The organism is Lentimicrobium sp. L6 (genome assembly GCF_013166655.1).
Classification (GTDB): domain Bacteria; phylum Bacteroidota; class Bacteroidia; order Bacteroidales; family UBA12170; genus UBA12170.
Genome location: NZ_JABKCA010000009.1, coordinates 1 through 57,671 on the forward strand (window position 1 = coordinate 1; position 57,671 = coordinate 57,671).

Genomic DNA, 57,671 nt, shown 5'->3' on the forward strand with positions numbered 1-57,671 from the left:
CCATTGAGAGTGCTCAAGTCGGTGAAATCTACTGGTGTGCCAAGGGCCACTTCTGTATTACTGAAGTTTGATATAGGATGAGGGTTGATAAAGATAGTTTTGCTAAATGTTTCTTCGCAACCATTCTTAATAGCAGATAATTCTATCAATTGGTTTCCTGAACTTGTAAAACTATGGCTCACTACTTGTCCAACTCCTGTTTGTCCATCCTCAAAACTCCATGACCATGAATCAGGATTTAATATAGGATTTATTACATTTGCACTTAATAAAGCTTCAGAGTTATCGCATAAATTGTTAGAGATAAAGTCTAATTGGAAATCTGGAGTGATATAATAAGTTTGTTCACTTGTATCTTGGCAATTTCTGGAATCAGTGATGATTAATTGAATGGTTTTATCTCCATCTGTAGTATAATCATTACTTGGGTTCTGAGATGTTGAAACATGACCATCGCCAAAGTTCCATGACCAATTTGTTAAAGGTTGATCTACTCCAGTGCTTAGGTCTAAGAACTGAGTAGTTTCTCCAAAACAAAGTGAGTTTACATTAAAATCGGCAACTGGGCTTTGGGCAATATTGACTGTTTCGGTTAGAATATTTTTACATCCTTTTAAATCTTCTACTTCTAAAGTAATGGTAAAGTCACCAGAACTGCCATACTCATGCTTTGGATTCTGAAGGGTAGATGTGTTTTCAACTCCAGAACTGGCTTCTCCAAAATTCCAATTCCATTGGTGAATGGTGGCATCGCCATTGGTGCTAATATCAAAGAATTCTGTGAGGTTCTCTATACATGCACTATTATTATTAAAATTGGCAATAGGGTTCTCCCAAACATCAACATCTTGTGATATGGTATTTGAACAACCATAATTGTCTACAATTGTATATTCCACGGTGAACTGACCGCCATTAGAATATAAATGTTGTGGGGATGCTGAAACAGCTACATTTCCATCTCCAAAATCCCAAGACCAAGCAGCAATTGGTGCATCTCCGAGGGTTTCGGTACTTGTGAATAAGACATTATCGCCTTCACAAGGAGTAGTGAAGTTATAGCTTGCAATAGGGTTGTTATAAACGGTAACTTCTTTTACTATTGTATCATCACCATAGGCTTTGGCAACCAATTGAACTTCGTAAATTCCAGGCCCAGAGAAAGTGTGACTTGGGTTTTTAGTGGTGCTAGCATTATTGACACCGCTGGCTGGGTCCCCAAAATCCCACCACCAATTGGTGATGCTTCCATTTAATGTTGAACTTTCATCAGTAAATTGTACAAGATCACCATCGCAGCTGGCTCCCCAAGAATAATCAACTACAGGTGGAGCATAGACGTCAAGAGTTTGGTTGAAATTACTCAAACAGCCATTGGCATCTTCTAAGGATAGATTTACTGTATAGCTTCCTAATTGGTAGAAGTTATGACTAGGGTTTTGAAGGTTTGAAGTATTGTCAGGGCCACTTGTAGGGTCATTGAAATCCCAAGTCCATGTGCTTAAAGAGCCTCCTCCATTGGTATAGCTAAGGTCTGAGAAATCAACAGGATCATTTTGTGCGACTTCAGAATTACTAAACTCAGCAGTAGGAGCAGGGTTTACATTAAATGATTTTGTGATGGTTTCTTCACATCCATTTTTACTTGCATTCAGAATAACATCATGTGATCCAGCACCATTGAAGAGATATGAAGTACTTTGGCCGGTGGCAGTTTGCCCATTATCAAAACTCCATGACCAATCGTTTGGAGTAACTACGGATCCGATAACTTCGCCATTTAATGTGGAAGCAATATTGTCACAGAGCCCCAAATCAGTAATGTCAAGACTAAAGTCGGGTGTGATACTGATGGTATTGGTGATGCTTGTACTACATAGCCACTCATCAATAACTGTTAGTTCAATATTTTGATCTCCAGAATTGGTGAATATATGATTGGCAGATTCAGTTGTATAGACTCCTCCATCACCCATATCCCATGAATAACCAGAGAAATTTCCAATAGAAGTACTGGTATTATTAAAACTGATGTCTACTCCTTCGCAATAGGGAGCCTGTGGACTAAAACTAGCAATAGGGAGTGGATTGATATTGATATTTTGAGTACTTGAATTTACACAGTTGTTTTCATCTGTTACAGAAAGATTGATTGAATAATTTCCTATTGAAGAATAGGTGATACTAGGATTGGTTTCTGTTGAGGTGTTTCCATCACCGAAATCCCATGACCATGAAGTGATAGCTACTCCATCACCAGTGCTTTGGTCGCTTAGGTTAATAGGAGAGTTTAGGCAAAGCCCTTCCGATAAGAAACTAGAAGTTGGTAGTTCGTAAACTTCAACTTCAACTGTTTTACCAGCTTCACAAGTACCAAACGTACCAATTAAGTCTACTGTAAATGTTCCTGAATTAGAGAAGTTGTAATTGGTGATTTTACCATGTGTTTCGCTACCATCAGGGAACACCCATTTATAATCGTCGATAGGAAGAAAATCAGGAATGGGATCACCTTCAAAACTAGCCATTTCTCCTGCGCATAAAGGGCTGGTGGTGATTCCAACTTCAAATGTGGGACTAACAATGATATTATCTTGATTTAATTCATGTGAACAGCCATTGATATCGGTAACTGTTAAAGTGATTTCATAAATTCCAGCGACTGGATAAATATAAGTAAGATCTTCATCAGTAGAAAAATCACCATTATTAAAATCCCATAGGTAGGAATCTATTGTGCTTCCTGTAGATGGCAATGAATTATTGGTGAGTTCTACCACATTGGATTGACAAGGGTTAAGATATTCAAAAGCAGATTCGGGTCTTGGCCATACCTCAATATCAGTATTAATAATATTGGAACATCCATTATTAGTTTCCACTTCAAGAATCACATTAAATGTACCCTCAGAAGGGAAGTTGTATAAAACCTCATTTGTATTAAAAGATTGACTATCAAATTGCCATGAATAGGAATCAATGCTACTAATGGGACTAGTAGAGGTGCTAGTTAGTTTGGTTTCAACGCCAAAACAATTTTCATCCATTGTGAAATTGGCTGTTGGATTATCAAAAACTTCAATGGCTTGTATGATGTTGTCAGAGCAACCATTGGTGGTTGTTGTTGTTAAACTGATATCATAGTTTCCATAATTTGAATAGGATGGGCTTGGCGATTCTTCAGTTGAAGATGTTCCATCACCAAAATCCCAACTCCATTCATCAATGGCATCCACAAGAGAAGAGGAATTATTAATAATTGAAATGGCTTCTTCCTGACAAACATTGGATACTGTAAAATCAGCGATGGGGCTTGTGTGAACTGTGATAACTATACTTTGGGCAGGAGAGTTTCCGCAATTAATACTTTCGCTTCTGGCAAAATACTCTGATGTTTCAGTTGGAGCTGTTATCGTCAGTGTTTTGGAATTACCAATAGCGGTGCCATTAAGGTCTCCTTTATACCATATGTATTGGTCATCAATACCTTCTACTGTGAGTGTTATTTCATCTGGAATTTCATTGCTACAATATTCCGTTTGATCTGCACTGATATCAGTTGGAGGGTTTGCTGCTGGGAACACCTCTATGGTTTCTGTATGAGTATCTTCACAAGAGGCATTAGTTGAAGCTGTAAGTGAAACCGTAAATGTTCCTGTTTGTGTATAGATATGACTTGGGTTTTTAACGAAGGATGTTCCTCCATCGCCAAAATTCCAATCCCATGTTTTTGCAACTGAAGAAGAAGAATTAGTGAATGTTTGACTTACCCCTTGGCAAGTATTGGCAGCAGAAAACTGGGCCACTGGGCTAGGGTTAATGGTAACTGTTGTCATTAAAGTTGCAGAGTTGCCACAATCAGTGCCGCTTTCACTTCTAACGTAATATTTTGTTGTAGCATTAGGTGGGTTGATGGAAATGGTTTTATTATTGCCAATTGGTGAGCCTGATGTATTATTTGCATACCAAAAATAATGATCGGCATCATCAAGTCCTGTGCAGGAAAGGCTAATTTGACTTGGTGTTTCAGCAGAGCAAAATTCCATTGATGGTGTGATGCTTAATGGTGGTTTGGGAGAGGCGCCGATATTAATATCTTGCTGATGTGTTGTGCTACAAGTTCCGTTAGATACTTGCAAAGAAATGGTGTAAGTACCGCTTTGGGTATAAGTATAGCTTGGGTTTTGAAGGGTTGAAGAGTTTCCGTTACCAAAATTCCAATTCCAAGAAGTTATTGGAACACCATTGTTGTTGGATTCATCGGTGAAAGAGATGTTTACACCGTCACAAACATCTAAAGTTTCAAAATAGGATTCTGGACTTGGATCTACATGTACCGTGATGCTTTTTTCGTTGGAATTGCCACAGCTGGTTTCGCTTCGTACTAGATAGGTGGTTGTTTCGGTAGGTGCGGGAATCGTTAATATTTTACTATTTCCGATACTTGTGCCTGTATAATCATTGGCATACCAGAAATAGGTATCATCCGGGCCTGTACACTCCAAAGTTAAATCGGTGGGAGCTTCTGCACTACAATAGGTGATTTGACTTGCACTGATGCTTATAGGATCTTGAGGGCCAGATATGATTTCTATGGTTTGGTAATCTATATTATCGCAGCCATTGGCATCGGTATAGGTGTAATTAACATTATAGACACCCAAAGCAATACTTGAGTTAAACCAACCCAAACCGTTTATATTTGTTCCAGCATAAGTTCCACCGGAGGGGCTACCTTGATCAATATAGGCAATCCCAGTATTTTGACACACAGGAGGAACAGCATCAAATACTACATTGGGCAAATCATTAATGGTGATACTTGAGCTGGCTGAATTTGAACAACCCTGAGGGTCTTCATAAAAATAATCTATAGTATGACTCCCGACCCCATATGTGGCTGGGTTAAATGTTGTTTCAGGATTTCCATTATATGAGTATATTCCATTAGGAGGTGCCCCTCCTGATAAGTTTATGGTTGAAGCATCCACACATAGGGCAGGAATTCCAGGAGAATAAGTAACCACGGGAGTGGCATATCTATTGACAGTAATGGTTTTGTCGGCAGCACAATCACTGGCATCTATTATTTCATAATGTATATTTGTTATCCCACCTGCAGGGATTAAGCTGGGGTCTAAGGTATAATTCCCTCCGATTTCGCTTACTCCTAGTCCTGTAAATACTCCTCCTGCAGGACTAGCTTTGTCATTTAAAGAAATTAGACCTGTTTCCACTTCACAAAAATTATCTATATCAAGAGAAATGCTGGTTTCGTCTTTAACAATTAAAGTGGCAGTTCTGGTGGTAGGGCATTCGAAGAAATTTTCTACAGTAACACTAATTTCTCCACTAGCAGAATATTCACCAGATGTAGTAGTTGTAGAGCCATCATTCCAATCGGTGGTCCAAAAGGCAGGAATTCCTTGAGCTTTAAACTGAATGCTTTCTCCATAACAAATTTCATAGGTACTTTGTTGGTTACCATCCAGATCTGTTATGTCAAAGTCGGTTCCTTCAATAAAGATTACATTGGTATTATAGGTAGCGGTTACATCATCTAGGGTTACTTCTAAGAAATACAGACCTCCCATGTTAGCTAACATATTAGGGATGGTTGGGTTTTGTTCATTAGAGCTATATCCATTTGGTCCCGTCCAATGATAGGAGGCCCCTTCAACTGTTTCGGCCGTTAATTCTAAAGTTTCTCCAGTACATAAAGGGCCATTATTCTCTGCTTGGGTATTGATGATGGTTTCGTCTGTTTCGCCTTCTCCTCCGATTTTTTCAAAAGAAATGTTACAAGGATCATTTGAGTAATTTGTTATCACTAAAATATAATACTCACCCACAATACCATTTGGAATTACACAAGTTTCTATTGGGCCTGGGGAAAAGCTACAGTCAACAAATTTATCACTGGTTAACTCTGCTGTACATGGAGTATGAGGATCGTTAAAAGGACCCCATAAATTAAAATCAATATCGTTACCCTCATTTGAATTTGTCCCATCATTAGTCATTTGGATGATAATATCACCAGCCACGCTAATTCTCATATAATACCAGGCGGGATTTCTAACCCACCCTAGACAATCATAATTAGGGCCATCTTCACCATCTGGAGTATTAACTCCTGCAGGAAATGTAGCAGTTGTTGAAGTAGAAAATGGTTGGGATAAATAGCAAGAATCCCCTTGTGCATTTGTTGTCTTTAACAAAAAAAATAAAATAAAAAGAATACTAAAAGCAATAAGTATTTGCTTGGATAGCTTAAACGAAAAAATGGTTGCCCCCCGCATATTGTGATTGTTGGTTTGTGTACTGGTTTTACAATTTTATCAACAGTAAATTGTGAACGCTAAAGTAAATAAAATACTGTTAATAAGGTAATAATCATCAAGACCAAGAGAAAATGCAAATGGTTGTCTGATTTTAAAAAGTCGGAGCACTACATATAATGCAAATAGTAGCTAATACGTGGATTTACGGATTTTTAGGTATGGAAATTTTTATAAAGTTTTTTATGAAAAAAGCGGATTTCGATAATACGAAATCCGCTTTTGAAGAATAGTATTTGGTCCTATTTTAAACCTTGTAAAAAAAAAACTAGTTGATGACTATTTTTTTGGTTGTTATTTTATTTTGCAATTTAATTTTTGCCAAGTATATCCCTTTTGGAAGTTGTGAACTGTATTCTGAATTTCCATCCCAATTGATTTGGTTTTGGCCTTCTCTTATTTGCGATGAAATTGATTTTACTTGTTGTCCTGAACTGTTGTAAATATAGATTTCTAGATTAGAATCCTCGGTTGAAGTAATATTGAAATTCATATTTTCTGAGAATGGGTTTGGTGAAATTGATATTTCGGAATTTGAAATACTCTCATTTAGTGCCGCATTGGCTGATTTTGTTTCCTTATTTGAAACACATGGGTTTGCTGCGAACTCTGTATTCCCATATATTCCCATATTCACTCTTGAATTATTTCCATTTGATGGTTCATTATCATATGGAGAAGAAGGGTTTCCAGCATCAATACAAGGGCTACACTCATTAGATAACAATGGTGTACCAAAAGAAGAAAATGAATTTGTTTGAAGATGAAAATCATTATTCGAAGCATTCACAAAGAAAGGATCTGTGTTTATATTTTCGGTTCCTGGGAATGTAACAAGTGGATCATTATTTAATAATTGAACATCTGAATATTTTACTGTATATTCCTCTTGTGAACCATGAAGTTGCTCCGTTGCTGTTGGATTCCAAAAAATCGAGTTTTTTATGATACATTCCTCATCTTTGAAATCGTCATTCCAAATTGCATTGCCATTACCGTTTTTCCCAATATTATTATAGAATGTACAGTGGTCTAATTCAAATTTACAAGTGCTATTGATTATTGCTCCACCAAAACCATCAGCAATGTTATTTGCAAAGATAGTATGGTTAATTTTAATATTGTTTAATGGAAGTTGACTTATATCATTATCTCCCCACAAACGGAGTGCTCCACCTCCATCTTCACTATAATTATGTTCAAATTTACAATTTGAAATCAATACATTACTTCTGTAAATTCTTAATCCTGCTCCTATTCCATGGTAATTATTGTAGTTGATAATAGAGTTTTGGATTGTTAAATTGCTAGCACTGTGACAACCTATACCAGTAGTATAATTATTAGTAATTTTACAATTATTGATGAACAAATTTGCTCCAAAAAAGCGTATGCTTCCTGCGTCCTGATTAAATCTGCAAGCATCGCTAATAGTTAAACCATCAATAAGAGGTGTTGAATTATCATTATAAATACTTACAACACTATAGCAATTGTCTAAATGAGAATTTTGGTTATCAATATTCCCACTTAGGATTGTTTCATTGGCATATTGGTTTCTTTCATCAATACTGATTTCGTCACCATAAAAACCTCCATAAATAGCTATTGATTTATCTAGTCTAAATGTATTTCTTCTTGGATCCTCCATTAATTCGCCTATTGGAATTTGATTTGATTTGATCTGAGAGAATATTTCTGGTTCAAATAAGTCCAAGTGTTTCAAAAAATCTTCTTTGTTTTTTGAATACTGAGTACTTGGCTTGTATGTACCAGCAGCGATCCAAATTTGATCACCATCTTCTGCTTCATCTAGGGCTGACTGTAAATTGTCATAGGCTGAAAGCCAACCATCACCATCTTGATATTCAGGGTCTATACCAACATCCCAATTGACATGAATTACATCACATTCTGATATAACTGTTTCATAAGCTCCCATATCAACAGCAGAACAAATAATTCTATCATTACCATCTAGGTCAAATTCTGGTAGGTTTTCTACATAGTTATTTCCGGTGTTTAAAGATGGAGAATTCCCAGCAAGATGATAATCCATTGTTAACTGTGGGTCATCATCTATATTCCCAATACCTTCATAATCACCTTTTATATTAGAGTAGGTAATGTCAATATTATCTGGGTTATTTGAACCAATTTGTGGGTTCGAATCTGAACCCCATAATATTGAATTTGTTATTTTTACAGGTACTGATGGGTTATCTGAATTTATAAACATGCTATTAACATTGGCACCAGTGTTATTAAAAAAAGTACAATTGTTAACTCTGTTTTTCTTTTCATATGCCCAATAGATTCTTACATATAATCCCCCTCCATCTTGTTCTGATTCGTTTCCAACAAATAGACAATTTTCTATTCGTGCTGAGCCATGAGATGAAACAGCACCTCCTGGTCCTGTTGCTTCATTACTGTAAAATTTGCAATTTGAAACAATATATTGTGGGTAAATTTCACTTCCTGTAATTGTTGCATTTAAATCAATTGCACCACCCCATCCAATTTTTCCTGTACCAGGGTATTTGCATTTATTACCTGTAAATGTGCAATTATCTATTGTAATGGGGTTGTTTTCAGTAAGGGTAATACTGTATGCATGAATAGCCCCACCATTACCTCTAGAACTATTGTTAGTAAAGGTCGAATTTGAAATGTTTGCTTTGGATTCTTTATAAATACTAATAGCTCCACCAATGTATTCTGAATTATTATCTTCAAAAATACAATTGTTAATATTAGCATAACTAACACCATTGACTTGAATTGCGGCTCCCCAATATTCACATTTATTATTTGTGAAATAAACTTGATTTATGTAAACCGAGGACTCATTATCCATAATTATAGCTCCCCCATTCGGAATAGTTTCATTATCGATTCTTTTGGCAAAACCATCTCTAATTGTTAATCCATCAATAATCACATTCTCAGCATTATCAACTGATACTACATGATATGAGTTTAAGTTTGTATTAATCTGTCCACTGAAGATAGTTAGTGTTGGGTCAGGGGTTCTTTGGTAGGCATAGTTTTCATTTCCAATAAATCCACCTAATAACTGTACCCCTGTTATCATATTAAAACTATCTAAAGGGTCATTACTATCAATAGTTAATCCATTGTTACTTCTTAAATCAGGATAATAAGTTCCTTGAACTACCCAAATTTCATCACCACTCACTGCAGCATCTAGCGCATCTTGTAAGTGTTTGTAAGCAGTGGGCCACGAGTTGCCATCACCAATAGCTGTTAAATTACTATTAACATAAATAATACCAGCATGCCCCGAAAAGGAAGCAAATGCCATTAGAATCGAAATAAATAAGAATCTTTTGATAATTGAATGTTTCATGTTTTTATTTTAAGAAATTAATAAATATTAAATACATAGCAATATTAGAGAATTGATACGTATGTAATTGAAACAAAAATAGGAGATTAGTGTTTAATTATTAACAAGTGTTGATAACCGTTATATGAACTTTGTGTTTGACTTGATTTTATTGAGAAAACAAAAAACGGATTCTTTGGAGTAAGAATCCGCTTTTTGATGGGTTTGTTTTGTCGTATTTTGCTTGTTATGTTTTTTTGTTTGCCCCTTCCCCTAAAGGGAGCAAAAAAACCAGAGTCTGCTATATTAGAATTTGAATTTTAGATATTCTTCAGCACATCCAAAGTCAAATCCCAAAACATCTTCACCGTGTCAATTTTTATTCTTTCGTCGGGGGAGTGGGCTCCTTTAATGGTTGGACCAAATGAAATCATATCCATTTTAGGATATACTTCGCCAATTAATCCACATTCTAATCCTGCATGTATGGCCAAAACCTTTGGTTTTTTGCCAAATAGCTTTTCGTAAGATGCTGAAGTTTGAGCCAATACTTTGGATTTGGTATTTGGAGTCCAGCCAGGATATCCATCGCCATGCGCTACGTAAGCTCCTATATTTCTGAAATTGGCAGCTACCATATTGGCAATATCATCTTTCGCCGATTCTACACTAGAACGTTGGCTGGTGGTGATATAGGCAGTGTTGTCATTCATAGTAATAGAAGCCAAATTGGTAGAGGTTTCTACAAAATTAGCTATGCTCTGTGACCATGCAATAACGCCATGAGGACAAGCATAAAGTGAATTGAGGATGGCATTTTGATATTCTGCTTGCAATACCTCTGCTTTGTCTTCTGAAGTGGTAAATGTGATGTTTAGATTTTCTTCTGTGATGGCATATTCAGCTTTTATATCACTAGCTAATTTGGTAAAGAAAGTTTCGAAGTTTTCTTTTTGATCTAAAGGAATACAAGCGGTGGCAAAACCCTCACGAGCAATGGCATTTCTTAGATTTCCTGCTTTGAAATTGGCTAATCGTAACCCATGCTTATTGGTGGCTTCCCATAAAATTCGGTTCATGATCTTTACTGCATTTCCCAATCCTTTTTGAATCTCGTCGCCGCTATGTCCACCATTGAGCCCATTTACAGTCAGCTCGTAAAACTGAACTTCTCCTTCTACAGCCTCTGTCTCATATTCTATTTCAACTAAGGTGTCGATTCCTCCGGCACAGCCGATATATAATTCACCTTCATCCTCAGAATCTAGGTTGAGCAAAATCTCACTCTTCACAAATCCTGGTTTTAATCCAAAGGCACCTGTAAGTCCTGTTTCTTCATCTACTGTGAAAAGACACTCTATGGGTCCGTGTTCAATATTATCAGAAGCTAAAATCGCCATTTGTGCTGCTACTCCAATCCCATCATCGGCACCTAAAGTAGTTCCTGTGGCTTTTACCCATTCACCATCAATTCTAGGGATAATGGCATCTTCATCAAAATTAAATTCCACATCGGAGTTTTTCTCACACACCATGTCAATATGGCTTTGTAAAACTACAGAAGGTTTGTTTTCCATTCCTTTGGTGGCTCCTTTTCTAATCAGGATATTTCCGATTTCATCTTGTAGGGTTTCTAGGTTGTATTGGACTCCAAACTCTTTCAGGAAAGCAATTATTTTTTCTTCTTTTTTACTCGGGCGTGGCACTTTACAAATGTCATCAAAGAATTCCCATAGTATTTTTGGTTCAAAATTTCTGATATTATCACTCATAATTTATGTTTTAAAATGTGTGTTTTTCACTTTGTTTAGCAAAGATGATTTCTGCTCCATAATGCTTCATCTTCATGATTTCCTTCTCTATTAATGGAAGGCTATTGTTTTCTTTTGAATAATTAGGCTTTAGGTGGGTGATGAAAATTTTTATTCCTATTAAGGCCTGTTCTTTTTCTTTCGGATTAACCAAAGAAGCTAATTTCTCTAGCTCTCCTTCTAATAGAGAAGGTTTTAGATGACCATATAGCTGCTGGTCTTTCTGCGCATTAGGAAAAGAAACTTCAATGAATATAGCTTTCAATTTTTTCTTTTGAATAAGCGGAGTGATTTCTTTAAAAATCTTCTCTAGTTTGTTTTCTCCTTCAATAATATCGCCTCCAGTATCGCCAAAGTATAAAGCATATGCATTTTTATTCTTCACCAAAAAAGCGGAAGAGGTATTGGGGCAAGAATGGCAAAGGTCGAAGCTTTTTAATTCTAATTGATTATTTGGGATTTGATACCATTCCTTATTATTCATTCTGTTGAGTTCCCATTTGCCTATGGCCCCTTTTCCTTCTGTAGTAAAATTGGCCCAAAGAGGGGAGAGGAAGATATAATTCATCAATTCATCTCCGGTTTTTGGAGAACAGAATATCTTTTTGTTATTATCAAAAGGAGCAGCAATGAGCATTCCAGTAATATGGTCGAGATGAGTATGGCTAATGGCATAGGCATCAATATTATTGTGGAGTATGTGAGCGGGAAGTTCTTCTTGATGATTTGAATGTTCTAAATGATCAAAATGACCTGCTTTGGCTGCTAAATTTAAACCATGCATTAAGGTTCCGGCATCGAGACAAAGGTATTTATCGCTGTTTTTTGCGGCAATTAAATAGGCTGATAGATTGCTCTCATCAGTTCCTCCACCACTTCCAAGGACTATTAATTCAAAGTTATCTTGTGATTTGCCATTCATGAACAGCAAAGTTAGTAAAATGATACAGATCGTTTTCATATTCATAATTATTCCATTCTTTCAGGTATAAACCTAAGGGTAGGGGTGAGCATTCCTATAAATGATATATAGACTAATTGTATGGTGAAGTCCCTATTATTAAATCCTATTAATAATAAAATAGAGATGCTGAGAATTACAGGGATGTATATATACAGTATTTTGATAAAAAACTGGGGAAGAACACTCGTATAGAAAGCTCTTTGAGGAGCGAATGCAATTAACTTTTTTCCAGCTGAGAAACCAATCATCCATATCATAAATACCGAAAATATTCCTAAAGGAATTTCAATGTATTTAGGTATGTAGAGCCATCCCAGTACGTAGCCAAATCCCCTGTCCGTAAATATTCCGGCAACAAATGTTCCAAAGAAAAGAATGAAAGCTGTTAAGTTAAGCCATAAATATAATAAGGCTTTAAAGGAGCTTTTATCTTTGGTTTTATTGTGCAAGCTATTAAATACCATAGCAACTACAAAAACTAAAAAAGGTCCAATAATATAAACACTCATCACACTGGAATAGGTCCATAGTGGCGATGGGTCAGGGATATTGAATATGATTCTGCCATCTTGCCAAAGCGCTGGAATATGAAAAAATCGAGCAATACCATATTTAGCTCCTTGAATTAATAGGTAGTTAAGGCTAAATGCCAGAAGGATGGTGAAAGTGGAAGCAAACATGTTCTCTAATTCACGACTTTTGTTCCATGGTAGGATTTTCCAAGTGTCCTTCATATGTAAATATTCATCCTTAAAGCTGAAAACTCTTTTGTCTTGATCTAAATCGAAGCTTAACGATTTTCTAATCTTTCTACTTAAGAATTTGCTTTCCTTGGCCTCCTCTTGGTTTTCTTTATACATAAGGTATAATCTCACAAAGAAATTGGGCCTCTTTTCTTTATGGAGAGATTCTTTGATTTTTCTTTCCCTTCTGATGTCGTCCATGAAATCAGCAATTGGAGCCAATAGGAAAATGAGTGTTTTCTCTCCCAAGCTAGGTTTGTATTTACTCTTTTGTGATTTTTTCCATTCACGTTCTTCTTGCCAATTTTTATACTTTTTCCTTATTTTATATCTGATGCCAGATTTTTTTCTGCGTCGCTTTTTCTTTTGTTCTTTAGGAAAAGAATCAATGTCAATCTTTTGTGGGAATGCTAATTTGTTTTCTTCACTCATCGTTTGATAGCTAAATACTTTGACAAATATAAGAAATACTGTTGATAGGTAATTAAAAAATTGATGTTGAAAACTTGTATTTTTGTATACTTTTGTCGGCACAACATGCGTTAACTTTGGAGAAAGTAGTATTTAATGGGGTTTACTAAGTTTATATTTTATATTGTTACATTTTTATTTATCGCCTTTCCTATTGGGATAGGGACCACCGAGGCTGTAGAGTTAGCTCCCGAATACATTGAAAAAGAACCTCAATACCTAAATAGAGAAGAGCTTCATCATGTTGACAGTGTGCTGCATAGGAGGTTGGAAATAAATGGTTTTAGAGGAACTGCTTTGGTCGCTTATAAAGGTCAGATATTGATGACCTACGCCAATGGATATAGTAATTATAGAACCAAGGATAAGATAGAGGTAGCATCTAGCTTTCAGTTGGCATCGGTGAGCAAGTCATTTACAGCAACCGCTGTTATGCTACTTAAAGACCAAGGGAAGCTTTCTTTTCAAGATACAGTAACAAAATTTATACCTGAATTTCCTTATGAAGATATTACTGTGAAGCAGCTTTTGCAACATACTGCAGGACTTCAGAATTATATGTATTTGGTAGATAATTATTGGGATAATGATAGCTTAATTAGTAATGAGGATATTTTAAACCTTTTGATTAAGCATGACCTTCCTTTGAATAATCGGCCAGGTAGGAAGTTTATTTATTCTAATACAGGATATGCCATTTTAGCCCTTTTAGTTGAGCGTGTGAGTGGGCAAGATTTTAATGAATTTTTAGCCGAAGAGGTTTTTAAACCAGCAAAGATGAATCATACTTTTACTTATAGCCATGATATTATGGATACCCTAGGAAATAGAGTAATGGGCTATAATAGAAAGGGGAGGAGGCTTTATCGTTATGATTTTGAACCTAACGATATGGTTTTGGGCGATAAATCGGTTTATTCAAATGTGGTAGATTTGTTTAATTATCAACGCGCATTAAATGATGGCCAATTGGTAAAATCAGAAACTCTAGAGGAGGCTTATACTAAAGGTAAAACCAATTCAAGATATTCTCGATCCTTCAATTACGGCTATGGATGGCGATTTAAAAATGATAATGGACGTAACCTGATATACCATAATGGTTTATGGCATGGTTTTTCCACTACTTTAACTCGTGAAATAGACCATGATATCACAGTTGTGCTGTTGAATAATACAACCGCTTCCATTTCATCTATTCGAAATGATTTGATTAATCTTTCCATCTCAGAGCTCTCCAAATTCGATCTTCAACCCGATGAAATCGACCCCATTGAGCCTAAAAGACTGCAGGCATTAGATATATAATATCATTTGGAATAATTCTCTTCATAGTTTTTTTTCATATTCCTTTATAGACAATATTTTATTTTTATCTTTGTTTCCAATAAACGAATCAAATTGAAATACAATAAATAAGCTACCTATGGAAGATAAGATGAATAATATTATTCTGGTACCAGTAGATTTTTCAGAAGCTACAGATAATGCAAGTAATCAGGCTGCTGAAGCCGCCGCTTCTATTAATTATGAAGTAAGATTACTTCATGTTATCGATAAAAATACCAAAGCATTTTTAAAGCAAGAGAATTTACAAGCTGAAAGCATTGATATTAGAATGCAAGCTATTGCCAATGAATTGAATGCGAAATTTGGTGTTACAGTAAGCTTTTTAACTAAAGAAGGCGATATTTTTACCACCATTGCTGATGTTGCCAGAGAAATTGGAGCCAACCTTGTTTATTTAGGAACTCATGGTAAAGTAGGTATTCAGAAGTTGACCGGTAGTTTTGCTTTAAAAGTGATTACCAGCTCTCCTGTCCCTGTAGTTGTGGTTCAAAAACGTAAATTCGAAAAAGGATTTAGTAAAATTGTTCTACCAATTACCAGCGATGCCGGACCATGGGAGAAAACAAAATGGGCCACGTTTATTGCTAAAGAATTTAAAGCTTCCATTGAAATTTATCAAATAGAAGGTGAAGCCATAGAAGCTGCTGTGCAGACCATGACAAAGCATTTTGAAGAAGAAGGTGTGAAATATTCAGTGAATGTGGCTCCTAAGAGTGGCGATTTCTCACAGAAAGTAATTGATTATGCTACTTCTATCAACTCAGATTTAATCATGATTATGACTAATCCTGATACTAATTGGACTAATTATCTTTTAGGTTCTTATGATGAAGATATGATTTTCAATACCTCTCAAATTCCAACCATGTGTATCAATCCTAGAAAATTTAACTGGGAAAAGATAGTACAGTACTAAGGTTAATATTTAAATAAAAAATATAGGGGGCGTTTTATTCGGCCCCTTTTTTCTATATGATAGATTTCTCTCGCGCCAAGCAATATATACTCAATGAATTGGGTTCAGATCTCAGTAAGGATTTTTTATATCACGATTTAGCCCATACCTTAGACGTTGTTCAAGCAGCGGTTAATTATGGTAAAATGCATGGCTTAGCGGAGCATGAATTAACCTTGTTGAAAACAGCAGCATTATACCACGATGTGGGATTGATAGATGTTTTTGATGGCCATGAAGATAGGAGTATAGAGATAGTAAGAAAAGTATTGCCTGGGTTTGGTTATTCTTCTGAAGATGTCGAAATGGTGGCTAATATGATTCAAGCTACTAAATTGCCACAATCACCAAAAACTGTTTTAGAGGAGTTTTTATGTGATGCTGATTTAGATTATTTAGGTCGTGATGATTTCTTTATTTTGGCTTCCAAGTTGCAATTAGAATGGAGGAGGTTAGGAGTTAAAGATATTGCTTTTGATGAATGGATAGGCTTCGAAAAAGGATTTCTAAAGTCACATCAGTATTTTTCAAGAGAAGCACGAGAACTTAGGGATGCTGGGAAGTTAGATAATTTAGAGCAATTGAAAAATATTTGCAAGAAAAATTTAGAGTAGTGTTCTACTATTCTCGCCCTGTGCACTAGCCTATAAATATTGCTTAAAGCAGCAGTATTCAATATATATGTAAAAATGGGTATGAAAAGGTTTAAGCTTTTTCCCATTCATTAGTTTCATGATTAAATTTCTTAATCACTCTTGCTGGGTTTCCTACAGCAACACTGTATGGTGGAATATCTTTAGTAACCACACTGCCTGCGCCCACCTGACATCTTTTACCAATGGTAACTCCTGCTACAATCACTGAATTGGCTCCAATATGAGCATCCTCTTCAATGGTGATTCCTCTCACATCTAAATCTTGAGTTGAAGAGTTTTGGGTCCCATCTTTATAGCCATGATTAAAGCCAGCCATAAAAACATGTTGACCAGTTCCAGAGCCACTTTTCATGGTGACAGGTCCAATGATAACTGTTCCAATACCAACTCGGCATCTATCACCAATAATCACATCTCCTGACCCGTTATTGACAGTGGTAAAGCTTTCCACCGTAGAGTAGGCTCCAACATCAAACTTATTATAAGGCATCACATCGATTCTTGATTGTCGTCTTCTGATTAAGGCATGTTTGCCTTTTTTATGAAAGAAAGGATTCACAAATAATCGAATCCACAACCTAGGCCGAGGACGACGAGGAGGATGAATCATCCACATCACCAATCTTTTTAATCTGGGGTCAGATTTTAGTTTTTCTTTTAGTCCCATAGTCTTATCATTTAAAGGTCTTTCCAGCCATTTTCAAAAGCAGTTACATATTTGAATATCTCTTTTACATTATTTTCCCAAGAGTGACTTGTGCCACAAGATATGCGCTCCTTTTGTAGTTCTTTAGAATCCTCATTTAAGGCTTTGTCAATGACGGCGACCCATTCTTCATGAGTAGAAGCCAAATAGGTATGGTCTTTAAAATAATCCATGGCTTTAGTTGCGGAGCCAATGGTTGGTTTTCCCATGGCCAAATATTCATCTATTTTTCTAGGGTAGTTTCCAATGGTAGCATCATTAATCAACTGAGGGTTCATGGCTATATCAAAAGCTTTAATATAGGATGGAAGCTGGCTACTATCGCGGCTTCCCAAGAAATGCACATTCTCTAATTTATGTAATTCTGAAGCTTCAAATTTCTCATCTTCCGGCCCTACTAAAACGATACTCCACTTTGGCCTTTTTTTGGCCATAAAGACTAATAAATCAATATCTAATCTTCTACTCGATAAGAAACCAACATATCCTATTACAGGACTTTTAAATTCTTTCATATCCTCAGGAATAGGAATACTTCCATCTGCATCTCTAAAAAGACTCACGTCGCAGCCTTGTCCAACCATATAACTATGCTTGTTAAACTGGCGGCCATATTCTGCATAGAGGGTAGAGTTGTTCACAACCACATCCGCTTTTTCAACCAATTTAGGCTCAATCCTTAAACCATGCTTCCTCCAATAGGGATTCTTGGTGAGGTAATCCCGCATATAATAAACGTAGGTTTTGGGCTTCAAAAGCTCTTTTTGATGTAAGCCTGTAAACATGTTGCTATCATTAAAGATGATAAAGTCTTTAAATCCAAGATGGTCTATAGCTTCTTGAATATCTGCAGCAAATTTTCTATTGTTCCTTTTATTGATAAAGTCGTAAAGTTTGCCATCAGGAAGCCAATTGATGGATTCTATCATACGGTGTGGATATAAGTTCCACATGTTGGTAGAAAGTTGTACTAGATTATCTTCTTTTCCTTCACAAATTCGGATTCTTTTTTGAGTTCTTTCATCCGAGGCTTTGTTTTTTTTCGTGTTTCTGTCTAAAGGAGAATTTACATAAAGTACTCGGTTGTACTTTGACATTTCCTCAGCAATATTTTTACAATTGCTACCGATTTCAATGTCCCAAGGTTGAATCCCTATGACAATAATGTCTCGTCCAATCATTTTATTTTTTTTGGTTCTTAATATTTTTAATATTTGTTCCGGTACTCGTATGCTTAGTATGTAAGAATTTTTGGTTGGCTCCTCTAACTTTCAATAATGATAAAAACATGAGGAAAAATCCTTTTGGTAGTGAAATAATCGCTTTTAAAGTTTGTTTATTATAGAATTTCCTAGGTACAGAAATCACAAAAGTGATAAATACCAAAGCAAATAGTTTGATCCAAAGTATGGCCATTGGGTGGGGGTAGAAAAACAGAGAGATGAAGAATATTATTCCCATGAATCCTAATAAGAGAATACGGGGAGGCAAGAAAGTATGAAAGGCCTTATTAAAGAAGTCTATGTTTCCTTTAGTGATTAATGCCAAGAAAGATTTAAAGAAAAATCTTTTGAAGTAAACGATTTGAGCGCTAAGCCACCTTCTTCTTTGGTTTTGAAAAACTTCGGCTTTTTGCACTTTCTCATCATAGCAATAGGCATCTTCTATATATTCAATGGTAATGCCGTCTCTACACATCTTTAAATCTATTTCTTTATCAAAACCACCAATGGCATGTACTTCACTCATCATCTTCTTAAAAAAGGTGTATTCAAAAGCCATTCCAGAACCGATGATGGCACTGGAAACGCCCATGATTCTGGAGCCTTTTCTAAAGATGTGGTTATTTATATCCTCACTTACGGCATCGAGAATGGCGAAGTTCGAATCTGTATTCTTTGCAACTCTATGTCCTTGTACTGCTTTAAATCCAGCTCTGAAAGCTTCATCCATTTTAGTAATGAAATCTTCTTCCATAAGGTTGTCGGCATCTAGAATTAAAGCCACATCGTAGTCGTCGCCTAAAACTTCCATGGTTTTGTTCAGAGCTTTTGACTTTGTGCTTTTATCGAAAGATACTTCGATCACTTTGATGGGTAGCTTTTTTAAGGCAACAATGGTTTCTGGTTGATAGGAATCACAAATAGCTATTACATCGTATAATTCTTTAGGATAATCTTGATGTAGCGCATCCTCACAAACTTCTACAATAACTTCATCCTCTTTATAACCAGGAATCATAACAGCATATTTACGCTTTTTATCATCAATGGGTTTGGGTTTTTTATATTTAAATAAACCTGCCAAAGCAAAGATGAAGATATACAAGGTTGTGATGAGTAGATAGACGAAAAATACCCATTGGATGATGTTTAATATTGTTAAGATAATGTCCATAGCCGTATTATTTTGATTCTTCTAAGCGAGGGCTTAGTTTTATTTTCTTATCAAATAGGTGTGCTAGATGCCATAATACCCCCTTATTATAGGCTCTAATATATTTCGGATTTCCTTTGATAGCAATCATCAACGAGTTTTTTGGTACTGCCACGAAAAGCTGGTACAAGATAGCTAAAAAATAAGTCATACCAGAAAAATTTCGTCTTAAATATAGAATTCTATTTCGAGTCATATAATAAGCTCGTAAAGGGCTCACTCTTCCTCCAGTAGAAATAGATTCCTTGTGATATATTAATGAATTATGAACGTAATATATTTTATATCCAGCGTCTTTGATTCTATGTGCCCAATCCAGTTCTTCATAATAGAGGAAAAAGATATCAGCCATCAGTCCAACTTTATTTATGGCTTCCATGGATACCATCATTGCGGCGCCATGTCCATAGCTAGCTTCACAATCCTCTTCATATTGTCCTACATCCTTTTCTCCAAAACCTTTAGCTCCTCCCCGTTGTGTGATGGGGTTAATAGGTTCGTATCCCACATACTGCAAGGTGTCGGGTGAATGGAAAAATCTAATTTTTGGACCAACAATTCCAATACTTGGATCGCTCTCCATTTTGGCTACTAATGGTTCTAAGAAGTCTGGTTCCACTTCTGTATCATTATTTAGCATCAAAATATACTTCCCTTTAGCCACATTGATTCCTAAATTATTTCCGCCAGCAAAGCCCAAATTTTCTTTACTTTCAATATAGATAATTTCAGGGCATTCTTCTTTTACTTGTTTCGGATTTTCGTCGGGGCTTGCATTGTCAACAATGATGATTTCTATATTGGGATAGGTGATTTTTCTCAATGATTTAACCATTTCAATAGTCACGTCTGCATGACCATATTGCACAGAAACAATGCTTACAAGAGGAAGGTTATTTTGTGAATTGTTCGAATTCTCCATTAGATTAGATTTAATTGTTTCTAATTATAAAAATAGTAAAAATTAGAGCCAAATCAAAGTTTTGTTTAAATATTTCAGAATTTGGACAAAATAAAATTGATATCATGAAATGAGTTGGATCAAAAAAAGCGGCCGTAAGCCGCTTCATTATTCTTTGTTAAAATTCATTTTAAGGAAATTCAACGCCATTATACGCTGAAATATTTACAGTGGAAATGGCTGAATTATACTTTTTATTGATGGCCTGTATAAAGTAATTGCTGACCATGGCATTCCCACGAGGGGAAAGGTGAATTCCATCTAAGCTGAATACACCACCTGATACAAAATCAGCATTTAGGTTGATTCCATCAACAGTAATTCCATCTTTAACTTCATTAAAAATACTGTTAACATCTACCAAGGCCCAATCGTATTGTTCGGCTGTGTTTTTAATTACTGTGTTGTAGGAATTTATTGTTGTGGCTACCAAATGCATTTCATCAGCATCTAAAACATATTTATTTGGAATGCCGAAAGGCAAAGGTAGAGCAATTCCATCAACAGCCATGAAGCTTCCCATTCCCATGGCTAAACTATCTTGTGGTGTTCTTAATGTTAAAAGTTCACTGGCAGTCATTTGTCTGAACTGAACTCTTTGCATCAATAGCTTGTTAAGTGGGTCAGTAGTTGTATCAGCAATAGCATCAAGGAGGTCTCCGTATATAAAGTTATTGTCTTCGATAAGAAAGAGGTTGGCTCCAGGTTTAAATTCGATATTATAGGAAAATTCAGGTAAGCCAGCCTGTGAGAGGATAGCGTTCATTTGCCCCTCGATAAAACTCAATCCTAGATTCATTTGGGCAGCAGTAGTTGCATCAATTTCCAAGGCATTATTGGGGACGGTATTAAAATAGGCTGCACTAGTTATTTCTGGAATATTAGCTAAAACACCTTTAGCTCCTGTTGAAGCTAAGGTTTGGGCTAAAGCACCATAATAATTAGTGAAGTCTGCAAGAGGAGTGATAAAATCACCGGCTCCACCAGAGCTGGCATACCCTAGAACATCATTATTTCCTATCCATAAAGAAAAGAAAGTGGGGTTCATTGCGAGAGCTTGTTCAATAACAGTGGTATTTGGTGTTGTGGCAAAACGGATATAATAAGGATTAGCTAAGCCAGCTGCTAAATTCTCTATGTTTCCATAACCTGGGGCTAAGAGATGACTCACTTTAGCACCTGGAACACCAAGGTTATTAACTGTATAATTTAAGGGTGGAAAGAAAGCTTCTAAGTCACCATCTTCGGCAGGAACTGGAGCTAGACTTCCATTTACCACTGCTAATTTGAGTTTCCCCGGTAAAATACCTTGTTCACTCATAACAGCTGGTTGAACAAATTCTCCACCACCAACTTCTTTAAATTGAGTAGCCAATAAATTAGTCCACGATTGCTCTTGTGCTCTGCGGTATAAAGCGCCATCGGCATAACCTGCCGTTAGTGAATTTCCTAGTGCCACATAATTTGAAAAGTCTGCTTTTCCGGCACTGGGTTCAAATCCATCGTTAATTTCTGGCTTACAAGACAATAGGCCTAAGGCTATTGCAGCCAAGAATATATATTTATTTTTCATCTTCATTCCTTTCCTTAAAAGTTATAATTGATTCCAATACCAAATATGGAAGCTGCTGTTTTGTATCTGCCTTCAAAATTATCGGGCTCATACATTTTTACGCTTTCTTTTCCATGAGTTCCTAGGTAAGTTAAATCGACACTAAGGTTCTTATAGGCCATGATGCTGAGGCCAAAAGTATAGGCCCAAGTATCGAGGCTTACGGTTTCTGGAGTAAAATATTTTTCGTTGGTAGGAGTAGGGTCGAAATATCCACCAGCTCTAAAAATAAACATGTTGTTAAGTTTATATTCTAGACCCAATCTAGGAATCAAAGTATTAGAGTATTCTCTAGTGTTGATATTGTTAAGTATATCTCCATCTTCTTCAAATGTGAAGCTAAGTTCTTTATAGCTTCCCCAAAATACATAGTTTATTTCCAAGGCTGCCAAAAATTTCTCTGTCACTTGATAACTGATTCCAAAGTCTAAATTAGCTGGCAGAGGAAGTTCTGCACTAAATTTATTATTGGGAGCCACTATGGATTCTAGGCTCTCTGGAATACGGAAAATGGCTGTTCCTCCATCCACTTTCATGGTAATTTGACTGCGGTAGGCGATACCGATATTCAATTTTTGAGTGGCATGATAATAGACTCCAATATTAAAACCGGCACCAAAATCACTACCTTTTAATCTTGTATATGACTGTTCGCTATAGGGTAAAGCTTTTTGCAGATCTACATTTCCTTGTACTAAGACCAATCCCGCTCCAATACCAAGCTTATCGTTGATTTTATAAGAAAGGGTTGGTTGAATATAGAAAGCTTGTAAAGAGATTTCTTGGATTAAGTTTTTACCTGCCCAATCTTTATCCCATTTGGCTGAGGATCCATAAGGGGTGTAAAATCCAACTCCTAGAGTTAATTTGTCGCTTAATTTTGCAGCACCATAAAGGTAAGCTGGAGTGCTTAAGGGATTATCGGTTTCCGCGGTGTAGCTAGAGGTGGTAGATTGATAAATCACATTACTATTGATGAAATTGGCGCCTACTTGGAAGCTGTATTCTGTTTTCATCATGGACAGGGCTCCAGGATTATAGAAAATACTACTGGCTCCAAAATTTGTTGAAGTTCCAATCAGGCCCATTCCTGTTTGTTTTTGTCCTTGCAATCGAACTTGATATCCTCCTGCGAATAAAGATATACTCATTCCTATCAGAAAGATACTGATGATTATTATATTTCTCATAAATTGATGTATTTGTTACTGCAAAGGTAACATTCTAAATTTCAGCGTGAAATTGTGATTTCTTAGTAATTAGTTAAAAATAAAAAGGGTGTTACATTTAACTGCAACACCCTTATTATTATTATTATTTATGACTTAGATTTCTATTGAATCTGCTCCAAAAGAATTTCTACAGCTTTCTCCAATTGCTCGTCTTTCCCATTCGCTCGCGAATCGGGTTTTATATCAACGATGATATCTGGAGTAGCAGGAACCAACTCCATATTGGCATCACTTTCTTTTACATACCATCCCCTAAATGGCAATCTGATATAGCCACCATCAATTAAGCCTTTACCTCCAGTTGAGATAACTGCACCAAATGTTGGTGTTCCAACTAAAGTACCAAGGTTATTGCTTTTATAGGCATGTGAAAAGATTTCTGCATTGGAATACGAGTTCTGATTACATAATGCAATACTTGGCTTAGTCCAGCTGGCAAAAGGAAGTCTTTCACCAAATGCATAATGCTCTCTGAAGTTTTTATGCTCTTTTTCTAGATCTTTTGTAGCGCCTCTAGGTACTGTGTAAGCATGTTGTTTCACCGTTAAAACAGCCATTAAGTAGTCTGTAGTCCATCCACCACCATTATATCTAACATCAATTAATATACCTTTTTTACCATATCCTGCAGCCATTAAATCTCTTTCGAAAAGCTCGAAACTGGGCCAACCCATGGCTTTAATATGGAGATATCCTAATTCACCATTGGACAATTCGTCCACTAAATTTCTATTGAATTCTACCCAATCATTATATTTCTCGGTGTTTAGGTCTGATGTTGGACGGATGACGATTTCTTTATCATTGCCCTCTCTATCTACATTAAGAATAGTGGCTTGGTTGGTTTTGTTGGCAAGTATTTCATAAAGATTAGATTCCTCAGAAAGTTCTTCTTGGTTGATGGCTGTGATGATATCACCTGGCATTAATTGGCTTTCTTCTTTATCTGCAGGGCTTCCTTTGAGGATTCTGTCAATTTGAATTCCATTATTATTAGAGCTGAATTCTATACCTAATAAAGCAGCACTTTCCGCTTTTTTCTCTTTGCTTCTAGGTCCATATAAGCCCATATGGCTGGCATTAATTTCACCCAACATCCAATTGAATATTTCTCTGAAATCCTCATCGGTGCTAGCACTTAAAGCTATGGATTGGTAAATGTCTTTTATTTGATTCCAATCTCTTCTGTGGAATTTAGGGTCGTAGAAACCTTGGTTGATGGCTTTCCATCCTTGTTCAAAAACTTGTGCTCTCTGGGCTTGTAAATCTACATCCACAACTGCTTTAACAGGAATGTTTTCCATCTTATCACCTGTGAGTTTTAGTCTCCCTGGTTTTCCTCCTTTATTCAATAAATAAAGATATTTGCCATCTGGACTTAATTGCATTCCTCTTCCAGCCTTCCCTTTTTGGGTAATGGCTTTCACTTCTTTTTTGTCCCAACGGATTTTGTAAAGGTCGGTTTTGCCATCTTCATTGCTATTAGAGGTGAAATAGATGAAATCACTATCTTCAGAAAATATAGGGCTTCCTTCGTTTCCAGGAAGAGAGGTTAATTGAAACAATCGATTATAAATTTGATCGAAATCTATTTTTACTTCTACTTTATCTTCGTCTTTTTTCTTATCATCGTCTTCAGAATCCTCTAATTTCCATTCTGTCATGGTTTTTTCATAGTCTTTCTTTTGCAACCAAACATACCAAATATCATAATTGCCATAGTTTCTGATGGAGGAGAAGGCTAGCTTTTTACCATCAGGACTCCAAGACGGACTGGCATCTGTTCTGGGGTGCATACTCACATTTACTGGGGCCATGCTGTTGTCAGCTTTGTGAATGTAAATTTCTCTATTAAAATCCAAGTCAGATTTTGAATAAGCTAAGTATTGATCGTCAGGACTCCAGCAAACTCCTGAAGGCTCTGCCCAAGTATCTAGTAGTGTAATTTCGTTTTTGGTCGATCCCTTTTCATTGATGTCGGCTACAACTAATTGGCCATCTCCGATAAGGTAGGCTACTTTGGTCTTTTCATTAGATAGAACGAGTTTATTTATGTCTTCCTCAGCTGAGATGACTTTCTTAATTTCGTGCTTCAAAGATTTAAATAAGTTTACTTCTTTTTCATCAGAGGATGCTAAAGAGAAAACTTCATTTACACCATTTCTATTGCTGATAAATAGTAAGCAAGTATCATTTAACCATACAGGATCAGAATTAATAAATGAATCGTTGCTTAATGTTTTGGTGAAGTTGTCTTTATCTTTGGCTTGTGTGATAAAGATATTTCCTTTGATACTGGATGCTAAATATTTTCCATTTGGAGATACTTGATAAGCATTTACTTCGCCAGTAAATGTTTCGTGTTTAATATTGTTTTTTCTGTTTTCAAAATCCATTTTCAAATTTAAAGCCATGGCTTTAGTGGAATTGCTTTCTTGCAGATAAATATGGTTTCCGCTTTCCAATGCCAATAATTTTTTCTCTGGTGCATAAGAGAAGTAGCGTAAACCAAAGTCTTTAAATGAAGTTTTGGTTTCTATTTTCATTGTTGGAAGGAAAATGTGGTTGAGTTGGTAAATCTGAGCTCCGTTGCTACTGATGTAGAATAAGCTTTCGTCATTTTCCCAAATAGGATAAAACTCATTATAGTTCTCTGCGGTGATTTGAGTATAGCTCTTGTCTTTTTTATTGAAAATCCAAATGTCTCTGTTAGCAGATCCTTGATAAGCCTGACGAGCTATTCTGCAACTACCTCTTACAAAAGCTACTTGTTTACCATCTGGAGATTCAATAGCATTACTTCCTAATGCTTCCATCAGTTTTGTTGGATTTCCTCCTTCTGGTGAAACATAGAATATTTCTTGATCTCTTTCTACCTGAGCTGAAATTCTTCTAGTCTCGAATACAATTCTATCGGCTATAGCCCAAGAATTTACTTTATCATTTGAAGGGTGAAATGTCAAACGTTTTAATCCGGAGCCATTTTTGTTGATGACGAAGACATCCTCCGAGCCATATCTATTAGATGAGAAGGCAATTTGATTACCATCAGGAGACCATGTTGGATAAGCGTCGTAGGCTTCGTGGATACTAATCCTGACGGGGATTTCATTTTTTAAATTCATTACCCAGATATCACCTTGATAGGTGAACGCTATGTTTTCGCCACTGGGATCTAAAGCGGGAAAGCGAAGTAAGCTGCTTTGGGCAAAGGTAAAAGTTGTAATAAAAAGTAATGCTAATAATGACCATTTCTTCATGATAAGAAAGATTAAATTTTTGAATTGATTTTTGCGGCTTATTCCGGCTTATGATCATCAAATGAGCTCAAAGCTATTTCATGATATATTTGGTTTTACAGGAAATCTCATTTTGAAGCTTCAAAAATAGTAATTTTATAATCCCTCCGAGCAATTTTTGCAAATTTCAATGGTTGAACGATTAGAAAAAACTTGATTTCTGAAGTTTGTGTATTTTTTATTGCTTTTGATGTTTTGGAAAGAATCCTCTAATAGGTTGCCCATTTGATGGTCCGCATCTTTATCAAAGCAACAGGGTACCACTTGTCCATCCCAGGTGATAACGCTAGCTCGCCACATCCTTTTGCATTTATTGGGTAGTTTCTTCTTGATGGCCCATGTTCCATCTTTATTTTGCTGGTATCTTCTGTGTTTGGAATCCTTTGGAATCAAATGGTTTTTATCTTCTTTTGAATAAACTTGAGCGGTTTTGATTTCAATTTTGTCGGCATCTATATCAGCTTTGAATTGCTGAAGAAGCTTTAATTGATGCTCATTGGTTTTAAAAACAATAAACTGAAGCACGATAAAAGGAGTGGCAGATTTGAGTTCTTCTTTAGCTTGGACTAGATTTTTTATGCCTTGGATAACTTGTTTAAACTGTCCGCCAACTCTATATTTTTCGTAGGTTTCTTGGTCGAGGCCATCCAATGAAATAATGATTCTGTTTAATCCCGAATTTACGGTTTTTATGGCATTATCATGATTTAAGAAATGGCCATTGGTAGAGGTGGAGGTGAATATTCTTTGTGAATGAGCATATTCCACCATTTTAAAAAACTGCTTATTCAAATATGGTTCGCCTTGAAAATAGAGGATAAGCCATATTAGATATTTCTTTTGCTTTTCGATGATGGATTTATAATCATCATAATTCATAGTGCCTGTTGGACGAGTAAATTGTTTTTGTCCGGATGGGCATTCCAAGCAGGAAAGGTTGCAGAAAGTGCCAGTTTCTAGGGATAAACTCCAGGGTTCTCCTTTATGAATTGGGGTTTTCTTTAATAGGGAAATATAATAGCTAGAATATAAGACGGCTAAGTTTTTAATTTTGGCAAAACTTAATACGCTTATAAAACCAAAATAATAGGCTATTTTTTTTCTCACTTCTTTCTTTTGCGATTAACAATAATTTCTCGCAAAATTAGCAGGCCATTTAAGATATTCTGAGGATTTGATGTTATGGAAGTGATAAATCTATCTTTCAATTGCTCAAAAGAATAATAATCCTTAATGTCTACAATGTTTTGATCGAAAGAGGATTCTGTATCTCTTAAATTTTGTTTTAGATGCTCTAGGGTTCCTTCTAAGCCTAGATCTTCTTGAATAGCACTGGCACTATTTAAATCACTCATATCTACCAAGCCTCCTATATTCTTATGGATGGGATCTAAAATCAATGGCTTCTTAAAGATGAAGAGAATGAATCCAAGAATGATATAAAAAAGACTGACGATGAGGTTTCCCATGCCGGGCATGTTCAGAACGTCTGCTAACCATTCAGAAAGGCTTAAAGATAAAAATAGACTTACAAATAACGCTAAAAAACCCATGATGATAGCGAATACAAAGTATCCCGCAGCATGACTCATTTTATTACTTATAGCAAGAAGAGTAATGTCAATCCTAAGATTCACATAATTCTTCATTAAATCGGCAGTTTTAAAAGCAGGATTATTGTCCATCTTCAGCTGGTTTTTCAGTTTGACTTTTGGTCAATTCTTCAATCCCGTCCTCTATTTCATCCATAATGCTTTCGGCAGTTTCATGAAAATCAGAAGACATTTGATTGATTTTATTCTTTAGCTTTTTTCTATTGGTTTTACCATCGTTTGGGGTCAATAATAAAGCTGCTCCCGCTCCTATTGCTGCACCAATTCCCGCTCCTGCCAATAGGGCTAGTAATACTTTTGTTGTTGAAGAATTTTCGCTCATAACTTCGGTTTTGACTTTTATACGCAGAAAACCAAAATAAGTTATATTTTTTTTGTGAGGCTTTGTACCAGCCTAAATTCACCTAAAAATTCACCTGCAATAATACGAAGCACGGTATAGGTTGGGATGGCTAAAATCATTCCTATGGCACCACCTAAAGAACCAGCCATCATAATTACGATAAAGATTTCGAGAGGATGGGCCTTCACTGAGTTGGAATAGATGAGTGGCTGTAGAATAATATTGTCTATTAAGTTGGCGGCCAAGAAAACCAAAACTACTTTTCCGCTTACCAAATAAAAGTCTAAGTAATTACCCGCACCCAGTTCGCCTAAAACGCCTAATACTGTTCCTATTGATGCTCCAATCACTGGTCCTAAATAGGGGATGACATTCATGGTGCCTCCAAAAAATCCAATTAACACAGAGCTTGGAACTCCTAGGAAGGTAAGTCCTAAGATGAGGAGTGTAATCATAGACGCTATTTCTATCATTAACCCAATGAAGTATCGAGCTAGCAATTCTCTAGTTTTTCGGAGTATGTTTTTTATCTTTTTAGAGTGTTGAGAGGGAGTGAGAACTAAAACCATATTAACGAAGAGATTTTCATCTTTTAGGAAGAAGAAAGTCATAAACAATACAGAAAAGGATCCAATGAAAAAGTTTCCCGTAAAGCTCAATAGGTTTTTGATGATATTAGAAAAAGTGGCCACATTTACTATTTGTGTAATCTTTTCATCAATAAGTAGCTCCAATTGTTCGTCGGGTTGGATAAGACCATATTCCAATAGTCTCTTATCGATATTGTGTATGGTTTTGTTCAAATTATTGGATACTCTTTTGTTGTCAATATTGGAGATTACTGTGGCTTGGTAACTTACTATAGGTATGAAAATGAGAATGATAGAAACCATGAGAACGACTTGTGTGATTAGGGTCATAACCGCAGCTAAAGCATTTGATATTCGATGTTTTCCGATTTTTACTTTCCTTAGGGCTCTCACTAATGGTCTTCCAATGAGTGATAATACTAGTGAAATAATTAAAGATGTCACTAAACTACTAAAATACCAAAGAGATAGTGCCAAGAGTAGGGTGAAAACAACAGTAACGACGATACGAGTAATTTTGCTCATAGAATTAATTGTTCTTATTAAAAGAAAGCTAATTTATAAATAATACTGATAGTAGCCGAATTTAACGAAACCTTATACCGTTTTCTTTATTATGGGGAGTGAAAATAGAGATTTTGGTATTATATTTGGCAGCGTAAATCACAAAATATTTTCAATGACTCAAGAGCAAGCAAAGCAAAGAATATCAGAACTTTCTTATGAAATAGAACATCATAATCAATTATACTATGATCAATCTAAACAAGAGATTTCTGATTTGGAATATGATCAACTGCTTGTTGAGCTTATCAAATTAGAAAAAGAAAACCCTCAACTTTTAAGGATGGATAGTCCAAGTCAGAGAGTGGGAGGGAGTATATCCAAGAATTTTGTTCAAATAAAACATCAATATCCTATGCTCTCCCTAGGGAATACCTATAATAGGGAAGAGTTGGCTGAATTTGATCAGCGAGTGAAGAAGATGCTGGGCCAAGAAGAAGTGGAATATGTTTGTGAATTGAAATTTGATGGCGTAGCTATTTCTCTTTGGTATGAAGATGGTAAATTAGAAAAAGCCGTGACGCGTGGTGATGGGGTTCAGGGAGATGTGGTGACGGCCAATATTAAAACTCTTCATTCTATTCCATTGAAATTGAAAGGGGAGGGTTTCCCAAGAAATTTTGAGGTAAGAGGAGAAATTGTGATGCCTCATGCGGGATTTGAAAAGATTAACAGGCAACGAATAGCCAATGGAGAAGAGGCTTTTGCTAATCCTCGAAATGCGGCCAGTGGTAGTATTAAAATGCAAGACAGTAGACAGGTGGCCAAGCGTCCTTTGGAGTGTTTTTGTTATTATGCGCTAGGAGATTTGCCAAATGTGACTACTCATTACGATAGTCTCGTATTGATCAAAAGCTGGGGTTTTAACGTAGCAGATAAGATGGGAAGATATTCCAATATAGAAGATGTATTTGGATTTATCGAAGAGTGGGACGAAGCCAGACATCAGCTTCCTTATGATGTGGATGGTATTGTAATTAAGGTAAATGATTATTCTCAGCAAGAAGAATTGGGTTTTACTGCAAAGAGCCCTCGTTGGGCCATCTCATATAAATTCAAAGCAGAGCAAGGTGTAACTAGATTGATTGATATTGTTTTTCAAGTGGGAAGAACCGGAGCGATTACTCCGGTTGCGGAATTGGATCCCGTAGCCTTAGCCGGCACTATTGTGAGAAGAGCTTCATTACATAATGCTGATATCATTGAGCAATTGGGCTTACGAATTGGGGATATGGTTCAAGTGGAAAAAGGAGGAGAGATTATTCCGAAGATTGTAGGTGTAGAATTGGATAGCAGACCTGCCAATGCTACTCCATTTGATTATATTACTCGTTGTCCAGAATGTGATACTGAATTGACCAGAAACGAAGGAGAAGCTCATCATTATTGCCCAAATATTGATCACTGCCCTCCTCAAATTAAAGGTAGGATAGAGCATTTTATTGGTCGAAAAGCTATGAATATTGATAGTTTGGGAGAAGGAAAGATAGAATTGCTTTTTGATAAAGGACTATTGACCAATGTGGCCGATTTATATGATTTGAACTATCAAAGTTTATTTGGTTTGGAAAAAGTAATGGAAACGGAGGATGGTAAATCTAGACGATTGAGCTTTAAAGAAAAAACAGTAACCAACATATTGAAGGGAATAGAAGAATCAAAAGAGGTTCCTTTTAGTCGTGTTTTATTTGCCCTAGGAATACGATATGTAGGAGCTACCACTGCTCAAAAGCTAGCCAATTATTTTGGAAGTATGCAAGCTTTAATGAAAGCTGATTTGGAAGAGTTGCTTAAAGTAGAGGAGGTTGGAAAGAAAATTGCGGAGTCATTAGTCAAGTATTTCGAGAACGAGGAACATGTGTATGAAATTGGTAGGCTGGATTTTGCAGGTCTTCAGATGGAACAAGTTGAAGAGGTTTTTGAGGTGAGTGATAATAAGTTGGACGGGAAGTCTTTCGTAGTGAGTGGTGTGTTTTCTCGCAACCGTGATGAGCTCAAATCTCTTATAGAGGAATTTGGAGGAAAGAATGTTTCAGCACTTTCAGGTAAGACCAATTATCTTTTAGCTGGTGATAAAATGGGGCCAGCCAAAAAAACAAAAGCGGAAAAGTTAGGGATTCAAATCCTCACAGAAGAAGAATTTAATGCCATGATTTCTTAATTCATTGGAATAGTAACTTCAAAAGTGCTTCCAATATTTGGTGTACTACTGACTTTGATTTCTCCTTTCAGTAAATCCACCGATTTTTTAAGAATGGATAGGCCCATTCCTGTACCTTCTATATTGGTCACGTTTCTAGCGCGGTAGAATGAATCAAATATCATCTGTAGCGTTTCTTCAGTCATTCCAATTCCTTCATCGGTAACTTTAAAGTGGAATAATCCATTGGCTACATGGGCATGAATATGAACAGTAGTTTCTTTTTCGGAATATTTAAAGGCATTAGAGAGGATATTGTTTAATACCTGAGAGAATAGCTTTTTATCTGTCGAGATATCATCCATTTTCTCTTGTACCTGAAGATCTATAGCGTGATTCTTACCAATTCCAATTTCTAGTTTGAATTTTAATTCCTCAAAATAGCTATCGAGACTAAATTCATCTTTCATTACTTCATAGCGGCCTGAGTCAAATTTTTCGATGATTAAGACATCGTTCAATAACTCTAGTAATTCATGAACACTTGTTTTAATGAGCTTGGTATGGCGAAATACTTTCTCTTTAGGTTTATCACGATTGATCAGGCTTTCCATGATTTCAGCAGAACTCATGATAGTGGTCATAGGGGTTCTGAACTCGTGAGATATGGTGGTTACGATTCTACTTTGAAACTCATTGAGCTCTTTTTCCCTCGATAGAGACTTTTCTAACTGCTTGTTCTTATCTTCAATTTCCTTGGTTCTCTCCTGAACTTTAACTTCCAAGGCGTCATTTAATTGAGCCAGTTCCTCTTGTTTTTCTTTCAATTCTACATCAACCAAATGCCTTGAATAGCCCATTTGGACAACGGTTCTCAATGTATCTCGGGTTACGGGTTTTAATACATAGCCAAAAGGTGCGGTTTTCAAGGCTCTGTCAAAAACAGAGTCTTCCGAATTAGCTGTAACGTATATCACTGGGATGTTATAGTCTCGAGTGATGATATCAGCAGCTCCGATACCGTCTGTTGAACCCGGCATATCTATATCCATGAGTACCATATCTGGTCTTAATTCGCCAACCTCCTTAATAACGGTATCGGTATTGGTTCCAAGACCAACCATTTCAAAACCTATTCTTTTGACGGTGATGTTCATCATCTTTCCAGATAATGGGTCATCTTCAGCTACGTATATGGATATTTTTTTCTCGAACATTTGCCTTTATTTTGGTCCAAATTTACTAATAATTTTGATTAAATTATATTTAAGAATGTACTAATTAAATCTATTTGTAGATTGGCTAATAGTCACTTATGCTTGTTGATGTTGAATAGTGAAAAATGTTAAAAAATATGTAAAGGCCATAAAATCAGCCATATAGCCTATTTCTGTGTTTAAAACTTTGTTAATACTCTATTGAAGATTCTTTAATGCTAAGAAATGGAATAAGTAGATTTGATACATGCGAAATAGTACCATCTAGTAAACAAATAGATGGTAAGAAAACTGAAGCTATGATTGAGTTGAAAAAATATATTATTTTGGTTGTTCTGTTAACCTTTGTTTCTATTCAAGGAACATGGGCTAAGGAATCAGATTTTGATAAGGATCCAAACCTTGAGAGCCTGATGCCAGATGATGGTGATTTTCTTCCAGATACTGTTAATGTCTTTCATATTGCAAAAGACGTAAGCGAAATATTTATGAATGCGATCAATGGCTCAGTTTATCATGATGTTCATGGCGATGTAACTCTATTAAATTCAATTTTTATTTCAAATTATACTTCCAATGATGTAGGGCAGGCTTATCAGGAAGCTTTGAATCAGCAGATTAAAGCCAAGAGAGGTGATGTGGGCTTAAATATGAGAGGTGATTATACTGAAAATTTTACTCCAGGGATATCCGTTGACGAAGATCTTACCTTTAAAAGAAGGTTTTATGTAGGTTTGGAATGGGATATTATAAAAGGTGGTTTATTCGATGCCAATAATCAAATACATCAAATGAAGATGCAAGCCATTCTTAAGGAGTATGAAACTTTGGAATATGCTGAGCAAGAAAACTACCGCTACCTATTTAATTATATCAACTATATATTTAATGTTAGAAAAGTAAAGGTGCTTGAGGAGAGAAAAAACCTAGTGAAGAAACAGTTGGAGTTTACTAAGGAATTATATCATTTGCGCTATGTGGGTTGGGAAAAAGTACTCCAATATCAGGCTAAGTTAGAAGATATAGATCAACAGGTTTTTCAATTGCAGAATTTTAATAAACATATCCCAGCAAATATTCCTGATACTTTATTAGCGAATCCTATGACCGCTGATGATTTGCCTTTGTTTGATGTTAACCTGGATAGTTTGATGAGAATATATTATAATCATCATGCGGAAGATACAGTGACTCAAATTAAACTGGCCATATATAAGGATAATCTAAAATGGTGGAAAGATATTACACTTAAACCATTTGTTAGATACAATATGTATATGGATGAGTTTAATACTTTTAAGAATTATGGTTCCGCTGGAGTTACCTTAAGGGTGCCTTTGCGATTTCATAATAAAGGTAAGCTCATTAAAGCTCAACAGAATGTTTATCAGTCTGAGCAAATGAAGGAATTAGAAGGTGGCGATAATGAGTTAGTTAATATTTATGCTGAATTTGGATTTAAACTTAAGCAAATCAAAGACCTTTATTATAGAAAGATGGTTAATGATGAGTTGATTCGTAAAGAGTTAGTGAAGAAAGAATATAGAGATGTAGCTTTTAATCCGGTTATTACTTTGGGATTAATTGATGACAAGAAAGCTATTGAAGCAGAAATCATTGATTTAAAAAAACGAATGTACATTAATTTGGTGCGCTTATCTTTTTATCTTGAAGACCGAACTCCAACAGATTTTATTACGGTACTAACACCTCAAGATTTCACTGGAAGATATAATGGCAATGTAAAAATGTTTGTTACTACAAAAGATGTTGAAAAGCACAGCCCAGTTGCTATCGCCAATTACCTTTGGAAAAACGAGTTTGTTGATGTGATGATAGAATCTGAACAGGACACTATCCCTTTATACCTTACAACATTACTAGAGAAGACTCAACTGGCCAATACATTTTTCTCTGTTATGAAAAGAGTTCCTCTTAATAGCGAATACCCAAATGTCAACCAGGATGTTAATCGAATATTAGAATGGAACCATCCTCGTATTATTGGTTTGCATTACGAAATGGAATTACTGCAAGACAGTTTAAACGAGATTAGCGAAGTAGCTGTGAGTGATTGGGTAAATAGTATTACTCCCCAAGCAAGTAGTGGACAAGTAAGATTAAGTATTGGTATTCCATCTGGTTTAAATGTGAGTTTACTGAATAGGATTTTCGATAAATTCGATTTAGTTTATGTTCATGAATTAGGCGTTCCAAATAGAAATAGAGTAGAGCAGAGTTATGCTTCAGAATTGAATCTTGATAAAAACAGGTTGGTACTTTCTTTAAGGGGAAATGATTTTGTTGACCGAATGCATTTGGAGAATTATATGGCTGATTTATTTGAAAATACAGGTATTACTAATTTTGCATTCTCTGATTATGAAAGTATGATGAGTGTTGATTTTAAAACATTCGAAAAAGGATATGAAATAGACTTGCAACCTGAGGAATTAGTTGCGAGTGTTAGAGCTCAAATTTACCATATAGAAGATAAGGAAGTGATAGCAAAACAAGAATTGCAGTTGAAATCCAAAAGCCAAGTATTAGCTGGTACTGAAGAAGAAAAAACACAAGATAAAAATGAGGCTATCAATTTTTATCGCATACAGATAGCAGCAAGTAAAGTAAAACTTACTGAAAGCAAATTGGAGAAATTCAAAGCTAAAGATATTCGAGAAATAGCAATAAATGGTTATTATAAATACACAATTGGTAGCTATACATCGGAAGATGATGCAACAAAAGCTCTAGACAGATATAGATCTGAATCGGGCAATGTTGGAGCATTTATAGTTACTTATTAAATTAAAACCTAGCCGCATGAAGCCGTTTAAATTTAAAACGAAAGCAACAGTTCTTAAAGGGGTTAAAGAAGAAGCACCTAAAAAAAGAATAAATTGGGATAGAATTATATATTTAATTCTGTTTATCGTCATACTCATTTCAATAATTTACTATGCCATTAGTAAAAGTTTTTATGTGAATGTGTTGGGCCATGTTCACACTGAACAGTTTAGTGTGGGATTTCCTGAAGATGTTTCAGTTTTTGATTATTTTGTTCAAGAACATGATACAGTTGATAAGGGAGATACCTTGTTTTATTATCGCTTGAATCTTTTAGAAGATGATAATGCTAATGCAGCAGTTGCTGCTGTTATTACTAATAACAGTGCTGACTGGTATTTGAAAGAGCGGCTTCAAACCCAGAAAAAGATCAACCTAAGCTATATTGAAATTGGCGATTTTAAAAATAATATCGCAAGAATTGAGAAAGAATTAGAAAAAACCCGAAAAGAAGTTTATCTAGATGTTTATCCTCAAGCAGAATTGAAGAAATCAATTTTGGAGATAGACAAGCTTTATGTGAATATTGAAAAAACAGAGGGTGAAATTACCTATTTGAAGAAATATTTAAGTCTCCTAAATTATTATGAGCAGCAAGCTAAATTGAATCAACCAATTATAAATACTGGTGATGGTGATGTTCTGCTTTGGAATTATTATGAAAGTCCTGTGGATGGTGTAGTAAGCAAGATCTATCAAGATGCGGAGGAGGTTACCTATAAGAAAGATATAGTCATGCTGATCAACGATTTTGAAGAAATTTTTATTCTAGGATATATAGACCAAAAAGACATTAAATATTTTGAACTTGGGGAGTCTTTAACAGTTAACTTTGCAGATGGAGACATGAGTGAAGGAATCATAGATAAATTTTATATAAATACAGAAGAGTTACCGCTAGATTTTGTGGAAGATAAGGCTAGATTTTCAAGAAAAGTAGTGGTTCGTCTGGTACCAGAGAATGAAGAAGTAGCAGATGAGTGGAAAAAACGCCATCTTTATGAAGTACGGATTTCTAAAACCAGATACTTCTAGATGCTTTTTTAAGTATATTTCTATCACTCTCAAATTAATGAATTATGGCTAACGATCAATTTGGAAAAAAGGTACAAACGCAGAGTAATAAAGAAGTTTTCTTTATTTCGGATTTCTCAAATCTGGATATTAAGAAAGTGGTGATTACTGATGTGATTATTTTGGATTACTCGAATAAAGAGGGTTGCAGAGGGTTTTTAAATCAGATACGTTCTTCTTTTGTTGAATCTATTTATTTAACGCCTGTTTTTATCCTGTCCATTAACGAAGATGTTGATTCTTTTACGAAATCTTTGACTGATGGAACAGTTCATAGTCTTCAAGAAGAAGCTTTTATTGGTCCTTTTCAAGCCATTGAGCAGAGAATTAGACAACTACAATCCACAAATAATCAAGATCAAGAGATAAAAATTCTAAATAAAATACTACGTTATTATTATACACGACAAAGTAGAATGAAGCCTATTATTTCTGCTAAATCACACACTGGGTATTCATTTCCATTACTTTCTCTGCATTATCAAAATGTAAATACTGAGGAAAAGTTTTCAATACTCGATAAGTTGGTGAGTAAAGAATTTTTACGACCACGTTACGAAGATTTAGTGCATCTCTGTAATAATTGCTACTCTGGTTTTTTAAATTATAGAGAAGTATGTCCAAAATGTAGTACTTCAGATTTATATACCGAGAATTTGATTCATCACTTTGTCTGTGCAAACGTGGCTCCCGAAAGCGATTTTATCAATGGTGATCAAATGGTTTGCAATAAATGTAATAGGATGCTGCGCCATATTGGAGTTGATTATGACAAGCCAAGTCTAATATATACTTGTAATAATTGTGGACATCATTTTCAAGAATCCGTAATGCAGGCTCTCTGTATGAGTTGTGAGTCTGTTCATAATGTAGATAGTCTTCTCGAAAGAAAGATATATAATTATGAGTTAACAGCTTTAGGTGAAGAATCTGCAATAGGAGGTCTAGTTCCAAGTGAAAAGCAAGATGCTGAAATGGCTGGGTTTATAGGATTCTCAACTTTTAATATCTTTTTAAAATACGAAATTGAGAGAATCAAAAACAGTGGTAAAACTAGTAGTGCAGGTAGTTTGAGTTTAAGAACTCCTGCAGCGCTCAGCAATTCTTTGGGAGTGAAATATAATACGGTTGTTACAGAAGTGGCTGAGTTTATTAAAAATGCAACTTTAGCTACTGATATACTTACTTTCATCAATAGTAATACTTTTTTAATTATTTCTCCTGACAATGATAAATTTCGTTTGGAAAGTTTGTTAAACAATATACGCCATTCTGTTCAGAAGCTGATAGATAGTAATATTGATGAAGCCAATATCATGGTGAAGATTAAAGCTGAAAACATAGACAGTACTAAAAACCATAATGACCTTATAAATAGCTTATTAACTAATAATGGGGCTGGCTGATGATTTATACCTTTTGGGATGAGTTTTTTTGGTATTGGTACTCAAATGGTTTTGAGAAAGTTTTCAATATCTTCTGGTATTTCTTTTTATTGGAAGCACCTCGGTTTTTATTGATGGACTTTGTTGTGCTTTTTGTTTATTTGCGAAAACGCAGTTCCATGAAGGTGGCCAGAGAAAATGCCCGAAGGGAATTTTTAATGGAAAATCCATTAATTTCTGTTATTGCTCCTGGCAAGAATGAAGGTAAGCACATCTACAAGTTAGTGAACTCTCTAAATGAACAGACATATAGAAATATTCAAATTGTAATTGTGGATGATGGCTCCGATGATGATACCTATCTCATTTGTAAAAGTTTATACGAAAATGGGTATATTGATATCTTTTTACGAAATGATGATAGAGGTGGTAAAGCTTCTGCTGCGAATTTGGCACTGCGTTATGCCACTGGTAAATTTATAGTGCATTTAGATGCGGACTCCTCCTTTGATTCTGCTGCAATCGAAAATATAATTCTTCCTTTTTATTTGGATAAAAAAGTAGGAGCGGTAGGAGGAAATATTAAGGTTCGAAATTATAATACCAATATATGTACCTCAGTTCAGGCTATCGAATACCTTCAAACCATTTCTATTGGACGAATGGTTACTTCTTATTTAGGTATCTACAAAATTATCTCTGGTGCTTTTGGTGCCTTTAGAAAAGATATCCTTGATAGAATTGGAGGATGGGATATTGGACCAGGATTGGATGGGGATATTACTGTTAAGATTAGAAAGCTTGGTTATAAGATCGACTTTGAACATACTGCAATTGGCTTAACAAATGTTCCTGAAAAATTCAAAATACTATCCAAGCAAAGACTTAGATGGAATAAATCATTAATCCGTTTTAGGTTGAGGAAGCATAAGGATGTTTTTATGCCAGATGCTCGGTTTAATTTCAGTGATTTCTTTGCACTCTTTGAGAATATCTTTTTTAACCTAATTCTTGATATTGTATGGTTCTTTTATATCATCAATATAATTGTTGTGAATGCAGAGTTTCTGGCTTTCATCATTCCATTGAAAATTATGCTTTATGGTACTGCTAGTTTGCTTCAGTTCTTTGTGGTTTTAATTTTGTCAGAGCGATGGCGACAAGAAATTAAACTGATTGTATTTATTCCATTAATGATGATTTATAATGGATATTATATGAGAATTATTAGAACTATGGCATATATTAAAGAAATATTCTTCCTTTCATCATATAAAGACCCATGGAATCCGAGCAAGTCTTCTCAGAAGGCTCAGGAGTTTGGATTGTAACATTTTCAATAAGCGGTTAATAATTCTAATATCTTACATTTGATTACAGAAACTAATTAAACAATTCTCAATACGGAAGATAGTTACTTAGTGATATATGGAATACTAAAACTCATTTTGGTGCCAATTCCCAACTCAGATTCTAGCCAGATTTCTCCGCCCAATAGTTCTGTGCAAGCCTTTGAAATAGCCAGGCCAAGTCCAGTTCCTCCAAACTCTCGGCCAATGGATGTATCTGCTTGCATAAATCTCTCAAAGATGATTTCTCTTTGTTTTTGATCTATTCCAATTCCTGTATCAGTAACGCTGAAAATGATTTCTTGGTCTATTAACTCATAACATATAGTGATCTTGCCTTTATGGGTAAACTTAATCGAATTGCCTATGATATTGTTTAATATTTGTTCCAATCTATTGGTATCAGTAATCACTAAATCATTTTCATTTGTCAGCCCAAACTGTAGTTCAAGTTTTATGTCTTTGTTTTTTAGTAAATCCAAATCACTTCTAAAAGAGATGTATTTCTCATGAAGTAAAGCATTTAAGTGACATTGGTTATGATTAATTTTTAATTGATTGGCATGAATCTTAGAAATATCTACTATATCGTTAATTAGGTGCAATAGGTGATGAGAGCTTTTGTTGATGATGTTTAGGAATTGGGTTCTCTCGTTTTCATCGGTACTTGGGTCTTTTACAAGTTCAGAAAAACCAAGTATGGCATTCATTGGAGTTCTGATTTCGTGGCTCATATTGGCTAAGAAAGATGATTTTAATTTGTCATTCTCTTCTGCTTTGTTTTTGGCCTCAGTTAACTCATTGGTAATTTTAATATGCTCACTCACATCTCTTGACACCGCAATGGTAACCTTTTCACCGAAGAATTGCCCAGGAGATAGAACTACTTCTTTTGGGAATATGGTTTTGTTTTTTCTTAGTCCCCAAAAACTAATGGTGTTTTGTTCACCATTAAAAGCTTTCTCTATTGCATTTTGTACCATATTCAGGTCATTCATTCCGGGAGCCGATAAAAAGGCAGGTGACTTCCCAATAAAATAGGAGAATTCATAACCATAAGTTTTAATGGCCGAGTCATTAACATATTTGAAATTCCCATCCTCATCTAAAATGTATATCATCTCCGAAATGCTCGCTAATATGTTTCTATAGGTATTATGCGATTCTATTAGTTTGTTTTTATTTGTGACCTCCTCACTGATGTCATGGATAATTTGTAATAAACTTGGTTCTTGATTGGAAATGATGAAACTTTGGTTGATATGTACATTGATCTCCGAGCCATATTTTGTCCTATGTACAAAACTATGTTCTTCCGATTCAATTACAGAAACGCTATTTATTTTTTCATCAAGCTCGGCTTTACTAAGTGTATTAATGTCGTATATTTTCATCTCCATTAATTCCTGCCTATTATATTTGTAGAGTTTTGCAGCAGCATAATTGGCAAAGGTGATGTTTTTTGTAATAGGTTCTATGGCCAACATGGCGGCTGAATTCTGTTCCAGATAATCTCTAAATTGTTTCTCTGAGTAAATTACTTTCTGACGCTCAATGGTCAACTTGTCAATATTCGTTTTTAATTCTATCTCTAAGTTTTTCCTTTCTGTAATATCAAACGCGGAACCAATAGCGGCAGGTTCTCCCATATAATTAATCGGGGAGGCTGCAAATTCCACCCACTTTTCAATTCCAGATTTGGTAATGATTTTAAATTCATAACTATCAGATGGAGAGCTGTTTTCAAGTCGATTAAGACCTCGATTTCTAACCACTTCAATATGCTCAGGAGAGACCAAAAACCAAAATGCTTTGTTCTTAACTTCTGCAAAAGAATAACCCGTAATTTTCTCGAAAGAATGATTAGTGTATAAATACTTGTGGCTATAGATAAATATGGCTGCAGTAGCTGAGTTTGTTAATGCTTTGAAAGTTTGTTCCGATTCTTCTAATCTTGACTTGATCCAATTAGAGTTGGTAATATCTATGGAGCTTACGATTAAACTTTCACTTTTGCTATCGAAATTAGAAAGGTTTGCAGAGGCTTTTATCGTTTTGTACTTGTCTCCAACAGATCTTAATCTATAGATAAATTCAAAAACTTTTCCTGTTTTTCTTAGTTCATCAAACCCTTGATTTATTTTAGTAACATCTTCAGGGTGAATCAGATTTAACCAATCTTCTAATTTATTATTCTCTTTTGTAGATTTCTCAAAAATCTCTTTCATTTCATCATTGAAACGTATGTTGAGTGTTGAAGTATTAATATCAATAATTCCTATTCTATCCATTTGAGTAACAAAAAGCAGTCTGTTTTTAAGTTCCTTTAAGGTGTTTTCTGCATTCTTTCTATCCTGAATATCACGCATGATACTGATATATCCCTTGTTGGTTTTATTTGAAACCATTTCAATGGTTAGAGGTTCTTGGTTTTTCCTATTGATCAGCCTCTCCTTTTTAACATCCTCTCCTTTGTTTACCTTGTGAAAAAGAAGCGGATTTTTTTCTAGTTGATGTTGATCAAATAAGAAGCTAATGTGATGGCCCAATAATTCGGAAGCTTGATAACCTGTCATTTCATAGGCTTTTTGATTGGCCTTTATGATTTCTGCTTGATGATTGCCTATGATGATGCCATCTCCCGCCAAATCAAATAGATCGGTTTCATTAATACTTGAATTGTTTTCAGAGGATTCTAATATTTCTAAGTTATCGATTTGATGGCCAATAATCATCCATTCTGAATGATGACCTGAACATCCCTCAATTTTATTTATTTCAAGTTCAAAATCGTTTTTAGGATGTTTAAGAACAAGTTGAATTGGAATTTCTTTATCAAGTAGAAACTGTTGGATATTCTCAATGAGGATATTGTTTTTATCCGCATTTATTAGTTCTGAAAATGTATATGGATTTAAAAGGTCGGAGCAATTTGGTAGATCGAAAAGCTTACGGAACTTTTGATTATAAGACTTTATAATCATTTCTTGATTTAGAGTGAAGAATAGTATACTCTTTGATTTCTCTAAAGTTCTTTGAAGTTGCTTGTTAGAATTTGGCATTATTAGTATTCTTTGATTAATTTGCAATCATGAAGATACGAAAAAAATCAATAAATACAATTTAGAAAACTAGTGTAAAGACACTTCCTTTGTCTTGAATGGATTTCACAAAAATATTTCCCTTATGCAAATGCATGATTTGTCGGCTTAAGCTTAATCCAATTCCTGAGCCTTCTTTTTTCGATGTAAAGAAAGGCATAAATATTTTGTCCAAAATATCGGGCTTTATACCTTTCCCATTATCCGCCACTTCAATAATAATATGTTCGTTTTTATTGAATCGAGAAGTGAGGATGATTTGCGGATTTTCTTGATATTCAAGAGCATGAAAAGCATTAATGAGGAGGTTTATTAAAACCTGTTCAATCAAATTGGGATCTGCCATGATACCAATGTTTTCAGGTGTAGTTTCTATTTGAATGTCAATATTAGCATTTTTCGTTTTGTGGAGTAGCATAAGCTTGGCTTCAAAGAGTAAGTCTTTTACTACCACTCTTTGGAAGTTAGGCATAGGAATTCGAGTTAAGTCCCGATAAACCTCAACAAAGCCTAATAAACCACTACTTCTGCGGCTTATTGTACTTAAGGCTTGATGCATGCTATCTAAATCATCCTCGTCCATGGCATGGTCAACTCGCTCTGGAAGTAATTCTTGTACTGTAGAAGCCAAAGATGAAATAGGAGTGATGGAATTCATGATCTCATGTGTTAATACTCGTATCAGCTTCTGCCAACTTTCTATCTCTTTCCTCTCTAATTCTGAGTGAATATTCTTTACGCTGACTAATAAATATTCCTCCCCTTTTTTCTTAAATTCTGTAGCCTGAATCGACAATTGCATCAATTCATCTTCTTGGTAGATTTTGATCAGTTTGCTATCATCCTGACGAAGTTGCAGCAGTTTCTCTGGTAAATCTGGATCAATAGATCCCAACTCTTTTATATGTTTTAAATTATTGATTTTGAAGAGCTGTTTTACCGCATTATTATAGATATCGATGGTGCCATCAGTTCGGTAGGTAATAATTCCAATACTGATATGCTGGACAATAGTTTGAAGCTGATTGTGATGTTCTTCTTTTTCGGCTCTAGTTTTTACAAATTGTTGAATAACCTGATTAAAACTCTCATTAAGTTTATTAAAACTTTCTCCCTTATTCTCAGAAACAAAGCTACTGGTGAAATCATTATATTTTACATTATCGAAAAATCGCGTCAGCTTTCTATTGGTTTGTTCTACGTATTTTATCAATAATACCATTTGTATTATCATCACCACAAAACTAATAGTAGAAGTGATGTAATTATGGCTTTCAAAAAGCCAAATAAATAGAAAGGTATTAATAACGATGAATACCAATCGAATAACTACTGAAGTTCGAAAAGTATTAGAGATCATATTTTTCTATTCTTCTGTATAATGAAGCTCGAGTAAGTCCAAGTTCATGTGCTGCCTTAGTAATATTTCCTCCATGCTTGTCAATCACTTTTCTGATCAGGATTTTTTCTGTGTCTTCTAAATTTAAGTTATCCGCATTCAGAAGTGCATTCTTATGAATAGGCTTGCTTAAAAAGAAATCGTGAGCTTGTAGGGTGTTTCCTTCACTCATTATCACTGCTCTTTCAACTGTATGTTGCAATTCTCTTATGTTTCCTGGCCAGCTGTGCTTTTTTAATCTTTTTGCTGCGGCAACACTTAGCCTTTTTGTATCGAGTTTGTATTTTTTACAATACATTTTTAAGAAATGATCTACCAAATCAGGAATATCGTCAGTTCTATCTCTAAGTGGTGGAATTTGAATCTCAACTGTGTTTACTCTGTATAATAAATCTTGACGAAATTTCCCTTCTTCTACCATTTGATATAATGGCATATTTGTGGCACATATTACTCTCACATCAATATCTGTTTCTTTGTGTGAGCCTAACCTGACTACTTTTCGGCTTTGTAATACAGAAAGTAGTTTTGATTGTAAATTATAGGATAGATTTCCGATCTCATCTAGGAAAAGACTTCCCTGATTAGCAGCTTCAAACCTTCCTGCTCTATCTTCCTTCGCATCAGTAAAAGCACCTTTTTTATACCCGAATAATTCACTCTCGAATAAGGTTTCAGTAAGAGCACCTAAATCTACGGTCACAAATACTTCTGATTGGCGCATAGAAGCGCGATGTATGGCTCTAGCTATCATCTCCTTTCCTGTTCCATTTTCGCCCAATAAAAGGATGTTGGCATCTGTTTTAGCCACTTTTTGAACGGTATTTAAAACCTGACGAATTGCTGATGAGTTTCCTATAATTTCACCAAATAAAGAATCGGCATCAGAGATTAATAGTTGTTGTTTATTCTTTAGGTTTTCTAGCTCTTTTTTGGATTCTCTAATTTGAATATTGGCAGTGATTTCCGCCAATAATTTTTTATTATCCCATGGCTTTAATATAAAATTAGTAGCGCCTTCCTTAATACCTTGAACAGCTAATTCAATGTCTCCATATCCTGTGATAAAGATAACTACCGCCGCAGGGTCTATTTCCAAAATCTTATTTAACCACATGAATCCTTCTCTACCACTAGTGGCGTCTTTAGAAAAATTCATATCCAATAAAAATATATCGTAGTTCTCATTCCTCATTAAATCAGGAATGCGTTCAGGGTTGCTTTCTGTGTGGACAATGGTGAAGTGTTGACGTAAAAATAGCTTTGCTGCTAATAGAACATCTCTATCGTCGTCTACTACTAAAAGTTTGGCTTCTGATTTTGTCATACTAATTATTTTGTTCGTAAATGTACAAAAAAATGAACGCCAGCGAACAATATTTATTGTTATATTCTGAATAAATATTCTATGATATTCAGCTAATCAGACTTTTATATCTACTGGCATTACTTTTGAGCAAAATTTCATACTGAATGTTTCATGTTTAATTAATTTATTATCAATTTCTTAAAAATGACTAATTGATTATCTTAGCCAAATGAGACGGTTCAATATTATTAAGACGCCCAAATTATGATAAAGTTACGAAACTTAACAAAAGTCTATAGAAGTAGTGAGGTGGAAACCTTGGCGCTGTTGAATGTGAATTTAGAAGTGAAAAAAGGCGAGTTTGTAGCTATCATGGGACCTTCGGGTTGTGGAAAAACGACTTTATTAAACTTGCTTGGTCTATTGGATGAACCTTCCGATGGAGAGTATGCTTTTATGGAAATCGCTGTAGCAAAGTTGTCCGAGAAGGAGCGCTCAAAAATCAGAAAGCATAATATGGGTTTTGTTTTTCAGAATTATAACTTAATTGAGGAACTTAATGTTTATGAAAATGTAGAGCTTCCATTAATTTATATGGGAGTAAAAACCGAGGAGCGTAAAGAAAGAGTTCACGAGATTTTGGAAAAAATGCAAATTCTTCATCGTAAATTTAATTTTCCAACCCAGTTGAGTGGTGGGCAACAACAACGTGTAGCAGTTGCTAGAGCTGTTGTTGGTAAGCCTAGAATTGTCTTTGCAGATGAGCCAACAGGAAATCTAGATTCAGCTCATGGCGAAGAAGTGATGAGATTATTAGATGAGGTGAACAAGTCTGGTACTACAGTTATTATGGTGACCCATTCCCAAAGAGATGCTTCCTATTCTAATAGGGTTTTGCGTTTGTTCGACGGACAGATTATTAATGAAAACATCCTCCAAAAATTTTCCTAATCATGAGAGAAGTTAAAATTTTGATACCAGATACCGATAACAACGAAAGTGTAGACATTAAAGTGGTTTCCCAAGGAGAAGAGATGGTGACCTACCGTTTAGAGGTTTTTGTGTACCCCAAAGGTGCAACAAAAAGTACAAGGGCAGAGTTTGTAAAAGAAAGCATAGAAAATATAGACCCACAATTTGAAGTATTAGAAGTAGGACTGGAAGGGGAAGTGAAAATTCCTGTGTTGCTGCGAAGAAAAAGACAATAGAGATTAAATTAGGAGAGAATTATACAAGATATGCTGAAAAATATTGTAAAAACTAGTTTTAGGTTTTTAAGCAAGAATAGGGTTTATACATTAATTAATGTATTGGGCCTTGCACTTGGTTTAGCCACTAGTATACTTATATTTTTGTATATCACCGATGAACTAAGCTACGATAAGTTTCATGAAGATTATGAGCATATTTATCGGGTTCAAGAAAAATACGATTGGGGCGATTATACCCAGTTTTGGGCTACATGTGATGGAAATATTGCCTTGCGTATGGCCCATGGGCCAGAGGATGTTTCAACCTGTAGAATCATGAGTTATTATAATCCTCCCTTTCTGTTTGCCAATGCTCGCTCCGCTGAAAATAGTCAGGTGATTTTTGCCGACTCCACTTTCTTCGATGTATTTTCTTTTCCCGTAGTGGAAAGAGTGACAGGGAGCGTTTTGGGTTCTGCCAACCAGATTATGATCTCCGAAAATATAGCCAAGGAATTATATGGAGAGGTTTCTCCTTTAGGTAAACAGATAGAAGCTGATGGTGAACAATTTGAGATTTCCGCCATATTTGAACAGGTTCCAGCCAATTCACATTTAAATTTTGATGTGGTCTTTTCCGTGGAGTTAATGAGAGAGTCTTATGCTAGAATTGATTCATCAGGACCGATGGTATTTTATACCTATGTGCGAACCCATGACTTGAACTCAAAAATACGATTGCAAAAATACCTTCAGGATGATTTGCAGAATGAGATTCAAAAACTCATGGCAAAAAGTGAAGAGACTAAAGAAAAGTTTACCAAATTAAAAGCAGAGATTGCTTTTGTTCCATTAGCAGACATCCATTTGAAAAGCGATGCTGAAAAAGAATATCAGACCAATGGGAATTACGAATATATCCTCATTTATCTTACCATAGCAATATTTATTCTACTTCTGGCCAGTATCAATTATATTAATTTGGCGACCGCTAGTTCTGTAATCAGAGCTCGGGAAATTGGAGTCAGAAAAGTGCTTGGAGCACATCAGAAAAATATTTTCTTCCACTTTATTAGTGAAGCTTTTATATTAGTACTCACTTCAACCATTACGGCTCTAGTAATTGTGGAACTAGGATTCCCTACTTTTAACGCTTTTGTGGGAAAGAGTTTGTCTATTAATATGATTTGGTCATACGAGATTCTTAGTTTTCTTATGGTAACCACCATTTCACTCACCCTCCTTTCAGGGCTTTATCCTAGTTTGTTAATGTCTACATTTAACCCTTTAACAGTATTGTCAAATCGCTTGAATGCGCAAAAAAACAATAAAATTAACTTGATTCTGAGACGGTTTTTAGTGATTTCACAATTTAGTATAGCAGTATTTCTTTCCATTGCATCTATAATCGTAGCTCAACAACTTCGTTTTATTCAGAATCGTGATGTGGGTTTCAATAGGGATAAAGTAGTAGTGGTTCCATTGAGTGGTGATAGTGGTCTCGAACATTTAGTGGACTTGAAGGAGGATTTCTTGAAAATCCCAGGAGTGGTTTCTGTAACTGGAAGTTCCAATGTTCCTGGTGAGCGATTTGGATATTATGGAATAAACATGCCTTCGTTGAATAGCGATAATGATAGTTTGCCAGACGAGAAGAAACATAAGGTATGGTTAGGGGTAAGAATGTTATGTGCCGATCATGATTTCTTAGGTTCTTTTGGGTTTGAGATCAAACAAGGGAGAACTTTTTCTTTTGATGTGTATTCTGACAGCAATGCTTTTATATTGAATGAAGCCGCTGTTAGAAAATACCAAATTGAGGATCCTATAGGAAGAGAAGTGGTGTTTAATTATGCTGTAAAGGAGCCTAAGGTTGGTAAGATTATTGGAGTGGTTAAAGATTTTCATTTCGCTTCATTACACCAAGAGGTTGACCCTTTAATGATACACATATTTCCTCCATTTTATCGCTATGTCATTATAAAAATTGAAAGGCAGCAACATGCCAGTCTTATTTCTGAGGTGGAGCGAAAATGGCATAAACATTTGCCTCGTACTCCATTTAATTATTATTTCCTCGATGATGCTTATGAATCAATGTATCGCTCCGATAATAGGTTAGGTAGGATATTCTATTTCTTCACTTTTATTGCGCTATTTTTAGCAGCTTTAGGATTGTATGGTTTGGTGGCATTTATTTCAGAGCAAAGAAAAGCGGAAATAGGAATTAGAAAAGTTTTGGGCGCCTCCATTGGCCGATTGATGTTCACCATGTCTAAAGAATTTGTGTTATTAATCCTATTCTCTAATGTATTGGCTTGGATTCCAGCTTGGTATTTTATCAATACTTGGCTAGAGGATTTTGCCTTCACTATTGATGTTTCTATTTGGCCATTTATCTCTACTGCCATTATTTCTGTTTTAATAGGTTTATTCACTATCAGCATAAAAACATGGGTCGCTACCAAATCCAATCCGGCAGATATTTTGTAGTGAAAGTTGAGACCTTAAGAAATGATAAGCTTGATTTTGTTTTACTTCGTTCAACAATGCTGATCTTAGCTGGGTTAATCCGTTTCCAACTTCAAACTTCATTCTTCCTAATCTCGGTTCGATAATTAACCCTTCTATTTATGTAATTCAATGAGATACCCGAAATATTTTCGTTAATTTATGTCATATATGAGCTAATTATCTGAAGCTGTGGCCTAATTTAATGTCAAACTGAGGTTCCTACTCCACAGCCTTGAAAGCAGGTTTAATGGGAAAAGTCAAACTAATTTTCACAGAAAGATTATCTTCTACTAGCCTATTTGAATAAGCACCATAACGATAGGTGGCTCCAATTCCGATATTATAAAGATAGAGATTTACCAAATCATTGATGAGGATCCCGCTTTCAAAATAACCATGCTCCATAGTTTTAAAACCAATGTTTAAATGTTGTTCTGGGTGATTGAGCCAACCAAAACCAATATTTGTAACTAAAACCACTTCGGGTTTAAACTTTTTTCCCTGAAAAATGAGGTTGCCAAAGTTATGGCTAAGAAAAGCAGAAACATAGCGGTCGGATAAAAACTCGTTGGCACTCATGCTTCCAAAACTTCCCGGAGCAAAAACAGTAATCACTCCATAAGTACCTTGTCCTCGATAGAGGTTAGAATAGGGGAGGTCTCCGATGATGAGTCCACCAATTAAATCTACCGAAGTTTCTCCTAAATATTTGGTGTAGAAGCTCTTCTTAATACGTAAATCGAATCTATGAAAATCATAATCACCATTGAGTATACCTTTCAATCCTTTTGAATAATTAAACCAGGCAATAGGATATTTTGTTCCCATGGATAGAAGCATTCTGCTATTGTCGAAATATCGCTCTTTAAAAGCAAAGCGAAGTCCCAGCCTGATTTCAGTAAAATCAAAAGTGTATCCTGGAATGATGGCTTCTTGTCCTTGGTAAGAATAATCGTAGGCAGCCTCCTTATGATCTACTCTCATTCCAATGCTGGCATGAATATATCTTAGGGTCCTAATTCGGAAGGCTATCTCTTTTCTATCAGTATAATTGGAACGAGAAATAAAGAAGTTCTTAAATCGCTCAGGGCTAAATGTAGTTTCATGATTATCATAAAAATCTACTCCAGCAGCTTCTTGGTAATCTTTAGAATAAGCAGCATAAAGCTTCAAGGAAAAAGGTTTGTATAGAAGGATTTGCCCATTGATACCATATTTTGCTTTCTGAGCTCTAAAAGCATAGGCTCCATAAATCCCGATATCCCATTTGGTACTCAGCCTTTTATTTGTTCTCAATCCAGCTCCAAGCCAGAGGCCTTCATAATTATTATATCCAGCAAATTTGTCTAATGGGATATCAAACTTTCCCCATGGAATCCTACCAGTGAAAAGCGTCTCAGCTTGTTTTATGGTCTTATCAAAATTTTCAGCCTTGCCCACACTATCCATAAAAGCGTAGGTGTTTTTGTCTCTTTGCGAAAGTGAATCTTTTCGGTACCGATTCCAAAATTCCTCTTTTTGATAGCCTGCATTTGGATCCAGTTCCACTTCAATATGCGAAAATTGTTGTTTCACAAGCTCCGGATTCAGAATGACATCTTTATGATAACTCTTTCCAATACCGATAAATTTTGCTTGTTCTCCATTTGTTGTGGCTATGGTATTATTAAAAATAATATTGGTGTTTAGTTGGGTCGGAAACCAATGTCCATCCACAAAACCATAAAGTTGTTGTATTTCAATATTAAAGCCTTGTTCATCACTGTTTAAGGGTTTTGCTCTAACATTTACTATAGCCCATTTTTTTGTACTGATGCTTAATACCCCTTGTAAACCATCGAAATTCTTATCGGAATAAGGAGAATAGCTAATAGAAAAAATGGTGTCCCCTTGGCTAGAGTATGTCGTATCTTCCATTTGAAAATAATACTTGCTTAAACTTCCCTTGCTGATGGGATTGATATAATGATTATTCACCATGTGGATGATTTCATCGTAGAAGGAGGTGGATTGAATCTGTGAAACCACGAAAACAATCAATGGATCCTGAAGGCCGGAAACTTTGGAAGCTATAATTTTCTCATGATTACGCTCTGGAGCCATAAATTTTTTCTCCACTACGTTTTCCATCAAGAGGATGTCTTTGTCTTTTATAAAGGAGCTAATGTTACTAATGCTATCAGGAAGCAGCAATACTGAATCACTCATGGTCTTATTTTCCAAATCTAGGGTGATTACCATTTTGTCGTAGGAAGTATAGGAGAAGCTTTGAAGTTTTTTTGGGTCGTTAGTATCGCGATATTGCAGGACATTATTAATGATTCTGTGTGTGGGATTAATTCCAGGTGTTACCTCATACTCAGAAAGCAAATAAGCCAAAGGCTTCATTTTAAAAATAAACTGGCTCTTTTGATAGGAAATATCGACACTTTTCTTCTCATAACCCACGTAGGAAAGTGTGAGGCTTTTTGTTTTCTTGGGAATTTTCATCTGAAATAATCCATCGATATCAGTGGATGTTCCATATTTATCATCCTCTGTAACTATGTTTACAAATGCCAAAGGTTCACGAGATTCCTCATCGATAATAATTCCTGTAATTACTTTATTTTGAGCAAAAGTATTGATTGATAATGCGATGAGTAAAATGGATAACAAAGAAATATAAAAAGGACCTTTCATTTTATATAGTGGGGTTTTATGCCAACAAAGATAGAGGATTCTGAATAATGGATTTGTGAAAAAACATAAAAAAACCAAGCACAAGGGAAAAACTTTGGGCTTATTTACTTGCGTTGAGTGTTTAATTAACGCATACTAGAGGGGGCTCCCTTGCCTTGGTTCTGTAATATCTTATTTAAATACGGTAAAATCCATTTAAGATGACTTTTCGAACTGCTATAGGAAGCAAAAAGAGAATTGTACAAAGTACATGATATTGGTTTGGTCTTTTCTAGGCAGTAAATTTACTAGTTTCCTAATAATTGTTCGATTGTAAAGTTACGACTATGAAAAAGGCATTTCAAGGGTTTTTGAAAAAATATTCAATTATTTCAAAATTGTAAATCATTATGCTTGTTCGTAGATGAATTTACCATACTCACTTGTTATGGTTAGTTTTTTGTTATCACTACTTTCTACTCTACCAATAATTTGCGCATCTACCTTAAAGCTTTCAGAAATATTTATAATATCTTCGGCTAAATCTTCAGGAATATATAATTCCATTCTGTGGCCCATATTGAATACTTTATACATTTCTTCCCATGGCGTTTTAGATTGTTCCTGTATGAGCTTAAAAAGAGGAGGAACGTCAAACATATTGTCTTTTATGATGTGAAGGTTGTCGATAAAATGAAGAACCTTAGTTTGAGCTCCACCACTACAATGCACCATACCATGGATTTGATTGCGATGATTGTCCAATATCTTTTTAATAATAGGAGCGTAGGTGCGAGTTGGAGAGAGAACGAGTTTCCCTGCGTCCACACCCTCCACTTCTGTGGGATCTGTGAGTCTCATGCCACCAGAATAAACCAAATCACAAGGGACAGCATGGTCATAGCTTTCTGGATATTTCTTGGTGAGGTATTTAGAGAAAACATCGTGGCGTGCACTTGTTAAACCATTGCTTCCCATTCCTCCATTATATTCGGTTTCGTATATGGCTTGGCCTGAACTGCTCAATCCAACTATCACATCACCAGCTTTTATATTGGCATTGTCAATAATGTCGGAGCGTTTCATTCTGGCTGTTACTGTACTGTCCACTATGATAGTGCGCACTAAATCGCCAACATCTGCAGTTTCTCCACCAGTAGAGTGGATATTAACGCCCCATTTTTTTAATTCTGCCAATAGTTCTTCAGAACCATTGATTAAAGCAGAAATCACATCGCCAGTGATGAGGTTTTTATTGCGACCGATAGTAGAAGAAAGCAAAATGTCATCTGTGGCGCCAACGCAAAGTAAATCATCTAAATTCATTACCAAAGCATCTTGGGCTATTCCTTTCCAAACAGAAATATCGCCCGTTTCTTTCCAGTACATATATCCTAAAGATGATTTTGTTCCAGCACCATCGGCATGCATAATGATACAATACTCATCATCATTGGTAAGTAAGTCAGGGATGACTTTGCAAAATGCTTTAGGAAACAATCCCTTATCAATATTTTTAATAGCTGCATGCACGTCTTCTTTTGAAGCCGATACACCTCTTTGGTTATATTTTAAATCGCTCATGTTGTTTTTATTCGAAAGTGATGCTTCTCTTTTTTTCATCAATAACAGGGGTTCCAAATTTCTTCAAAGTCACTTCATTGATAAAGAAAGGGTAGAGGCTACCATGCCAAACATATACATCTAAGTTTCTGATGGTTTTACTTCCTATTCTAAAATCTTTCAGGGTGAACACCGATTTGTGCTCAATATTTCCAGTGCTAATAATATCGTCTGGGTTTCCTTTGAAGTCTTCTTTCTTAATAATTCCTTGTTTCAATAATTCTAAAGCAAAATCAACAGAACAAGTAACCAGTTTAGTAAGTGGTGTATAGATGACTTCGTTGGTATAACCATTTATTGCACATTCAAATTTATACATTTGTTTGTCAGGCATGTTGAAGAAAACTCTATTTGTTCTTTCTCGCATCTGAATCCAAACATCACTGGTGTCACCTTGTTCGGCTAATGCTCTTTCTTGGTAATCTTTTCCTACTATTTTAAACTCAATTCTACGGTTCAAGCTATGGGCTGTTTCCTGCTGGGATTTTGGTAATGAATCAATGTAAACTTGGGTTAAGGTAACTCCTTCTGGGAAAGTGATACCGTTTTTCTTTACCTCTGTTGCTAATCTACGAGGTTCTCTTTCTCCATATCCTTTGGCAAATAAACGACCAGGGTCAATACCTCTAAGAATAAGATAATTTACAACAGATTCAGCACGTTTTTGTGAGAGAATATCGTTGGATTCATCCTGACCTCTATTGTCGGTATGAGCACCAAGTTCAACTATGACGTGTGGGTTGGCATCCATGGTTTCAATTAACCCTTGTAAACTATCCTCAAACTGTGGTTTCAGATCCCATTTTGCTAAATCGAAAAGGATTTCAGGCAGTAGTATGGGCTCCTCTGGAATTCTTTGTAATTCCACTTCCATTTGTATGTCTTTACTATGATCTAAACCTACAGTGGTTTCTTTCAATACCAATCTAAAATAGCCTTCTCTTTCAAAAACTAATTCGTATTCAGTATCTGGTAATACTTGTTTTGTATTGAAGGTAAAGGTACCATCTTCAATAGTTCTCACTTTTTTCTCACTGCCATCGGAACCCAATAATAATACATCTAATCCATCCACTGCTTGAAAGGTATAATCATCGGTCACAGCACCTGTAATGGTATATTCTAGAGGAGGAAGGATAAAAGAATAAATATCTGCTCCACCACGACCCCCAGGGCGGTTGGAAGACATGTAGCCTGCTTCTTGTTGCTCTGGGTCAAAAATGATACCAAAATCATCGGCAGCTGAGTTTATGGGAAAGCCCATATTGATTGGATCTCCCGATATGGTATCTGCATAAAAAAACACCTTGTAAATATCTAAGCCTCCTAATCTCACAAGGCCATTTGAAGAGAAATAAAGGGTGCTGTCATCTCTTATTAATGGAAACATTTCATCACGTTTGGTATTAACAAGTGGACCTAAGTTGGTTGGATACCCAAAAGGATCTTGTATGCTTTCCCTTGTAGCTATATATAAATCTTTTCCACCATAGCCTCTTTCAAAATCAGCTGCAAAAATGATAGTTTTCTCATCATCGCTTATAGCAGGATGGCCCACTACGTGACTACTATCGCTACCTAATTCTACTACTTCAGGATCTCCCCAATCTCGACCAGAACGTTTAGATTGGAGAATTAAACATCCACAAGGTCTGCTTGGGCTTACAAAACATCGTGTAAAATACATCCTATTAAACCGGCTATTGAATGTGGATTGACCTTCGTTACCTTTGGTATTAATGATATCTTCCTCGTCAACTAACTCGGGTTTACTCCACTCGCCTTTTCTATCGAGTTTAGCATAAAATAAATCGGAGAACTTTTCTCCTGTCCAACCATCTAAGTTTTTACCAAGAGCCTCCTCACGAGAAGAGGTGAAGTATAAACTTTGATAGTTATTATCTTGATAGCTTGGGCTAAAGTCATCAAATTTGGAATTAATTCTTTTGATGTTTTCTAAAGTATAGTTTTTTGGATTCTCTAAAGCACGGCGAGCAAACTTAATAGATGCGACAGCCATTTTTGCTTGAGGATCGTCTCCCACTAAAGTATCATAAATGGCAAATTGTGCTTCTGCTTCTTTAAACTCTTCGAGCATGAGAAGGGATTGTCCATAACGTAATACAATTTCCGGGGTTTGCTGGTGTGCATTCAGTCGGATAAGTCTTTTGTATTGAGCTTTAGCTCTGCGAAGGTCATTAGTCTTACGATAAGATTCAGCCATTTTGAAGGCAACATTCAACTTGTCTTCTTTATTTTTTAGTTTGTTGTATCCCTTTTTGTACTTTTCCGCAGCTACTTTATAGAGTTGGTCTTGGTAAGCTTCATCACCAGCCCTGATGTGTCGGTTTTGAGCATTAAGAATGGGCTGAAATAATAAGCCAATTGAAAGTAAAAGTATATATGATATTTTATTCATTAGGTTCATGTTTCTGAATAAACAAATCTTTTTGCAATTTATTGTTTTTCTGTTGATTTCGTATCCTTTTTTGTGACTTTTTCATCACTTTCATTTGTCTCAGTATCTTTGGCCTGATTCTCTTCTTGATTTAAATCGTCAAGAGTAGATTTCATGGCTTTGTGAGCATTTTCGCTAAAGGCAGTAGCCGAATTATAAGCCGATTTAAAAGGTTTTTGAATTTCGCCAGTTTCCTTATTGATTTCTCTTTTGATATCGTCAGTAGCATTTCTAATATATCGCATGACTTGTCCAGCTTTTTTAGCGAATTCTGGAATCTTTTTCGGACCAAGAACTATCAATATCACCAATAAGATGATAAGAATTTCTCCTCCTCCAAAATCTAAAAATAAAAGTGCACTTGGCATCATTGTTTCAAATGTTTTTGCAAAAATAGAAAAAGTCCCGACAAACAGCCGGGACTTTTTTATATATCAAATAGCAATTTGATTATTTTTTCGTTTTGCTATCTTTTTCTGCTATTAATTTATCTCCACCTAATAAATCATAAGAGATAGGACTAGCTGTGAAAAGAGAAGAGTATGTACCTACTAGAACCCCTACAAGAAGAGCAAAGGTAAATCCTCTAATAATTTCACCACCAAAGATAAAGATAGCCAATAATACTAATAATGTAGTACCAGAAGTATTAATGGTACGAGCTAAAGTACTATTCAAGGCATCGTTAATATTATCTTTGAGAGGAGTCTTTTTGTGTAGTCCAACGAACTCACGAATACGGTCAAAGATAATTACGGTATCGTTAATTGAGTAACCAATGATAGTAAGAATCGCCGCGATGAATGCTTGGTCCATTTCCATACTAAATGGTAGTAATCCCCAGAACATAGAGAATATACCTAAAGTAATAATAGTATCGTGGAAAAGAGCAGCAACACCACCTAGACCATATTGCCATTTCTTAAATCTGATAGCAATATATCCGAAGATAATGATTAATGAGAAGATAATAGCCATGAATGCTCCACGGATAATCTCATCAACAATAGTAGGTCCTACTTTTTGAGAACTTAAAATACCTACCATTTGTTCACTATCAGTATCACCTGCAAATTGTGCATATGTAATTTCGTGCCCAATAAATCCTTTTAAAGCTGTATATAATTTGTTCTGAATAATTTCATCAACGTTGTCACTGTTATCATCAATTAAATATTGAGTAGTAATCTTAACTTGGCTATCAGCACCGAATGTTTTAACTTCTGGAGTTTGTTCAAACTCTGTAGCTAAAGATTCGCGAATGTCAGTTGTGTTTACTGATTGGTCGAAACGCACGATATAAGTTCTACCTCCAGCAAAATCAACACCATAACTTAATCCACGTACTCCTAATGAACCAATACTTAATACAATTAAGATACCAGAAATAACATATGCAATTTTT

36 protein-coding genes (1 of these 36 running past the window's edge) are annotated in these 57,671 nt (G+C 35.5%); 11 read left to right on the forward strand and 25 right to left on the reverse strand.

The features are described from left to right. From HNS38_RS03505 to HNS38_RS03525, 5 genes are all read right to left on the reverse strand, one after another. Positions 1 to 6,221 (reverse strand): PKD domain-containing protein (locus tag HNS38_RS03505; protein ID WP_172345982.1); only part of this gene is annotated, 6,221 nt, incomplete at its 3' end. A gap of 388 nt (positions 6,222 to 6,609) precedes the next feature. Further along, positions 6,610 to 9,714: a right-handed parallel beta-helix repeat-containing protein gene (locus HNS38_RS03510; protein WP_172281675.1), complete on the reverse strand. Its 3,105-nt coding sequence runs from the start codon at positions 9,712 to 9,714 to the stop codon at positions 6,610 to 6,612. Positions 9,715 to 10,013: 299 nt separating this feature from the next. Beyond that, positions 10,014 to 11,465 carry an aminoacyl-histidine dipeptidase gene (locus tag HNS38_RS03515; RefSeq protein WP_172281677.1) on the reverse strand — a complete coding sequence of 484 codons (1,452 nt, stop codon included), beginning with the start codon at positions 11,463 to 11,465 and terminating at the stop codon, positions 10,014 to 10,016. Between the two features lie 10 nt (positions 11,466 to 11,475). Beyond that, positions 11,476 to 12,426 (reverse strand): MBL fold metallo-hydrolase, encoded by a 951-nt coding sequence (locus HNS38_RS03520; protein WP_172281679.1) that lies wholly within the window; start codon positions 12,424 to 12,426, stop codon positions 11,476 to 11,478. Between the two features lie 47 nt (positions 12,427 to 12,473). Beyond that, positions 12,474 to 13,643 (reverse strand): hypothetical protein, encoded by a 1,170-nt coding sequence (locus HNS38_RS03525; protein WP_172281681.1) that lies wholly within the window; start codon positions 13,641 to 13,643, stop codon positions 12,474 to 12,476. A 135-nt stretch (positions 13,644 to 13,778) separates the two neighbouring features. Here HNS38_RS03525 and HNS38_RS03530 point away from each other — a divergent pair, with 135 nt between their 5' ends. The 3 genes from HNS38_RS03530 (at position 13,779) to HNS38_RS03540 (ending at position 16,601) form a co-directional block, all read left to right on the forward strand. Continuing rightward, positions 13,779 to 14,990, forward strand: a complete 1,212-nt coding sequence (locus HNS38_RS03530) for a serine hydrolase (RefSeq protein ID WP_172281683.1) — start codon at positions 13,779 to 13,781, stop codon at positions 14,988 to 14,990. A 118-nt stretch (positions 14,991 to 15,108) separates the two neighbouring features. Further along, positions 15,109 to 15,948 (forward strand): universal stress protein, encoded by an 840-nt coding sequence (locus HNS38_RS03535; protein ID WP_172281685.1) that lies wholly within the window; start codon positions 15,109 to 15,111, stop codon positions 15,946 to 15,948. Positions 15,949 to 16,004: 56 nt separating this feature from the next. Continuing rightward, on the forward strand, positions 16,005 to 16,601 hold the full coding sequence (locus tag HNS38_RS03540; RefSeq protein ID WP_172281687.1) for an HD domain-containing protein: 597 nt from the start codon (positions 16,005 to 16,007) through the stop codon (positions 16,599 to 16,601). Between the two features lie 91 nt (positions 16,602 to 16,692). On the opposite strand, the gene HNS38_RS03545 is transcribed toward HNS38_RS03540, so the two are convergent. The 11 genes from HNS38_RS03545 to HNS38_RS03595 all read right to left on the reverse strand — a co-directional run bounded on the left by HNS38_RS03545 (position 16,693) and on the right by HNS38_RS03595 (position 29,960). Continuing rightward, positions 16,693 to 17,310: a DapH/DapD/GlmU-related protein gene (locus HNS38_RS03545; RefSeq protein WP_172281689.1), complete on the reverse strand. Its 618-nt coding sequence runs from the start codon at positions 17,308 to 17,310 to the stop codon at positions 16,693 to 16,695. Positions 17,311 to 17,321: 11 nt separating this feature from the next. Continuing rightward, complete coding sequence (locus HNS38_RS03550) at positions 17,322 to 18,530, reverse strand: glycosyltransferase (protein WP_172281691.1); 1,209 nt, start codon at positions 18,528 to 18,530, stop codon at positions 17,322 to 17,324. Between the two features lies 1 nt (position 18,531). Beyond that, on the reverse strand, positions 18,532 to 19,746 hold the full coding sequence (locus HNS38_RS03555) for a glycosyltransferase family 2 protein (protein WP_216663628.1): 1,215 nt from the start codon (positions 19,744 to 19,746) through the stop codon (positions 18,532 to 18,534). A 7-nt stretch (positions 19,747 to 19,753) separates the two neighbouring features. Next, positions 19,754 to 20,707, reverse strand: coding sequence for a glycosyltransferase family 2 protein (locus tag HNS38_RS03560; RefSeq protein ID WP_172281693.1), 954 nt, complete (start codon positions 20,705 to 20,707; stop codon positions 19,754 to 19,756). Positions 20,708 to 20,876: 169 nt separating this feature from the next. Beyond that, positions 20,877 to 22,319, reverse strand: a complete 1,443-nt coding sequence (locus HNS38_RS03565) for a G-D-S-L family lipolytic protein (RefSeq protein WP_172281695.1) — start codon at positions 22,317 to 22,319, stop codon at positions 20,877 to 20,879. 14 nt (positions 22,320 to 22,333) lie between these two features. Further along, positions 22,334 to 23,548 (reverse strand): OmpP1/FadL family transporter, encoded by a 1,215-nt coding sequence (locus HNS38_RS03570; protein ID WP_172281697.1) that lies wholly within the window; start codon positions 23,546 to 23,548, stop codon positions 22,334 to 22,336. 143 nt (positions 23,549 to 23,691) lie between these two features. Then, positions 23,692 to 26,850 carry a S41 family peptidase gene (locus tag HNS38_RS03575; RefSeq protein WP_172281699.1) on the reverse strand — a complete coding sequence of 1,053 codons (3,159 nt, stop codon included), beginning with the start codon at positions 26,848 to 26,850 and terminating at the stop codon, positions 23,692 to 23,694. Positions 26,851 to 26,985: 135 nt separating this feature from the next. Next, entirely contained in the window at positions 26,986 to 27,996 is a 1,011-nt protein-coding gene (locus HNS38_RS21030; RefSeq protein ID WP_172281701.1) for a radical SAM/SPASM domain-containing protein, read from the reverse strand. Further along, entirely contained in the window at positions 27,993 to 28,574 is a 582-nt protein-coding gene (locus tag HNS38_RS03585; RefSeq protein ID WP_172281702.1) for a hypothetical protein, read from the reverse strand. Before HNS38_RS03585 ends, HNS38_RS21030 begins: the two co-directional genes overlap by 4 nt. Beyond that, positions 28,564 to 28,824: a YtxH domain-containing protein gene (locus HNS38_RS03590; protein ID WP_172345983.1), complete on the reverse strand. Its 261-nt coding sequence runs from the start codon at positions 28,822 to 28,824 to the stop codon at positions 28,564 to 28,566. Before HNS38_RS03590 ends, HNS38_RS03585 begins: the two co-directional genes overlap by 11 nt. Before the next feature lie 41 nt (positions 28,825 to 28,865). After that, complete coding sequence (locus tag HNS38_RS03595) at positions 28,866 to 29,960, reverse strand: AI-2E family transporter (protein WP_172281704.1); 1,095 nt, start codon at positions 29,958 to 29,960, stop codon at positions 28,866 to 28,868. A gap of 154 nt (positions 29,961 to 30,114) precedes the next feature. Between HNS38_RS03595 and ligA the strand changes: the two genes are divergently transcribed. Next, positions 30,115 to 32,160 carry an NAD-dependent DNA ligase LigA gene (gene ligA, locus HNS38_RS03600; protein WP_172345984.1) on the forward strand — a complete coding sequence of 682 codons (2,046 nt, stop codon included), beginning with the start codon at positions 30,115 to 30,117 and terminating at the stop codon, positions 32,158 to 32,160. Here the strand turns inward: ligA and HNS38_RS03605 are convergent. After that, a complete protein-coding gene (locus HNS38_RS03605; RefSeq protein WP_172281706.1) occupies positions 32,157 to 33,356 on the reverse strand; it encodes a hybrid sensor histidine kinase/response regulator in 1,200 nt (399 codons plus the stop codon). The two genes, ligA and HNS38_RS03605, sit on opposite strands and share 4 nt — an antisense overlap. 215 nt (positions 33,357 to 33,571) lie before the next feature. On the opposite strand from HNS38_RS03605, the gene HNS38_RS03610 reads away from it, so the two are divergent. The 4 genes from HNS38_RS03610 to HNS38_RS03625 are packed head-to-tail and all read left to right on the forward strand — an operon-like array spanning position 33,572 to position 39,993. Beyond that, positions 33,572 to 36,163 carry an SPOR domain-containing protein gene (locus tag HNS38_RS03610; protein ID WP_172281707.1) on the forward strand — a complete coding sequence of 864 codons (2,592 nt, stop codon included), beginning with the start codon at positions 33,572 to 33,574 and terminating at the stop codon, positions 36,161 to 36,163. Between the two features lie 16 nt (positions 36,164 to 36,179). After that, the gene (locus HNS38_RS03615; protein WP_172281708.1) at positions 36,180 to 37,238 is read left to right on the forward strand and encodes a hypothetical protein; all 1,059 of its coding nucleotides are present in this window, start codon (positions 36,180 to 36,182) and stop codon (positions 37,236 to 37,238) included. Positions 37,239 to 37,282: 44 nt separating this feature from the next. Beyond that, entirely contained in the window at positions 37,283 to 38,683 is a 1,401-nt protein-coding gene (locus tag HNS38_RS03620) for a hypothetical protein (RefSeq protein ID WP_172281709.1), read from the forward strand. Next, positions 38,683 to 39,993, forward strand: coding sequence for a glycosyltransferase (locus HNS38_RS03625; protein ID WP_172281710.1), 1,311 nt, complete (start codon positions 38,683 to 38,685; stop codon positions 39,991 to 39,993). Before HNS38_RS03620 ends, HNS38_RS03625 begins: the two co-directional genes overlap by 1 nt. An 83-nt stretch (positions 39,994 to 40,076) precedes the next feature. On the opposite strand, the gene HNS38_RS03630 is transcribed toward HNS38_RS03625, so the two are convergent. The 3 genes from HNS38_RS03630 to HNS38_RS03640 form a co-directional block, all read right to left on the reverse strand. Beyond that, complete coding sequence (locus HNS38_RS03630; RefSeq protein WP_172345985.1) at positions 40,077 to 43,073, reverse strand: PAS domain S-box protein; 2,997 nt, start codon at positions 43,071 to 43,073, stop codon at positions 40,077 to 40,079. 61 nt (positions 43,074 to 43,134) lie between these two features. After that, complete coding sequence (locus HNS38_RS03635) at positions 43,135 to 44,472, reverse strand: PAS domain-containing sensor histidine kinase (RefSeq protein ID WP_172281713.1); 1,338 nt, start codon at positions 44,470 to 44,472, stop codon at positions 43,135 to 43,137. After that, on the reverse strand, positions 44,462 to 45,838 hold the full coding sequence (locus tag HNS38_RS03640; protein WP_172281715.1) for a sigma-54 dependent transcriptional regulator: 1,377 nt from the start codon (positions 45,836 to 45,838) through the stop codon (positions 44,462 to 44,464). The genes HNS38_RS03635 and HNS38_RS03640 overlap by 11 nt, the downstream gene beginning before the upstream one ends. 246 nt (positions 45,839 to 46,084) lie before the next feature. Between HNS38_RS03640 and HNS38_RS03645 the strand changes: the two genes are divergently transcribed. The 3 genes from HNS38_RS03645 to HNS38_RS03655 are packed head-to-tail and all read left to right on the forward strand — an operon-like array spanning position 46,085 to position 49,503. Continuing rightward, the gene (locus HNS38_RS03645; RefSeq protein WP_172281717.1) at positions 46,085 to 46,771 is read left to right on the forward strand and encodes an ABC transporter ATP-binding protein; all 687 of its coding nucleotides are present in this window, start codon (positions 46,085 to 46,087) and stop codon (positions 46,769 to 46,771) included. 2 nt (positions 46,772 to 46,773) lie between these two features. After that, positions 46,774 to 47,028: a hypothetical protein gene (locus HNS38_RS03650; protein ID WP_172281719.1), complete on the forward strand. Its 255-nt coding sequence runs from the start codon at positions 46,774 to 46,776 to the stop codon at positions 47,026 to 47,028. A gap of 30 nt (positions 47,029 to 47,058) precedes the next feature. Further along, positions 47,059 to 49,503, forward strand: a complete 2,445-nt coding sequence (locus tag HNS38_RS03655) for an ABC transporter permease (protein ID WP_172281721.1) — start codon at positions 47,059 to 47,061, stop codon at positions 49,501 to 49,503. Between the two features lie 240 nt (positions 49,504 to 49,743). On the opposite strand, the gene HNS38_RS03660 is transcribed toward HNS38_RS03655, so the two are convergent. The 5 genes from HNS38_RS03660 to secDF form a co-directional block, all read right to left on the reverse strand. Beyond that, the gene (locus HNS38_RS03660) at positions 49,744 to 52,206 is read right to left on the reverse strand and encodes a DUF5686 and carboxypeptidase-like regulatory domain-containing protein (RefSeq protein ID WP_172282247.1); all 2,463 of its coding nucleotides are present in this window, start codon (positions 52,204 to 52,206) and stop codon (positions 49,744 to 49,746) included. A gap of 387 nt (positions 52,207 to 52,593) precedes the next feature. Continuing rightward, on the reverse strand, positions 52,594 to 53,769 hold the full coding sequence (locus HNS38_RS03665; RefSeq protein ID WP_172282248.1) for an AIR synthase related protein: 1,176 nt from the start codon (positions 53,767 to 53,769) through the stop codon (positions 52,594 to 52,596). A gap of 7 nt (positions 53,770 to 53,776) precedes the next feature. Then, positions 53,777 to 56,227: an OmpA family protein gene (locus HNS38_RS03670; protein ID WP_172282249.1), complete on the reverse strand. Its 2,451-nt coding sequence runs from the start codon at positions 56,225 to 56,227 to the stop codon at positions 53,777 to 53,779. A gap of 38 nt (positions 56,228 to 56,265) precedes the next feature. After that, a complete protein-coding gene (locus tag HNS38_RS03675) occupies positions 56,266 to 56,637 on the reverse strand; it encodes a twin-arginine translocase TatA/TatE family subunit (protein WP_172282250.1) in 372 nt (123 codons plus the stop codon). A gap of 79 nt (positions 56,638 to 56,716) precedes the next feature. Beyond that, positions 56,717 to 57,671, reverse strand: partial view of a protein translocase subunit SecDF gene (gene secDF / locus HNS38_RS03680; protein ID WP_172282252.1) — the final stretch only. It continues 2,186 nt past the right edge of the window; only the last 955 of its 3,141 coding nucleotides appear in the window; the start codon falls outside the window, past its right edge — the gene reads right to left on this strand; its stop codon occupies positions 56,717 to 56,719.

Excerpts from the sequence above, each read along its gene's own strand:
- HNS38_RS03510 (WP_172281675.1), bottom strand. The coding sequence starts at position 9,714 with ATGAAACATTCAATTATCAAAAGATTCTTATTTATTTCGATTCTAATG.
- HNS38_RS03515 (WP_172281677.1), bottom strand. The coding sequence starts at position 11,465 with ATGAGTGATAATATCAGAAATTTTGAACCAAAAATACTATGGGAATTC.
- HNS38_RS03520 (WP_172281679.1), bottom strand. The coding sequence starts at position 12,426 with ATGAATGGCAAATCACAAGATAACTTTGAATTAATAGTCCTTGGAAGT.
- HNS38_RS03525 (WP_172281681.1), bottom strand. The coding sequence starts at position 13,643 with ATGAGTGAAGAAAACAAATTAGCATTCCCACAAAAGATTGACATTGAT.
- HNS38_RS03530 (WP_172281683.1), top strand. The coding sequence starts at position 13,779 with ATGGGGTTTACTAAGTTTATATTTTATATTGTTACATTTTTATTTATC.
- HNS38_RS03535 (WP_172281685.1), top strand. The coding sequence starts at position 15,109 with ATGGAAGATAAGATGAATAATATTATTCTGGTACCAGTAGATTTTTCA.
- HNS38_RS03540 (WP_172281687.1), top strand. The coding sequence starts at position 16,005 with ATGATAGATTTCTCTCGCGCCAAGCAATATATACTCAATGAATTGGGT.
- HNS38_RS03545 (WP_172281689.1), bottom strand. The coding sequence starts at position 17,310 with ATGGGACTAAAAGAAAAACTAAAATCTGACCCCAGATTAAAAAGATTG.
- HNS38_RS03550 (WP_172281691.1), bottom strand. The coding sequence starts at position 18,530 with ATGATTGGACGAGACATTATTGTCATAGGGATTCAACCTTGGGACATT.
- HNS38_RS03555 (WP_216663628.1), bottom strand. The coding sequence starts at position 19,746 with ATGGACATTATCTTAACAATATTAAACATCATCCAATGGGTATTTTTC.
- HNS38_RS03560 (WP_172281693.1), bottom strand. The coding sequence starts at position 20,707 with ATGGAGAATTCGAACAATTCACAAAATAACCTTCCTCTTGTAAGCATT.
- HNS38_RS03565 (WP_172281695.1), bottom strand. The coding sequence starts at position 22,319 with ATGAAAAATAAATATATATTCTTGGCTGCAATAGCCTTAGGCCTATTG.
- HNS38_RS03570 (WP_172281697.1), bottom strand. The coding sequence starts at position 23,548 with ATGAGAAATATAATAATCATCAGTATCTTTCTGATAGGAATGAGTATA.
- HNS38_RS03575 (WP_172281699.1), bottom strand. The coding sequence starts at position 26,850 with ATGAAGAAATGGTCATTATTAGCATTACTTTTTATTACAACTTTTACC.
- HNS38_RS03585 (WP_172281702.1), bottom strand. The coding sequence starts at position 28,574 with ATGGACAATAATCCTGCTTTTAAAACTGCCGATTTAATGAAGAATTAT.
- HNS38_RS03590 (WP_172345983.1), bottom strand. The coding sequence starts at position 28,824 with ATGAGCGAAAATTCTTCAACAACAAAAGTATTACTAGCCCTATTGGCA.
- HNS38_RS03595 (WP_172281704.1), bottom strand. The coding sequence starts at position 29,960 with ATGAGCAAAATTACTCGTATCGTCGTTACTGTTGTTTTCACCCTACTC.
- ligA (WP_172345984.1), top strand. The coding sequence starts at position 30,115 with ATGACTCAAGAGCAAGCAAAGCAAAGAATATCAGAACTTTCTTATGAA.
- HNS38_RS03605 (WP_172281706.1), bottom strand. The coding sequence starts at position 33,356 with ATGTTCGAGAAAAAAATATCCATATACGTAGCTGAAGATGACCCATTA.
- HNS38_RS03610 (WP_172281707.1), top strand. The coding sequence starts at position 33,572 with ATGCTAAGAAATGGAATAAGTAGATTTGATACATGCGAAATAGTACCA.
- HNS38_RS03615 (WP_172281708.1), top strand. The coding sequence starts at position 36,180 with ATGAAGCCGTTTAAATTTAAAACGAAAGCAACAGTTCTTAAAGGGGTT.
- HNS38_RS03620 (WP_172281709.1), top strand. The coding sequence starts at position 37,283 with ATGGCTAACGATCAATTTGGAAAAAAGGTACAAACGCAGAGTAATAAA.
- HNS38_RS03625 (WP_172281710.1), top strand. The coding sequence starts at position 38,683 with ATGATTTATACCTTTTGGGATGAGTTTTTTTGGTATTGGTACTCAAAT.
- HNS38_RS03630 (WP_172345985.1), bottom strand. The coding sequence starts at position 43,073 with ATGCCAAATTCTAACAAGCAACTTCAAAGAACTTTAGAGAAATCAAAG.
- HNS38_RS03635 (WP_172281713.1), bottom strand. The coding sequence starts at position 44,472 with ATGATCTCTAATACTTTTCGAACTTCAGTAGTTATTCGATTGGTATTC.
- HNS38_RS03640 (WP_172281715.1), bottom strand. The coding sequence starts at position 45,838 with ATGACAAAATCAGAAGCCAAACTTTTAGTAGTAGACGACGATAGAGAT.
- HNS38_RS03645 (WP_172281717.1), top strand. The coding sequence starts at position 46,085 with ATGATAAAGTTACGAAACTTAACAAAAGTCTATAGAAGTAGTGAGGTG.
- HNS38_RS03650 (WP_172281719.1), top strand. The coding sequence starts at position 46,774 with ATGAGAGAAGTTAAAATTTTGATACCAGATACCGATAACAACGAAAGT.
- HNS38_RS03655 (WP_172281721.1), top strand. The coding sequence starts at position 47,059 with ATGCTGAAAAATATTGTAAAAACTAGTTTTAGGTTTTTAAGCAAGAAT.
- HNS38_RS03660 (WP_172282247.1), bottom strand. The coding sequence starts at position 52,206 with ATGAAAGGTCCTTTTTATATTTCTTTGTTATCCATTTTACTCATCGCA.
- HNS38_RS03665 (WP_172282248.1), bottom strand. The coding sequence starts at position 53,769 with ATGAGCGATTTAAAATATAACCAAAGAGGTGTATCGGCTTCAAAAGAA.
- HNS38_RS03670 (WP_172282249.1), bottom strand. The coding sequence starts at position 56,227 with ATGAATAAAATATCATATATACTTTTACTTTCAATTGGCTTATTATTT.
- HNS38_RS03675 (WP_172282250.1), bottom strand. The coding sequence starts at position 56,637 with ATGATGCCAAGTGCACTTTTATTTTTAGATTTTGGAGGAGGAGAAATT.